The organism is Candidatus Poribacteria bacterium (assembly GCA_026702755.1).
Taxonomy (GTDB): domain Bacteria; phylum Poribacteria; class WGA-4E; order WGA-4E; family WGA-3G; genus WGA-3G.
The window spans coordinates 1-42,772 of record JAPPBX010000012.1 but is presented as its reverse complement, the minus strand read 5'-3'; the positions used below and the strand labels follow the sequence as shown (position 1 = coordinate 42,772).

At 47.4% G+C, this 42,772-nt stretch carries 31 protein-coding genes, 1 tRNA gene and 1 rRNA gene; 22 read left to right on the top strand and 11 right to left on the bottom strand.

The genetic code is table 11. The annotated features are described in order from the left end of the window. Nucleotides 1-278, top strand: a 278-nt coding sequence (locus OXH39_02255) for a hypothetical protein (protein MCY3549253.1), incomplete at its 5' end; no start/stop codon positions are given. Between the two features lie 142 nt (nucleotides 279-420). Continuing rightward, complete coding sequence (locus OXH39_02250; protein MCY3549252.1) at nucleotides 421-1,230, top strand: class I SAM-dependent methyltransferase; 810 nt, start codon at nucleotides 421-423, stop codon at nucleotides 1,228-1,230. 437 nt (nucleotides 1,231-1,667) lie between these two features. Here OXH39_02250 and OXH39_02245 read toward each other — a convergent pair whose 3' ends face one another. Together OXH39_02245 and OXH39_02240 are read right to left on the bottom strand one after the other, a co-directional pair. Continuing rightward, the gene (locus OXH39_02245) at nucleotides 1,668-3,602 is read right to left on the bottom strand and encodes an SPOR domain-containing protein (protein MCY3549251.1); all 1,935 of its coding nucleotides are present in this window, start codon (nucleotides 3,600-3,602) and stop codon (nucleotides 1,668-1,670) included. Nucleotides 3,603-3,788: 186 nt separating this feature from the next. Then, complete coding sequence (locus tag OXH39_02240; protein MCY3549250.1) at nucleotides 3,789-5,549, bottom strand: hypothetical protein; 1,761 nt, start codon at nucleotides 5,547-5,549, stop codon at nucleotides 3,789-3,791. 510 nt (nucleotides 5,550-6,059) lie between these two features. Here OXH39_02240 and OXH39_02235 point away from each other — a divergent pair. From OXH39_02235 to thiD, 13 genes are all read left to right on the top strand, one after another. Continuing rightward, the gene (locus OXH39_02235; GenBank protein ID MCY3549249.1) at nucleotides 6,060-6,254 is read left to right on the top strand and encodes a hypothetical protein; all 195 of its coding nucleotides are present in this window, start codon (nucleotides 6,060-6,062) and stop codon (nucleotides 6,252-6,254) included. A gap of 118 nt (nucleotides 6,255-6,372) precedes the next feature. After that, complete coding sequence (locus OXH39_02230) at nucleotides 6,373-6,714, top strand: STAS domain-containing protein (protein ID MCY3549248.1); 342 nt, start codon at nucleotides 6,373-6,375, stop codon at nucleotides 6,712-6,714. Between the two features lie 265 nt (nucleotides 6,715-6,979). After that, entirely contained in the window at nucleotides 6,980-8,683 is a 1,704-nt protein-coding gene (locus OXH39_02225; protein MCY3549247.1) for an RNA polymerase sigma factor, read from the top strand. Between the two features lie 12 nt (nucleotides 8,684-8,695). Beyond that, nucleotides 8,696-10,219 (top strand): ABC transporter permease subunit, encoded by a 1,524-nt coding sequence (locus tag OXH39_02220; protein MCY3549246.1) that lies wholly within the window; start codon nucleotides 8,696-8,698, stop codon nucleotides 10,217-10,219. 154 nt (nucleotides 10,220-10,373) lie between these two features. Next, nucleotides 10,374-11,777, top strand: coding sequence for an ABC transporter permease subunit (locus OXH39_02215; protein ID MCY3549245.1), 1,404 nt, complete (start codon nucleotides 10,374-10,376; stop codon nucleotides 11,775-11,777). 271 nt (nucleotides 11,778-12,048) lie between these two features. Beyond that, a complete protein-coding gene (locus OXH39_02210) occupies nucleotides 12,049-13,767 on the top strand; it encodes an RNA polymerase sigma factor (protein ID MCY3549244.1) in 1,719 nt (572 codons plus the stop codon). Between the two features lie 45 nt (nucleotides 13,768-13,812). Then, entirely contained in the window at nucleotides 13,813-15,078 is a 1,266-nt protein-coding gene (locus OXH39_02205; GenBank protein ID MCY3549243.1) for an ABC transporter permease, read from the top strand. 358 nt (nucleotides 15,079-15,436) lie between these two features. Further along, a complete protein-coding gene (locus OXH39_02200; GenBank protein ID MCY3549242.1) occupies nucleotides 15,437-17,287 on the top strand; it encodes an ABC transporter ATP-binding protein in 1,851 nt (616 codons plus the stop codon). Further along, entirely contained in the window at nucleotides 17,280-19,094 is a 1,815-nt protein-coding gene (locus tag OXH39_02195; protein MCY3549241.1) for an ABC transporter ATP-binding protein, read from the top strand. The genes OXH39_02200 and OXH39_02195 overlap by 8 nt, the downstream gene beginning before the upstream one ends. Nucleotides 19,095-19,263: 169 nt before the next feature. Beyond that, complete coding sequence (gene rpsT / locus OXH39_02190; GenBank protein MCY3549240.1) at nucleotides 19,264-19,536, top strand: 30S ribosomal protein S20; 273 nt, start codon at nucleotides 19,264-19,266, stop codon at nucleotides 19,534-19,536. Between the two features lie 92 nt (nucleotides 19,537-19,628). Further along, nucleotides 19,629-21,014 (top strand): 16S rRNA (cytosine(967)-C(5))-methyltransferase RsmB, encoded by a 1,386-nt coding sequence (gene rsmB / locus OXH39_02185; protein ID MCY3549239.1) that lies wholly within the window; start codon nucleotides 19,629-19,631, stop codon nucleotides 21,012-21,014. Then, complete coding sequence (gene thiE / locus OXH39_02180; GenBank protein MCY3549238.1) at nucleotides 21,011-21,628, top strand: thiamine phosphate synthase; 618 nt, start codon at nucleotides 21,011-21,013, stop codon at nucleotides 21,626-21,628. Before rsmB ends, thiE begins: the two co-directional genes overlap by 4 nt. Nucleotides 21,629-21,649: 21 nt before the next feature. Then, nucleotides 21,650-22,432 (top strand): bifunctional hydroxymethylpyrimidine kinase/phosphomethylpyrimidine kinase, encoded by a 783-nt coding sequence (gene thiD, locus OXH39_02175; protein ID MCY3549237.1) that lies wholly within the window; start codon nucleotides 21,650-21,652, stop codon nucleotides 22,430-22,432. A gap of 31 nt (nucleotides 22,433-22,463) precedes the next feature. Here thiD and OXH39_02170 read toward each other — a convergent pair whose 3' ends face one another. After that, entirely contained in the window at nucleotides 22,464-22,844 is a 381-nt protein-coding gene (locus OXH39_02170) for a DUF2203 domain-containing protein (protein MCY3549236.1), read from the bottom strand. A 168-nt stretch (nucleotides 22,845-23,012) separates the two neighbouring features. Here OXH39_02170 and murJ point away from each other — a divergent pair, with 168 nt between their 5' ends. The 7 genes from murJ to OXH39_02135 all read left to right on the top strand — a co-directional run bounded on the left by murJ (nucleotide 23,013) and on the right by OXH39_02135 (nucleotide 32,710). Next, nucleotides 23,013-24,656 (top strand): murein biosynthesis integral membrane protein MurJ, encoded by a 1,644-nt coding sequence (gene murJ, locus OXH39_02165; GenBank protein MCY3549235.1) that lies wholly within the window; start codon nucleotides 23,013-23,015, stop codon nucleotides 24,654-24,656. A 23-nt stretch (nucleotides 24,657-24,679) separates the two neighbouring features. Next, a complete protein-coding gene (hisF, locus tag OXH39_02160) occupies nucleotides 24,680-25,459 on the top strand; it encodes an imidazole glycerol phosphate synthase subunit HisF (GenBank protein MCY3549234.1) in 780 nt (259 codons plus the stop codon). 109 nt (nucleotides 25,460-25,568) lie between these two features. Beyond that, entirely contained in the window at nucleotides 25,569-26,471 is a 903-nt protein-coding gene (ilvE, locus tag OXH39_02155) for a branched-chain-amino-acid transaminase (protein MCY3549233.1), read from the top strand. Between the two features lie 108 nt (nucleotides 26,472-26,579). Continuing rightward, complete coding sequence (locus OXH39_02150; protein ID MCY3549232.1) at nucleotides 26,580-27,380, top strand: hypothetical protein; 801 nt, start codon at nucleotides 26,580-26,582, stop codon at nucleotides 27,378-27,380. 87 nt (nucleotides 27,381-27,467) lie between these two features. Beyond that, nucleotides 27,468-28,103: a hypothetical protein gene (locus OXH39_02145; protein MCY3549231.1), complete on the top strand. Its 636-nt coding sequence runs from the start codon at nucleotides 27,468-27,470 to the stop codon at nucleotides 28,101-28,103. Nucleotides 28,104-28,264: 161 nt separating this feature from the next. Continuing rightward, nucleotides 28,265-31,162, top strand: a complete 2,898-nt coding sequence (locus OXH39_02140) for a DUF1549 domain-containing protein (protein MCY3549230.1) — start codon at nucleotides 28,265-28,267, stop codon at nucleotides 31,160-31,162. A 54-nt stretch (nucleotides 31,163-31,216) separates the two neighbouring features. Then, nucleotides 31,217-32,710 (top strand): DUF1501 domain-containing protein, encoded by a 1,494-nt coding sequence (locus tag OXH39_02135; GenBank protein ID MCY3549229.1) that lies wholly within the window; start codon nucleotides 31,217-31,219, stop codon nucleotides 32,708-32,710. 48 nt (nucleotides 32,711-32,758) lie between these two features. On the opposite strand, the gene OXH39_02130 is transcribed toward OXH39_02135, so the two are convergent. The 8 genes from OXH39_02130 to OXH39_02095 form a co-directional block, all read right to left on the bottom strand. Further along, nucleotides 32,759-34,159, bottom strand: coding sequence for an ABC transporter permease subunit (locus OXH39_02130; GenBank protein MCY3549228.1), 1,401 nt, complete (start codon nucleotides 34,157-34,159; stop codon nucleotides 32,759-32,761). A 150-nt stretch (nucleotides 34,160-34,309) separates the two neighbouring features. Then, nucleotides 34,310-35,803, bottom strand: coding sequence for an ABC transporter permease subunit (locus tag OXH39_02125; GenBank protein MCY3549227.1), 1,494 nt, complete (start codon nucleotides 35,801-35,803; stop codon nucleotides 34,310-34,312). Between the two features lie 6 nt (nucleotides 35,804-35,809). Next, nucleotides 35,810-37,228, bottom strand: a complete 1,419-nt coding sequence (locus tag OXH39_02120; GenBank protein ID MCY3549226.1) for an ABC transporter permease subunit — start codon at nucleotides 37,226-37,228, stop codon at nucleotides 35,810-35,812. 1 nt (nucleotide 37,229) lies between these two features. Next, nucleotides 37,230-38,738 carry an ABC transporter permease subunit gene (locus OXH39_02115; protein ID MCY3549225.1) on the bottom strand — a complete coding sequence of 503 codons (1,509 nt, stop codon included), beginning with the start codon at nucleotides 38,736-38,738 and terminating at the stop codon, nucleotides 37,230-37,232. A 154-nt stretch (nucleotides 38,739-38,892) separates the two neighbouring features. Continuing rightward, nucleotides 38,893-40,920, bottom strand: coding sequence for a WD40 repeat domain-containing protein (locus tag OXH39_02110; GenBank protein ID MCY3549224.1), 2,028 nt, complete (start codon nucleotides 40,918-40,920; stop codon nucleotides 38,893-38,895). 191 nt (nucleotides 40,921-41,111) lie between these two features. Then, nucleotides 41,112-41,188 (bottom strand) — tRNA-Ile (locus tag OXH39_02105). A 93-nt stretch (nucleotides 41,189-41,281) separates the two neighbouring features. Then, entirely contained in the window at nucleotides 41,282-42,034 is a 753-nt protein-coding gene (locus OXH39_02100) for a hypothetical protein (GenBank protein ID MCY3549223.1), read from the bottom strand. 258 nt (nucleotides 42,035-42,292) lie between these two features. Beyond that, nucleotides 42,293-42,772 (bottom strand): 16S ribosomal RNA (locus OXH39_02095); the annotation flags it as partial.

Sequence of the window (42,772 nt, the reverse complement as noted above, 5' to 3'; positions counted from 1 at the left end):
TCAACGCGACACTCTGGTTGAACACCTCACATGCGAACCGGTTCCCTGTGAGAAGGTTGTCTCCTGCACCGACTGCGAGGGAAACCACCGATACACATCGCAGGATAGGACTTTCAAAATCGCGAACACCCGCACAGACCGCCGCCCCCGCGAAGAAAACCACCGTCCCACATCAGTACGCCCCGCTTTCAGAGTGGCAGACATCCGAGGGGGAACCGATACGTATGGGAGACGCACGCCTGAAAAATCCTAAAAAGTGGGGGCTGCGCCGCCGATAACCATAGTTCTACACAGATACCGCCTCTACGAGACTGAAGAGAGTCGAGGTGGTAAATTTCGTCTGTGGATTTCTTCTATCAACCCCGCCTTTCATAAGTGTATCGTTAATTGTAGGTTTTACACATCAGGAGACCTTTTCTCATGGCAGAAAGAACAGATCCAACACAAAAAGAGAATCATCCATTTTACTGTCAGTATCGCGCCGTCTATGAATACGCAACACAATTCACACAGGGGCAGCGCGTATTGGACCTCGGATGCGGCGAGGGATACGGTGCCCACCTATTGGCACAACACGCAAAAGAGGTCGTCGCCGTTGACAAAGACAAAAAGACCATACAACAAGCAAAGCAAAAATACGATCTCCCCAATCTCGATTTCTACATCCAAGATGTCTCACAACTTCACAAATATTTTCCTTATACGTTTGATGTCGTCTGCTGTTTTCATCTCATTGAATACCTAAGAACTCCCGAGTATTTCTTGGAGGAAGTCGCCAAACGCTTGGTCCACCCCGCAGCAGTGCTTCTCATTTCAACACCGAATCGATATTCTCCACTTCGGGAGTCTATAGGTCTCCAATCGCCCTATCACCAATGGGAATACAACGCCAGCGAGTTCCGAGCCCTTCTTTCAAGGCATTTTAGAGATGTGGTGCTTTATACACTCCAGGGGAGTTCAAAAGTCGAGGAGTTTCAAGAGCTCCGGGCACAGCGCATCCAACAGATTTTCAACTATGATATCCTAAAAATGCGGCATTGGCTCCCGAAGCCACTCTTACGGCTGAGTTTTGATGTCGGGGGGAGGTTATTAAAATCATTCATAAGTGCCACGCATGACGACTTGACGCACGGCATCACAACCACCGATTTTCACGTCACCGAGGGACAATTCTACACAGGTTTAGACTTAATCGGAGTCTGTCGAATCCCATACGACACGTTTGAATAAAAACCTATACCTCACCCAAGTTGCTACTAACAAATATTAGGACGTTTTATACCGAACTTACGCAGCTTGCCTTGCTGGCGAGGTTTAAAACCTCGCCAGCGGCGTGTGCCCGTAGGTGCTGGAAAATTGCGTAAGTCTCAAATATTTGGATAATTCAGGACTTACGCAAATTGAGAAAATATCGGACATTCAGACGCAAAAATCGGTAATTTCCGTATTTAAACCCCCTAAATCCCCCTTATCAGGGGGACTTTAAGAGGGAGTGCGTAAGTCCTATAATTCTATAAAGGAGAGTTTTCAATCAAGAAGGAAACCCCATAATCCTGTGAATCCTTGAATCTTGTAAATCCTGCTTCAGATAATGAACACCCTGTAACAACTATATTCGTTTTGCATGCCATATACCGACAGCCGAGTACTGAAAACCGACAGCCATGTTATTGAAGTGTAATCAATACCGGTTCAATCCCCTGCGTCTCTTGAATGTATTGCTTGAGACTGGCTGCCTCTTCTCGTGCTGCAAACTCCCCAATTGTTACCCGATGCACTGTTCTCGCGTCAACCACAGCCGTATAGATTTGTACCTTCTCGTCGGGATTCATACGCTGCAGATTCGCAGCCATCATTTCAGCATTACCGGGTTGTGCAAAAGAGCCAACCATCAATGTGAGTCGTGCTGCTGATACTGTCGCCGATTGACTGCCAGCACCAAGTTGCAGCTGCGCTTCCTGTATGCTTTGATTCCCCGCGATGTCCTGAACCTGCAGCTTGCAAGTGTACGTAGCAGCTGGCTGTGCCTGAACCTTGTTCAAAAAGACTTCGGCGGGTGGTGAACCGTCGCCCTTCATCTGTTCGACAAGCACATTTTCTGTATCAAACAGTTCAAGTTTCCAATGTGCAAGCGGATTGAGGTCCCATGCCTTCACAGCGACGGTTGCGGGCGTTTTCCCAGAAATCTCTAACGTCGTCGGAATGAGATCAATCGTGAGATCCTTGATATCTTTCAGATACGGCGTGCCTTGTGCGTCAACAACGTGGAGTTGTACCTCATAGTCGCCATCAGGGACTAAATTGCCAGTATCCGCAATCCCATCCCAGACAATACCCGTTGCCGGAATATCGGTTCCAGATTTTTTCCAGACGCTTTCGGTGTATTCATCGGTAATGTTCAACTGCCACTGTAGGGGAGCGATGCTATCTTCAAAACTCAAGCGAAATGTGGTGCTATCCGAAACACCATCGCCATTCGGCGAAATCGCGTGCTCGGAAAGATTTAATTCTCCATTAATGGTTTCAGGGTCCACGATGAGTGCTTTCGGCATTAAAATCGGCGCAGCATCATCGGCATCCGATGCTTCAGTGCGCGTCGCTACCGATACCAGGGCTGCGTCGTTTCCACCCCAGCGCAATGTCGCAGAAATCCAATGAATGCCTCGTTCCAATTCACTACCACTGACGTAGGCATAATCAAGTTGTCCTGCCGAGTTTCGGAAACTGACACCCCGCGCTAACTCGCCATTCCAGAATCTTTCAGAAGCAGTCAAAGCGGTATAACCGAGTCGCAGTCCGACGTGCCCATCAATGAGCCAACGTTCTGCGCCGATATGCAATCGGAACCGTTCTCCGCCAACAGCGTCGTTCGATCCTCGGACAGCAAAATCGGCAGAAAAAAGCGTATCACTGCCCAATTCATACGTTGTGCCGAAACGCGCGGCTAAGGGCGCGCTCTCAAGAAGTACGCCGTTCTCTCGAATACCGCTGCTCAGTTCGGAGAAATTCACGCCGACTGTCAGTTCATCACCCCATCTTTCCAATGGGTAGGCAAATTGCATCCCCAAATCCACACTCCATAAGAAATTCGTTCTGATGGGTGTGTTATTCTGATAGTAGCGGAGGTTAGCACCTGCCGATGCCCTCTGTCCGAGTGCACGTCCGTATCCTAAAAGGACGATCTGTGTAGACTCCGTCGTGTCATTTCTCCAACCATCGAGCCAGGTCGCTAAGGAGATATTTCCCAGATTCCTATCCGTCAAACCGAAGGTATGCGGATTCGCAGCGACTGAAAACGCTTGATCGCGACTTGACACATTTCCGGGAAGCGGCATCCCACCCATATTGACTTCCACACCATCCATAAATCCTAACGAAGATGGATTCCACAGAAAACCGTTGGTCGCGGACGGACCGGCAGTGAAAGCACTTCCCATGCCGACTGCGCGGGCACTCGCACCGACAAAAATATCCCGCTGGCTTATGCCAGAATCCGCCGAGGAAATAGATACAACCGCCAGCATCATTCCGAAAATACAAGATGTTTGTACGACTCGCAGCAGCAAGTGTTGTCTACTCTGTCGAATAAAATTAAATTGCATCGGATACACCCCATTGCTGTTTTTAAGCTTAAATGAATATAGTTATCTAAGGTGCTTAACGTTGAATTGATGAAAATGGGTACAAGTGGAGAGGGAAGATATTTTTCTATAGACGTGGAGGTTTAATGAACCTAAAGAACAGAAGATGCAGGGAGCGGTTGGAAAAAGCGACTTTGAGGCTCTTCTCTATTCTTCTGGTTGAGTGGCATATCTGAGAATTCCATCTGCATCTGTGAATCGCAAATAGAGTCCCCAGGACCAGCCGTTATCGATTTTCTGGCACAAAACCCTATTCCATCCCGCTTTCAGCTGACATGGAACCGCATCGGTATCTGCCGTTGCGCCAGCGTTGATACTTTTCCGATGAATTTCAGTGCCGTTTAACCAAACAGCGATTTCGTCATCACTCCCAATCAACATCACAGAATCGGTCGGTTCCGGCGCGTGGATATACACCAACGTATATCCAACAGTCATCGATTTAGGACTGAGGTCTCTGCGTAAATCAAGATAGCCATCTCCCCTTGCAGTCACTTCCTGCCAGTGGACGGCTCTGCCATCAATACCCGTGTAAATCTTCTTCAGGTCCAATTGACTTTGAGTACGCAGCAGTTCTTTAACTGTGCTAACATCTGTCTTGGGAAACGGACCTAAAACCATGGAACGCCTGACATAAGGGGAGGCATTTAACACCTGATAGGAATCAACACCGATTTTATAGCCTGTGGCTTCGGATGATTTCCCGACAGTACTGAGCCTTATCTGGTTCTCACCAGCATTCAACGGAGCAGTTCCAAATGAAACCAGCGTCCCCGCTATCGGCTCAGAAGAATAGCAATCGTAGGGTGTACCGACCAGAGTGCCGTCAACGGATAATTGAACGTGTCCATATTCCTGCCCACGTGTTAAAACGGCGCGAATCTCATAAACATCCCGACAAGGGACTTTAATTGGAATGGTTAAGGACGCTGTCTCTCCAACACCCTCTGGCGTGAAAGCGACATGGCTTCCACTGATATCAATACCCGCTGTACGATAATTTTCTATCTGAACCGTTACGCCGTGCGCTGCCGTCTTCGGGAGTAGATCAATTGCCGATTGGGTATCCTTTGGTGGTAATGCCCATTCCCTCTCATACCAAAACTGTGGCATCGCGTAGAGGTCCCGTGCCTCATTTGTCAAGACGAGGTCGTAGCCATCAAAACAGACGGCTTCTCCATAGAAATTGTGAGGTAAGGACCAGGGTGTGCTTTGAATCATTTCTGCTAAATTACCGGCTGTACCGTGATAAACCCAGAGTGCGTTGTAGGTGCAAACAGCAAGCCGCGTCCCGTCTTCTGAGACTCCCGCGCCTGTAATGAACTTTGCGTCAAGGAATTCGCCAACCTTTTCTAACACCTGTTTGGTATCGGCTTTCAGGGTTGAGAACCGGTAAAGCCCTGCACGTTCTCTTTCTTTAGAGACAATATAAGGAATATCTTCAACAATAAAGAGCCCCTCCGCATCCACATTTTCGTTCGGATACCGATACGGATAACTCGCGATGACCTTCGCCTCCGTTTCAGTGAAAGGGTTCGGTTCTGCGATAACAACGACTTTCAGATCGAATCGCAGTCTGCTGTTATTCCCAATTTCGCCAATCCAGAGTTGATTTTTGTCGTCAATACCGAGTGCCTCCCAATCGAAGTTTCCAGAACCCTTTATTGCGACCTCTTGGATCAATTCACCATTGAGCTTTGTGGCGTAGAGTGTTGCTGGGTTACCGGAGTCGTTGAGAGTCCAATAGACACCTTCAAACTGCCGACTCGCGACAATGCCGGAACTCTCCCGGATATCAGGGTGTGTGTATTGTCCTACAGGTTGCCAAGGGGGAGTGTCAGGTGCTGCCGTAGTGGCGGAAAGTCCGATGCCAAGCACAAAAATCAGTAGATGGGATAACAGTTTCATCAAGTAGTCTCCTTCAAGATATTTTACCACTCCTGAAAAAATAAATCAAGATAAAGAAAATTGGTAAAAAACAGCGGAACAACTTCCCAAAAATCCAGTTTTTTCATTTTTGGCACATAATGCACGTTTGTCTGATCGAGTTTTCGTCTTTAAGTAATAGAGAGCATGAACAGTAAACGAACCATCTGGACATTTGTATATTCTGAAAATTTTAAATGAAAAAATGCAACTGTTTTAGAACTCATTTGTAGTAACAACAACCTCACTTTCAGCAAGCTTTGGCTTGCAAGCAATGCCTTTGACAAATTTTTTACTATCTTTTTTCCCTGAACGAACTCTATATAGGCAAAAGGGAGAAAAATTGAGTTCATTTGGTTTCAACACCCGTTTTGAAAATAATGCACCCTTTTGACATCTAAAGTGCGTCACTTAAATCAACGGATGTAAAATTTTAGCAAGATTGCCACTTGCAAATTCAAATGCAAGTCCTATTCTAATAAGGAGAAAAAAATGCGTTTCCTAATGATTAATCTACTCCTCGTCTGTTTGTTACTCTTCGGCATCGGTTACCTTGCTTTCGGCTATAATGAGATTATCGTGCCTGCTGAACAGCGCGATCCTCATACAGAGGAGAGGCATTGGGGAGCGTCTTTTGAAACACTCCATAAACGCCTCAAAACAGACGTAGACTTAGATTTGAAGTAAAAAGAAGGTTTTTTAATAGAATTCGGGTGAAGTCAACGCATCTTTAAAGTGAACGTTTGAATAGTATCGAAAAACAATTAACAGTGACAAAATCCACAACTAAAAAAAGGAGAAAAAAATGACAACGCAAATTCGCCAGCAAAATGGCATCTCGATTTTGAAACCCACTGGAAAGGTAAGCGGACGTTCCGTATCAGACTTACGGGAAGTTATTTTGCCACAAATAGAGGCTTCTGATACCCCACGCATCCTCATCAATTTCGAGCAGGTCAATCGGATTGATAGTTCAGGTCTTGGCCCCTTGATGGAAGCATACGCCGCTGCGTCCCGAAAACAAGGACGCGTGGGTGTCGTCAATGTCGGGAAACATATCAAAAATCTCATTGTTCTGAGTCGTTTGGTTAATCTGTTTGAACATTTCGACAGTGAGGACGCTGCTGTTGCTGGACTGTCAGCTTAGCTGTCGAAGTCCAGTAGAATATCCACAGGGAACTGGTTTTTTACCGGTTCCCTTTTTTCTTGCCCGACACTCACAAAACAAATTCTAAAAAATTCAAGTTTTTTCATTTTTTTTCCCAAAATGCAAGATTTTTGCCCAAAATTTCGTCTTTAATAATAGAGGGTGTAAATTGCCCCATATTGTTTTATTGCATAAAACGTGGTTTATGATTAAACTTTTTGGCGAAGGCATACACGATCCAATAGGGTCATTAGGGGGAAATTTCGTGGAAAGAGAAGACGATGTTCAACTAATCCGCAAAATTTTATTGGGCGATGATGCTGCGTTTGGGACCTTGGTCGAAAAGTACCAAAAGAGCGTTCATACCCTTGTGTGGGGGAAGATCGGCGATTATCACTATGCGGAAGAGATTATGCAAGATGTCTTCCTTAAGGCATACAAAAAACTTCCGACCCTCAAGAATCCAAATCAATTTGCCGGGTGGCTCCATGTCATGGCAAATCGGCTTTGCATTGATTGGATACGAAAGCAAACGCGGATACGGCAGCAACAACCTACCATGCAATCGCTGGAGGGTGCCCGTCTGGAAGAAATCGAGGAATCCTCTTATATACATTATATGTCGGAACAGTGGATGACAGAGAGAACGGAGTACTGCCATGAGTTTGTCCAAAAACTTTTGGAAAAACTGCCAGAAAATGAACGCACGGTCGTAACACTCTACTATCTTGACGAAATGCCAACGAAAGAGATCAGCAAATTCTTGGGGGTGTCGGTCAACACAATCGCAAGTCGACTCCACCGAGCGCGAAAGCGTCTACAAGCAGATCAAGAATTCCTTGGTCATTCAGAATTATCAGATAACCTGAAGGAGAATATTATGAATCAATTAGCGCAACTTCGCAGCAAGTTCGATGCATTCATGGAACAAGTAAAATCTGACCCTGCATCAAGAGAGGATATTCTTAAGGAGGCAGCCAACGAGATTGAAGATGCGCTTAAGGGTGAAATCACACCTGAGTTGGTGCATCTTGTAGTTGATGATATGTACTCGCGTATGGGTAGTCTCGGCATGGAAAAACGGGTGCCTTTACTCCGTAAGTATATGGATAACGCGCCAGATGATACAGAACGTTACTGGTCGCATAAATCTTTAGTGCATAGCCTTGCTTTTCTTCGGAGAAACCGAGAAGCTATTGAGGAGCAGATGCGTCTTTACCGTTGGGCATGCAAGCAGTCAGAAAAATATGTGTTGCGGATTGTTTCCAATCTGACCACTGCTGGCTGTTGGAAAGCGGAAGGTCGTATTGATGACTGGCTTAAACTTTACAATGAGGCATCTGAACGCTTAGAGAACCCTGAAGTGAGTCAGTACAGTCGTTGCATGTTTCTGCAATTCGGAGCAGAGATATTACGAAGGAACGACAGGTTAAAGGAGGCACTTCTTGAAATAGAAAAGTTGGAACGTGCCAATGGCAAACCCGGTTGGAGGAGTTATTTTAGGTTCTGGTTGGCTATAAGAGAGAATCGACTGCTGTTGTATAGCAAACAGGAAAATTGGGATCGTCTCGATCAAGTCTATACGGAAACGAACACATTTATTGAAGGAGAGTTGAAAAAACTGGATGCAGGTTTTCCTGTAAATACTTACGAACTTATTTGGGCTGCTCACAATATTGGTTGTTGTCTGGTATGGTCGAAGAAGTATAACGAGGCGAAACCTTTGTTACAACTCGCCATCGATTTGGAAAATTGGAATGAACATAGTCACTTCATGCTCGCTGTGAGCATCTGGGCATCTGAGAAAAATCGAGAGAAGACTTTACACCATTTGAAGGTCGCTCAGGACAAGTATGTGGTTACCACCTACAATTATCTGAATAGCTACTATCCGGAATTTCTTGAGACTCCCGAATTTTCAGATGTTAAGGATGATCCAGAGTTTCTGAAGGTTCTGGGGCAGAAGTAAAAGGAAGACTTCATGCTAACAACGCTCATCCGCCGAGAACTCCTCGATAACCTAATGACGTTCCGCTTCGCTGCAGCAGTCTTAATTATGTTGTTGCTTGTTGTCGCCAACACCTTTGTGCTTATCAAGGATTACGAGCGACGGTTAGCCGCTTACAACACGGCTCTCAAAACCGAGGATCGGCGCTCACAGGGATGGAAAACCTATTCGGGTGGAAGATTGAACGTTGCCCGTCCACCAAATCCGTTGAGTATTTTCAATGTCGGGTTGGATAAACGGCTGGGCAACGAGATTTGGATATCTCACAGTTTTGTGCCGACGCTGTGGGATACTGGAACGTATAAATTGACGAATCCACTTCTCAACCTCTTCACTTCGATTGATATTGTTTTTATTTTTGAGGTCGTTCTGAGCCTCATAGCACTTATTTTCGCCTACGATGCCATTGCTGGGGAACGCGAGCGTGGCACATTGCGTTTGGTGCTAACGCATCCGGTGCGTCGCGGTCAAATCCTGCTTGCGAAATATATCAGTGCGATGCTCTGCTTGCTTGTTCCGTTGCTGATAAGTCTACTCCTCGCGGTTATTTTGCTGACAACATCCACGTTCATTTCTCTGAGTATGGGTGATTTCCTCCGTATCGGTGGGATTATATTGAGTTCAATTGTCTATCTGTCGGTATTCTACCTCATCGGCATGCTAATTTCAGCAGTAACCCGCAGAACCGGTACTGCGCTGATGCTTGCTATGTTTGTCTGGGGATTTTGGGTGTTGGTGTATCCAAACGCGGTTCTCGCCGCGATTGCCCCTCCGCAGACTTCTCAACCACGTATGGTATCCGCTTACGAGGAAATCAAACAGATATGGGAGGCATTCGACAGAGAGCGAAAGCACTTCCTTGCGAATGATGCCTTTCCAGGGGAAGATCCGGATTTTGGTATGGTAGACGCAGATCCGAATTGGATATGGGGATCAAGTGACGAATACTTTCATAAAGATTCATCAACACTTAGGTATGATTACCACGCTGTTTCATACATTGAGGAACTTAGTGAAGCATCCAAACCGCAAATACCACACGCACAGGATTATTACCGCTTCCTCGGACCGCAGATCATCAACACCGCAGAACGCGCATGGCTTGTCCGAAAACAGGCACTCGAAACTATCTTCGTTCAACCAGCGATTGTCGATCGCATCCTCTTGAGAGGTTCACCAGTCGGGATGTACGACGCTGCAACGCAAGCGTGGGCGGGGACAGACTTGCGCGGACTCAGAGATTTTTTTGAAGCGGCGCGAAGGCACCGACGGACCTTGATAGATTATTACTATGATAAGGACGCTTTCGGATCGCAACAATGGTTTTCTGCCGACAAGGGCGCGGTGGATTGGGACAGTTTACCTCAGTTTTCTTTTCAGAGAAGCGATGTCCAAATAAATGCAGCACGTGCGTTTACAGATATTTTTCTACTGTTGATAATCAACCTCGTCCTATTCATCGGGATATTTCTGGTTTTCCAAAGAAGTGAAGTGTAGAATAGTTATAAGTTAACAGTTATAAGTTATAAGTTAAGAGGGTTCAGGGACTCCGCGAAGAACACCCAAGCAAAACACCGCTCTTTACTTATAACCTACCACTTATAACCTATAACCAATCTTCTGAAAACTGATAACTGAGGACTGATAACCAATGTGGCATATTGCGAAACGAGAAATTTATGATAATCTGAATAGTCTCCGATTTGCGCTGGCAACAGTATTGCTTCTCGGCTTGATGCTGATCAATGCGATTGTGCATCTGCAGGAACATCCTGTGCGGATGCAGAAATATCATGATGCCGTCACAGAATCGTTGAATCGCTTAAAATCCCGAACGAGTTTGTATCTGATTGCCCAAGTGGGTCCTGGATACCTTTACAAAAAACCGTCGTCTCTCCATTTCTGTGCAGATGGCGGTGAGGACTTTTTGGCTGACAATGTCTACGGCGGATTTTACGCTTGGGCCACCGATGACTTAGCAGGCTTCTGGCAGTTAGATTATATGCCTGCGACGCTCAATCGACAAAATATTCGTCCGGACACTATCAAAATAGATTGGGGGTTTGTGATCGGGTACGTCTTGAGTCTCATTGCGATCCTGTTCACCTTTGATTCGATTTCTGGCGAACGCGAGCATGGGACACTCCGTTTGACGCTGGCAAACCCTGTCCCGCGTCATACCGTGTTGATTGGGAAATTTTTAGGCGCGTTGGTCAGTATTAGCGTCCCGTTTGTGCTCGCGATTTTGATGAACCTGTTGGTAATTTCCACGGCCAGCGAGGTCCAACTTGGTACTGATACGTGGAGCCGTTTAGGCGTTATCCTTTTCATTGCGATGCTGTACCTGTGCCTGTTTCTTGCGTTAGGTTTGTTGGTGTCGTCGCGTGTGCGGCGGAGTGCAGCGAGTCTTGTGATCCTTCTATTGATGTGGGTCACCTTCGTGGTTTTCATGCCGAGTACGCTTGCCTCTATTGCAAGCGGATTTTCACCATCAATGACTTATTATGAATTCAACGAACGCGCGATGCAATTTGTAGGTGAACTTAAGGGTGAATACGAGGCTCGTTTGCAAGACATGCCTAAGGATTCAGCGCAAAAAATGGAGTTCGCGGGTGAATATGTTATCAAAGATGTGACGGGGCGGGAACGTTTGATCCACGAATACTTAGCGCAACAGCATGCCCAAATTCAACTGGCGCGTTCTGTCACCCGCGTCTCACCAGTCGTGCTTGTCCAGCATCTTCTTGAGGTTTTTGCTGGCACTGGGTTTGAACGGCACCAACAATTCGTGGAGAACGTGCAGCGTTATGCCCGTGAATACCGAGAATTCGTCTCGGATATGGATAGAGCCGATCCCGAAAGTCCGCATATCATTGGGGTTTATGAGGGTATGTCGAAAAAGCCCATCAGCCCAGAATCAATTCCAACGTTTGAAGATACGCTCAGTCTCGGTCGCGATTTCAACGCTGCAGCAGTAGATCTGCTGTTGCTAACGTTGTTTTTCGTTGTTTTTCTCTCCGGAGCGTTCCTTGCATTTGTACGCGTTGAAGTTTAGCGTATAGTTTTCAAGTTCCGCGTGTTCTTTTCTTCGGACACTGCACGCCAGAAAGTATTTGTGCTGCCTGCCCTTTTTGCTGTTCCATCCGTAAAAAATTCATATTTTTTCATCTTTTTTGACCCAATGCACGTTTTTTCGTCAAACTTTCGTCTTTAAATTATAGAAGGTGCGAACCGCATCGGACTGCTTAATTTTACAAAATCCGACATTTCATTAACCATGTTGGCGAATGCAACACGATCCAATCTGTTCATTAGGAGGAAATCCCGTGGAAAGAGGAGACGATGTTCAATTGATCCGCGAAATTTTATCGGGCAACGACGCTGCATTCAGCACCTTGGTCGAAAAGTACCAAAAGAGTATTCACGCCCTTGCATGGCGAAAGATTAACGATTTCCACTATGCGGAAGAGATCATGCAAGACACCTTCCTTAAGGCATACAAAAAACTGCCAACACTCAGGAACCCCAATCAATTTGCCGGGTGGCTTCATGTTACCGCAAATCGGCTTTGCATTGATTGGTTACGAAAGCAAAAGCGGCAGCAAGAACAAAAACTTGTGATGCAATCGTTGGAGGACACACGCCCGGAAGAAATCGAGGAATCCTCTTATACACATCATATATCGGAACAGCGGATGACAGAGAGCACCGAACGTTACCATGAACTTGTCCAAAAACTTTTGGAAAAACTTCCAGAGAATGAACGCGCAGTTGTAACACTCTACTATCTCGACGAAATGTCAACGAAAGAGATCGGCAAACTCTTGGAAGTGTCGGTGAATACAATTACGAGTAGACTCCAACGCGCGCGAAAGCGTTTACGAACAGACCACGAATTCTTAGATCAAGAATTCTTCGGTCATTTACAATTATCAGATAATCTGAAGGAGAACGTCATGAGACAATTAGAAGAAATTCGCAACAAGTTCGATGCCTTCATAGAACAAGTAAAATCCGATCCCGCATCAAGAGCGGATATTCTTACAGAAGCCTGTAACGAGATTGAAGATGCCCTTAAGGGTGAAATCACGCCTGAATTGGTGCATCTTGCTGCCGATGAAATATACCCCTATATGGGTAAACTTGGCATGGAAAAACGGATATCTCTACTCCGTAAGTATATGGAGGATGCACCAAATGATACGGAGCGTTTCTGGTCGCGTGAGGCGTTGGTTTACAGTCTCGCTTCTCTTGAAAGAAATCGAGAAGCTATTGAGGAACACGCTCGGCTTTACCGTTGGACGTGCCAGCACTTGCCAGATAAATATGTGTTGGAGGCTGCCTCCACTTTAAGCGTAGCTGGATGTTGGGCGGCGGAAGATCGTATAGATGACTGGATTCAACTTTATAATGACGCCTCTGAACGATTAGAGAACCCTGGCGTGAGTTACTTCAGTCGTGGCGAGTTCCTCCAAACCGGAATAGATGTCCTACGAGGCAACGACAGGTTCGATGAGGCACTCCTTGAAATAGAAAAGTTAGAACATGCTAACAATGAACCCGATTCAAAGCATTATTTTCAATTCTGGTTGATTGTGAAAGAAAATCGACTTCTCATGTACGGTAAACAGGGAGATTGGGATCGTTTCGATCAAATTTTTACGGAAGTGCGTACATATCTGGAAGGAGAGTTGAAAAAACTGGATGCGGGTCAACCTGTAAATCTCAGCAACCTTATGTGGCTTGCTCACGATATCGGTTGTTGTCTGTTGTGGTCAAAGAAGTATAACGAGGCGAAACACTTCCTACAAGCCGCCATTGATTTGGAAGATGACAACCATTATGCCCACTTCCAACTTGCCGCAAGCATCTGGGCTTCTGAGAAGGACAGAGAAAAAACTTTACATCATCTAAAAGTCGCTCAGGATTACTATGTGAGAAATCCTTATAATCAGGATACATACTACCCGAATTTCCTTGAGACACCTGAATTTTCAGATGTAAAGGATGATGAAGCGTTTCTGAAGGTGCTCGGCCAGAAGTAGGGCAACACTCCTCAAAACCTAATATTGCTTACAGGAAAATCCAAAATGAAACTTCGTGACGTTATCACCGCGGGTGTGAAGCCCCTCGCGCAAAATAGACTCCGTGCCGGATTGTCCATTCTCGGCATCTTCATCGGGATTGCGGGTGTGCTGTGTATGATCGCTATCGGTGATGGTGGGAAAAAGATCATCGCCGAAGATATCGAAAAACTTGGTGGTGCAAATCAGTTCACAATCTTTACGCTCCACTCCAGCTTCAAACGCGGACGGCTCGTCCGACCTCCTACTGAGCGATATACCTTTAAAGACGCTTTTGCAATTGAGGCAGAATGCCCCGAAGTACTATATGTTTTGCCCAATTATGAAGATTTTGAAATCTTGGTTACCAACCGAAATGGGAATCAAACCAGGGTCCTTTTAGAAGCTGCGACTGCAGACTATGCGCTCGGCATGGGTTGGGAGTTACAAGACGGCAGATTTCTCACCGAAAACGATATAGAAACTGCAGCACAAGTCTGTGTCTTGGGGGCAGACTCCGCTATGGAACTGTTCGGAGAAGCGTCTCCAGTCGGGCAAGAGGTAAAGGTCCGTCATCATTGGCCGCAAAAGACAGTACGGATGCGTGTTGTAGGGGTCATGAAATCCAAGGGTCGTAGCCTCACCTGGTCCTATTCCTTGGATGATGCCTTATGTGTCCCACTGACAACATATCAACAACGGCTTACAGGCAAGCACGACATTGAATACCTGATTGTCTTTTTTCAAAAGGGGGGCGATATTAACAGTATCAGTGCTTCTGTTAAGGATATCGTGCGTAAAAGACACCCGAGACTGGATGGCTTTATCGAGGCTTATAAACCGAAACTGACCTTCAAGCGGTTGGATCATATTCAAAAGGTGATAAAGATCGCCTTGGGCAGCATTGCGGGTTTCTCGCTGTTCGTCAGCGGTGTCGGTATCATGAATATCTGTCTCGTTTCTGTTGGTGAAAAGACGCGGGAGATAGGTTTAAGGAGATCAGTCGGTGCGAAACGAATTCACATTTTTTGCCAATTTTTGACGGAATCGATCTGCCTCTGTTTGTGTGGTGAGGTGCTCGGCATCGCGGGCGGTTGGGGTGCAGCACACGGAATGGCATGGCTTGCGGTGCGGATTGTGCCAATTGTGGAGACGTGGCCCGTTGTCCTCTCCTTTTCGTGGATATTGACTTCCGTTATTTTCTCGATTGTTATGGGTGTGGGGTTCGGTGTCTATCCTGCGATGCGGGCGGCGCAGCTTTCACCTGTCGACGCGCTCCACACCGAGAATTAGCATTTACACAGTAAAGCCCAAAAATATGTAGATAGTTATTCATCAAACGAGCCTCACCGCCGCTGGCGAGGATTGTATCCTCGCCTATCGCCAATGTCCAAATAATTATAGACTTTACTACTATAACCCAAGTTGCTACCTACAAGATTTTAGTTATGAAACCTGCATTTTTGTAGCGTAAACTTTCAGTTTGCGCACGCAGAAGCACAGACTAACAGTCTATGCTACAAAAACCAGCACAATCTAACACATTCTGCTACAAAGATAGCAACTTAGGTTACTATAATAAAGAGTCTGATACAAGGAGCGGGCTTTCTTCCACACACTCAAGAGCAAAATTTCAAGCCCGAAGAATTTGATGGAACAACAGAAAGAATCTGACATCCAACTTGAACAGTGGAATCCTCCTGTAAAAGAATGGGGTCCAGTATACAAAGCGATTTTCCGCGCCTTCGGCATGATATGGCGCGCAGGAAAAGTTGAGACAGTCGTCCTGTTTTTCCTAATGCTCATCCAAGGCGTGTTACCGGTCTTCATCCTTTACTTAAGCAAGGATGCAATTAATATGGTCATCGCTATCACTGATACGAACGATCAGAGTTTTTGGGACGCGGCTCCACTTTTGATTGGATTAGCACTTGCCACAGTCGTCATGCAAATAATGGAGCCGATTTTTCTTCTCGTGAAAAGCGTCCTTGGTGATAAGATGCGTCGGTATGTGGCACTCCTCGTCATGGAAACTGCCAACCAACATCCAGGCATCGCACACTTTGAAGATCCAAAACTGCATGACCAACTCCAACGGGTTCGGCGTGTCGAAGGAAGTAGTGCCGACTTAGTTATCTACGCTTTTCAGGCTGGCAGCGATTTTTGGGCACTGATTTCCGTAGCCATCTTCCTATCCTTGTTTCATCCACTGGCACCCCTCCTTCTAATGTTTTGCGCGTTACCCTACGCATTAGCGCACTATAAATACGCAAACCTCTTTGGAATCGCGCTTCAATTTCAAGCACCTGAGGCTCGAAAACTCGATTACTTCAGAAATCAGTTCCTCTCTCACGATACCGCTAAAGATGTGCGTATTTTTGGGCTACACAATTTCTTTTTTGGAAAGTATCGGCGTATCTTTACTCGGGTTCTCGGCGTGCTCTGGTCTGTCCGAAAGCGTGAGTTTCGTACGCTTTCACTCTATGCCTTATTGGGCGGTACAGCCGTGTGTGTCGTGTATGTTGCCCTTTTTCGACAGACGATTCGCGGCGAGTTAAGTGTCGGTGAACTCACTGCCTACGCGGGTGCCGTCCTTATCATCTGGACGAGCATGAGCACCTCCCTTTTCAACTTCGCCTTTATGCACCACGTTGGGAGTTTTTTAACCCACCTTTATGATTTTCTTAAAAGGAAGCCAGTCATTAAAATGACCCCGAAAGCGTTCGCCAAAAAGGCACCACGCCCCTTTCAAAAAGGCATTGAATTGAGAAATGTCTCCTTTTCTTATCCAAACACAGACCGAAAGATTTTGGACGGTATTTGCTTGAACATTCACGCTGGAGAAACCGTCGCCATCGTTGGAAAAAATGGTGCTGGCAAAACGACCTTAGTGAAATTAATCACACGAATGTATGATCCGAGTGATGGAGATATTCATCTCGATAATGTCCCCATTCATCACTATGATCTGGACGATCTACGCGCCCAAATGAGCGTCGTGGATCAGAGTTTTCTCAAATACCAACTCAGTGCACAGGAAAATATCGGCCTTGGTAATGTTGACCGACTTTCTGAATTAGAGCATATCAAGGAAGCCGCGGAAAAAGCAGGTGCCGATTTTATCGACCAACTCCCAAAGGGATATGAAACCGTCCTCTCGCGTCAGTTTGAAGATGGAACAGAACTCTCAGGTGGACAATGGCAAAAAATAGCACTTGCTCGCGCCCTCACTCGAGACGCGCAACTCCTCATCTTGGATGAACCCACCGCAGCCCTTGATGTCCGTAGTGAGCACGATATCTATGCCCGGTTTCAGGAATTAACGAAAGAGAAAACAACCGTCCTGATTTCTCATCGCATGTCAACTGTACGTATGGCGGAGCGAATCCTTGTTCTTGATGATGGAAAAGTGATCGAAGAAGGGTCTCACGAAAAATTGATGAAAGACAACGGATTATATGCCCGACTCTACACCCTCCAAGCGGAACATTACGATGTTTAAAAAACTACTTTCTTGGAAGACATTGGCCGTCGATACTGTGAAAATGAGTCTGAAGGTACTTGCCTTCGCTTGGCAGACTTCAGCCAAACGCACCTCTTTACTTTTGCTGTTTCTTGTTATTTCCAGCAGTCTTCCCGCGACTTCCGCGTTCCTGCTCAATCACCTCGTCAACGACGTGGTAGCCATCGTAAAGACCGGAACTGCACTGGAAACGACAACAATCCTTCTCGGCATCGGCTGTATCCTCTGTAACATCCTTCCGTTCATTATGAATCCAGCATCAGATGTTGTTCGCTCTACGCTCTCAGATCTGCTCATTGCTGACATAGACGAGCAGGTCATGAAAAAAGCATCGCAACTCACCGGACTGGCATACTTTGATGAGAACAAATTTTACGATCAACTCCGCTTCCTCAGAGAAAACTCAACGCTCCTTGAAGGCATGCTTTGGGTGCTGTCATCCACGATTAGCAACGGCATTACGCTCATTTCGCTCTTAAGTTTAACGGTAACAATCAACCCCTTTATCCCGATTGTAATGCTCCTCGTCGCTTTACCCCATCTCTTCGCAGAATATCGCCATCACCAATACGCTTTTGACACCCGTTGGGACCAGCTGCCGGAATCCCGTCAATTGGGATACTTCCATGGACTCCTTTTTAATCTTGAGTCCGTAAAAGAGATAAAACTCTTTAATCTGGGTGCCTACTTTATCAATCGGTACCGGGAACTTTTTGATACACTTTTCAAACGATTCCTGTCTGTGAGAATCTCACACACCAAAATCACCCTGCTTTTTACACTCCTACACGGTATCGGACTCACACTTCTCTACATCTACGTCGTGCTGATCGCGTTTCAAGGGAAGATTACCGTTGGCGAGGTAGCAATGTATTTTTCGATTGTGAATGGCTTACAGGCGGCGTTCTGGCAGCTGACCTTAAAAATTGGGAATCTGACCGGCTCCACAATAGAATTTCATACTTTATCATCCTTCTTCGAGTTGGAGCCTACTGTGAAAACCGGTGAGTCCGCCGAAGCATTTTCCCACATTAACCGAACCATCGAATTCAGGAACGTCTCTTTCCGGTATCCGGGACGTGAGAACACCGTGTTCAGCGACATCTCCTTCTCAGTAAATGCTGGAGAGACGCTCGCCATCGTTGGCGAAAACGGTGCTGGTAAAACGACACTTATAAAACTCCTCTGCCGTTTTTATGACCCAACAGAGGGACAGATATTCATCGACGATGTCCCCTTACATCAGTATCACCTTGAGAGTCTACGCCAGAAAATTGCCCCAGTCTTTCAGGATTTTTCACACTTTTTCCTAACCGCGGCGGAAAACATCGGTATCGGGAACGTAGAACAGGTCAACAACGAATCGGCGGTGATTCAGGCAGCGGAGCAAGGTCAAGCAGATACCGTCGTTTCACAACTATCTGATGGATATCAAACTTTACTGGGACGGCATTTTGACGGCGGCACCGATTTATCCGGCGGAGAGTGGCAGAAAATCGCCATCTCACGTGCCTTTATGAGGGACGCAGAAATCTTAATCTTGGATGAACCGACAGCCGCTCTCGATGCAGAATCCGAATATGCTCTCTTTCAACGTTTCAAAACGCTCACACAAGGCGTGACAACGTTGTTAATCTCCCATCGTTTCTCAACAGTTCGTATGGCAGACAGGATTCTCGTCATTGACGAAGGGAAAATCCTTGAGGAAGGTACCCACGAACAACTGATGAACAAAGGCGGTAGGTATGCAACACTCTACCGAATGCAGTCAGAAAAGTATCAATGAAATATCTACTTCGCACTGCGCCGCTCTGGGTATGCTGGCACCAACTTTTCCATCATTACAAAAATTGTGGACAAACCCGATATTTTGTGGTATCATTAAGTACACATATCGTAAAAGATACGCAACGCCTCGATTCTTGAGGACATGTTCATAACAAGGAGTATGAGTTTTGCATCGACAATCTGCAAAGAAACACGCACGGGCGGATGAAACGAAACGGATACGCAATCGGCATCGCAAAGTGACATTGCGAACAGTGCTGAAACAAACGGAAACTGCGCTTGAGGCAGGCAACGTTGATACAGCACAAGAATTGTGCCGGACCACGGTAAGTCTCTTGGATAGAGCTGCCAGTAAAGGTGTCATCAAAAAAGGGACAGCGAATCGCCAAAAGTCCCGACTCACCCGCAAGCTGAACGCCCTTACTGCAGAAGCAGCGTAATTTTGACGCTCTATTGGATGACTTGGTGCTAACAAAGGGAGTTCGCGAGGTACCGAAACCGTGAATGGTGAAATCTCGCGTTATCGTGAATTATGAACGCACGCACAGTCGCCTTAGAGTGCTTACTCACCCTTTCGCACAGCAGTACACCCATAGCATCTGTCGTTGACAGGGCATTTGGACGCTACTCTATCGAAGGACGCGAACGTCGATTGGTAAACGGGCTTGTCTACGGCGTTACCCGATGGCAGAAGCAGCTGGACTGGGTGCTGGACCAGTTTATCAATCCTCGATTTCAATTAGACGCGCGGCATCGCAATATCTTGCGACTCGGCGCGTTCCAACTGTTACATCTCGATGGGATCCCTGCACACGCAGCGATCTTTGAAACCGTCCAACTCGCGACACCTCATCCACGCAAATCCTCCAATAGACGGAAGGCAGCGGGATTCATCAACGCAGTACTCCGTTCTGTGCAACGCGAAGGCACAACATTAACCTATCCATCGCTCGATGAAAATCCGACCGAACACATTGCGTTTTCGTTGTCCTATCCGACGTGGGTGGTGGAGCGATGGCTCCAGACGCGCGGCGTTTCGTGGACGTTGGCATTCTGTCGCGCGAGCAATCAAATCGCACCGCTTTCACTCCGCGTGAATACCCGCCTGACACAACGTGAAGAAGTTTGTCAATCGTTAGAGATGAACGGTATTGCCGCAACCGCTTCCAAAATCGCACCCGACGGAATAACGCTCGAAAACCGTGCCATCACCGCTTTTGATACTACCAACGAACAGACATTAAAGGATATTCTCAACCGAGAGGACATCTATGTTCAAGACGAGAGTGCGATGTTAATGGCACCGCTGCTCTCACCGGAGACATCGGAATTCATAGTGGATGTATGTGCTGCACCGGGTGGTAAGACGACACACCTCGCGCATCTCATGCGTAATGCGGGAAAAATTATCGCCGTGGATGTGTCGGAGAAAAAAATAGCACGCTTGCAAAAGAACTGTCAACGTGTCAATGCGCGCAACGTTGAGACCCGAATGATGGACGCGACAAAAGCCGATCTCAGCTTTATCGAAACCGCAGACGCTGTCCTTATCGACGCACCGTGCTCAGGGTTTGGAACCCTTCGGCGACATCCCGACATCCGATGGAACAAAACCGCCAAGCAGGTTCAGGCTCTCAGTGAGATGCAATATAGTCTCTTGAAGAACGCGGCACAACACATCAAACCGGGTGGCATTCTCGTCTACAGTACTTGCAGTATAGAACCGATAGAAAATGAGGACATCATCCAGCGGTTTTTGACAGATTTTCCGATGTATCGAGTGGAAAATGCTCGAAGTTTTTTGCCCGATGTTCCACCAAGTATCATAACACCACAAGGTTTCGTCCAAACATTTCCACATGAACACAGCATTGATGGTGCGTTCGCGGCACGCCTCCGACGGATCCCGGCAAAATGATAGACTTCAGGTTGTACGCCATCACAGACAGACACCAATGTGCACCTACTCCGTTAGTGGATGTCGTTTCTGAATTGTTAGATGCCGGTGTCACCGCTATTCAATTGCGCGAAAAGGACTTAGACGATACCGAGTTACTTCAATTGGCACAACCGATCGCCGAGGTGTGTCGAAATTACGAGGCGAAACTTTTCATAAACACGAACGCACAGATTGCACACGATGTAGGTGCGGCAGGGGTTCATCTGCCAGCGAACGCAGCACCTGTAGAGAAAATAAAAGCACAAACTACAGATGATTTCCATATCGGATGCTCGGTGCATAGCCTTGATGCAGCACAAAAATGGGAAGCGGAAGGTGCAGATTTCGTTACTTATAGTCCGATCTATCCCACAGCGAGCAAACCAGGATATGGTCCCACGGTCGGTGTAGAAGGACTCGCGAAGGTGGTAGAAAATGTTAAACTGCCTGTCTTCGCGTTAGGTGGAGTTACACCAGCACGGGTTACGGAATGTTTAGCCGTGGGGGCTTTCGGTGTCGCTGTAATGTCAGGCGTTATGGGTTCCACAAACGCTAAAAAACAGGCGAGACGCTATCTTGATACTTTGCGTTAAGCACGCTTACATACTAAAAACATGAAACAGATTTTAACGATTGCAGGTTCAGATTCAGGTGGCGGGGCTGGCATACAAGCGGATATCAAGGCGATTTCCGCAAATGGCGGCTTTGCTACGTCCGCGATTACCTCTGTTACGGCACAGAATACGGTGGCAGTAACCGACGCATTCGATTTACCTATTTCGCTAATTGAAGCACAGTTGGATGCAGTCTTCACAGACTTCGATGTAGCCAGCGTCAAAACAGGAATGCTCTCCTCGTCGGCGATTGTTGAAGCGGTTGCTGGGAAGTTGAGAGAATATACACCGCCTGCCATCGTCATCGATCCGGTGATGATCTCCAAGAGCAAATTCCCACTGTTGAAAGACGAGGCGATTGATAGCCTCAAAACGGCGTTGATTCCACTTGCGACGGTGATTACACCTAACGTCTATGAGGCGGAGTTGCTCGCACAGCAGGATATCCGAAACATAGATGACGCAAAAAGTGCCGCAGAAACAATTGCTGGACTCGGTTGTCACGCCGTCCTCGTCAAAGGTGGACACCTTACCGGAGAAAACGCAACCGATGTGCTTTATTGCAACGGTGAATGGTCTCTTTTTGAAGCGGAACGCGTTGAGACAGAAAACACACACGGCACAGGTTGCACTTACTCGGCGGCTATAGCGACGCAGCTGGCACACGACAAGGATTTAATTGATGCTGTTAGGATCGCAAAGGCGTATATTACCGGTGCCATTCAGCACGCCTTGGACATTGGACATGGACACGGACCGACGAACCATTTTTTTAGAATGTAAGGAATCGAGGTTGGAAACCCCTCCTACAGGATTACAACGGTTGTCGTCCCTCAAATCCGTCCTCAATTTCATGCCAGTAGCGGATCTTATTTTCATTGATCCGCCAACAGAGATAGACCTCCCTACCGTCACGGAGGTGGGGGAAATCGACTAATCCGGGGTCAAGCCCTTTCAGATGGCAGCCGCGCGCCGCAATCCGTTCTAAAATTTCCTCAAAGTCGGCAGTTGCTTTAAGGAGCGCGGGAGTGTGCTTACTACCACCGTTAGAAGAGACCACCTCCAAGAGTGGCGTGATTTCTGCGTGTAGTCCTGCAAGCAGGTTTCTTATGGCTCTTAACTGTGAAATCTCATCAACTAATTCAGGGATACATTGGTTGGCTTCTTCAACCGTAAAATATCGCTTTTCTTGCATCTTAAGTCCTCCTTTCTGCTATTGTTTCTCTAAATTTACACAAATTTATGCGAAATGTCAAGCAAGTTTAAAAGTCGCATAGCGTAAAGACAGCCTAATTGTTTTTATCAAGGTCATAGCCGTCAGCCGATAACTATCTTAACTGAAAACTGATAACCATTTAAAAAAATGGAAAATGAAACGAAATCCACAGCGCAACAGAATCAGAACGTCCCCCGTGCAGTCGGAGTCGTCAGCATTGCTGTGATGGTGTCCAGATTATTGGGCCTCGCCCGCGAAACGGCGATAGGTTACTACTTCCCTTCAAAAACAAGTGCCGACCCGTTCTACCTTGCGTTCCGTATACCGAACTTCCTACGCGATATGTTCGGCGAAGGCATCTTGAGCAAGGCGTTCATCACCACATTCCTCGCAACAGAAGCCGAAGACGGTGAAGAAGCAGCGTGGAATCTTACGAACCGCATCTTTAATCTGGCATTCCTTGTCCTAATCGGTATCATAGTACTCGGCATCATTTTCGCCCCCGTTGTCGTCGATGTGTTGGCACGAGACAATTTCGATAGGAATTTAGACAATATCGAACACTTCGGATTTGACAGCAAAATTGAACTGGCAATTTATCTCACGCAGTTGATGTTTCCGTATCTACTCTTTGTGTCATTTGCGGCAATCGCTATGGGATTATTGAACAGCAAGGGACGGTTCGGTATTCCAGCATGTGCGTCCACCTTCTTTAACGTGAGCTCCGTTGCTGTTGGCATAGGCGGTTACTATTTGTTTCCACTGGTAGAGATTCACCCCGTAACGGGCATGGCTATCGGTGTAATTGTCGGCGGCATCGCTCAATTCCTAATTCAGGTGCCGTCTATGTATCGCGTCGGCTATCGGTACCGTCCATTATTGAGTCTGCGAGATCCGAGAGTGCTTCAAGTTATGCATTTAATTGGGCCCGCTGTGTTAGGAGTCGCGGCGGTGCAGGTGAATCTACTGACGAACACGTTCTTTATTACCTCAGATTCCGGATGGTTGACGTGGATTACCAGAGCGTATCGCGTTATGCATCTCCCTATCGGGATATTCGGTGTTGCGATTTCAACGGTGGCACTGCCACAACTCGCGAAACTCGTAGCAGCCGGAGAAACAGAAAATTTTCAGAACGCCCTCTCTTATGCCCTCCGTCTAATGCTTGTCTCAACAATTCCCGCTGGCATCGGACTCATGGTCCTGTCAGAACCGATCTGCCGTTTGCTTTACGAATGGGGGGCAACTCTCGAAGAGGACACAATCGAAACGGCGGGACTCCTATTTGTCTATGCGTTTGGTCTATGCGGATTTTCAACCCTCAAGATTGTTACAGATGGGTTCTACGCCCACAAAGATATTCGCGCGCCCGTCATTGTCAGCATTTGTGCCGTTGTGCTCAACATCTGCCTCAACTATCTGTTTATCTATCGCGGACTCTTCTTGGACCCACGCGCTGTGGTATTCTCAACGGTCCTGACCGTAACACTAAATTGTGCCGTTTTACTGTTATTGCTCCGCCGCAAGGTTGGAAGATTAGGGTTGCGCTCGGTTGTCTCGCTAACGCTCAAAATCTTGATTGCCTCAGCAGTGATGGGGTTTGTCTGCTGGTTGACCAACGGAGTCATTGAAATTGATTGGCTCGGCACAGTAGGCATCATTCCACGCGCTGTTGGGGTATTTGCACCAATCGGATTGAGTCTGTTCATACTCGCGGGGATGTACAAACTTCTGAAGGTCACCGAATTCGACGATATTTTAAATATATTCAAACAGCGATTTGAAAACTAACCCGTTTTTCATAGGAGGCTACTTTGCTAACGAAACGGATAATCCCATGTTTAGACGTGCGTGCCGGAAAGGTCACCAAAGGCATCGCTTTTCAAGGCAATGTCGATGTCGGCGACCCAGTTGAGATGGCGCGGTTTTATTACGAAGGCGGTGCCGATGAACTTGTTTTCTACGACATCACAGCAAGCAATGAACGGCGCGATATTATGATTGATGTCGTCTCTGCTGTTGCCGCTGAAATCTTTATCCCCTTTTCCGTCGGGGGTGGGTTGCGGACGCTTGAAGACATGCGTCGTGTTCTACTCGCGGGTGCTGAGAAGGTGAGTATAGATTCCGGTGCCGTGCGGAATCCTGAGATCATAGCGGAAGGCGCACGAGCGTTCGGTAGCCAGTGTGTCGTGTTGAGCATGCAGGTAAAGCGAGTTCCGAAAAGTGAGCAGATCCCAAGCGGTTATGAAATTTACATAGACGGTGGGAGAACACCCGTCGGTTGGGATGCACTGGAGTGGTCAGCACGAGGTGTGGATTTGGGCGCAGGCGAAATTGTCGTCAATAGCATCGATGCAGATGGCACGAAAGCCGGATATGAGCTCGAATTGACAGGTGCAATCGCCGAGTTGGTGCCGGTGCCAGTAATCGCCTCTGGGGGGGCAGGAAACCCACAGCACCTGCGGGATGTTTTCGTCGAAAGCAATGCCGATGCCGCGATTGTCGCCTCTATCACACACTACGGCGAATTCACGATTGAGAGCATCAAAACCTATCTAACGGATGAAGGTGTGAGCGTCCGTGATACATGGTAGAATAGCCGTCAGCCATCAGCAGTCAGCAAAGAGGTTTTTCTGTTAATCAGAAACCTCTTGTTACTGACGGCTGAAAGCCGACAGCCGAGAGCCAATTTATGGAGGAAATATGAAACCACAATTACCTGATTCAAGAAATGAAAACATTTTAATCCACGTTAACGGTGAACTCCTACCCCGCGAAGACGCGAAGATCTCCGTGTTCGATAGCCTCGTTCAAGGCGGGGACGGTGTATGGGAAGGCTTGCGTATCTATAACGGAAAAATCTTCGCGCTGGATGAACATCTGGATCGGCTCATGGATTCTGCGCACGCCATGGCATTCGCAAACATCCCAACGCGCGACGAGGTCAAGAAAGCGATCTTTGAGACGCTTGAAGCCAACGGTATGCGAGACGGCGTTCATATCCGCCTAACGCTCAGTCGCGGGAAAAAGGTTACCTCCAGCATGGACGCACGCGTCAATCAGTACGGGACCACCTTAATTGTGCTTGCAGAGTGGAAACCGCCTATCTATTCAAAGAGTGGCATCCGTTTAATTACCTCAGCAATCCGACGGAATCCACCGCAGTGTGTTGACTCCAAGATTCATCACAACAACCTAATCAATAACATCCTCGCCAAGATTGAGGCGAATGTCGCTGGCGTGGACGATGCGATTATGCTCGACATTCACGGATACGTTTCAGAAACGAACGCAACAAACATCTTTGCTATAAAGCGCGGGCATGTGCTGACACCACATGCCGATAGCTGCCTACCCGGAATTACGCGGGGCACTGTCATCAGCATTGCTCGTGAGGCAGGTATCCCACTAACAGAACGAAATGTCTCATTGACCGAGATTTACACAGCGGACGAGGTCTTTACGACCGGCACTGTGGGTGAACTAAGTCCGGTCTTAGAGGTTGATGGCAGAAAAATTGGCGACGAAGACATCGGTCCCGTAACGACTCGGTTACAGGAACTTTATGCAGAACGGACTACCAACGAAGGCGAACCTTTACCGTAGATGCAGTTTGACAATTTATACGGGAATATGGGTTGCCCATTGTCCCAACAGTGGCAAAAAGTGCATCCAAGAACGTGTATAGATGAGTTATACAATGGAGGACAACGAATGATAGATCTGAATAATGTTTTGAAGAATTCAGCTCCCTTAGAAATACATGCACATTGGGACCCAATTGCCGATGCGACTTACGATTTACACAAAAAATTACCAGAAAACGCTGAGCTCTTTGATCTGTCACCAAACGAACCTACCAGAGAATATAACGGAGAGGCTTTCAACGCCTTTCTCCCATCGTCAAATGTGACGGTAGGGGACGTATGGGAACTGGATATGGATAGCGTTATCCCGTTTCTTTCCCAATTTCACCCGGGGGCTACAGGAAAGTTACGGCACGGGCAGAAAGGAACTTTCGCCTGTTTACGCGCACTTTCGCCGGATTATGCAGACATCACGTTCCGAATTCATGCGGAATTTACTTTGGCAACCCGCCACAAACCCGGATGGAAACCTGGCACTCACGAGCATTTGATAGACGAAGCCCGTTTTATTCCATCACAGTTTGCAGGACGATTACGCATTAACTTGAAGACAGGCACTATTTGCGACTTTTCGCTCGCGCTTCCGCCGCGCAATAGCAATGTAGACATCAATGACTTTGGGCATGCTGATATGGTCTTCGTGCCGCGCATGGAACTTCTTGCCACTTCGACAAAAGCGCGGGATGACATTGAGTGGGAAAATTCCATCACGGTCGAAGCAGCACGTAAAAGATTGGAATTGAAGTTTTACAAATTCGCTGAAATTAACTGGCTACCCCTTGAAGAAGCAGTCGCGGAATCCGAGACGACACAGCGTCCGATTCATGCAGTCCTTGCTTGGGGTCCTTTAGACGATGAATCCTGCTGAGCGAACGGTAAAAACTTGAGAGCGGGTCCGCTCTCGAATTCAGAAGTCATAAAAACGCTCAACGAGAATTTTGTAAATACTTGGGTAATGCCGCGTGATTTGCCAGAACTTATAGAGGGTTCAAAAGGGGAACGCGTCAGTCTTTTCGCTACGTCCCTCAAAGATTATTACGCCTATCCAGTGGACATTCAGATCCTGAATCCTGAAGCCACAGTCATTATGCACCAACCAGATAGCAAATTCCCTCACAACAATCGAGCGCAAGGATATCTCACACTATTAGCATACGCGTTGGAAGAGAAGCCCTCACTGGAATCAGACGATCCCAGTTTGCGTCAGCAGTTGATGGAAGTTTCAAACACCTTCCGCGCGCCCGGAGCCGGCTATCAGAACTATACACCCATTGAGATTGATGCTACGTCATTTGAACAGGGTGGAACCCTTATCATTGATATAGAGGTAGGCGAAGGTGAGGCGACAGGTTCGTTCGATTTGTATGACGCTGACGTTGAACTGCCGACAGAGGGATTTCCGAACGACGCACTGGCTTCAGTATGGGACATTCCGCCCAGGGTCACCGGACAAATGATTTACCGATTCCCACACGGACAACAGTTCAAGTTAGGGGCAACGGGTAATTGGTTTTGCGAGAAGGGAAGTACCAACACTTTTATTGTACGCGTTTCCGTCGTGCCAGCGGAAACAAGAGAAGCATCGTCGTAGGGTAGTTGGGTCAAGCAATCTAACACCGCACTAAACCCTTAAATCGAATTTTCGTCAAATAGGCAATTAATTTCCTAAGAATTGATGGCAAAATATTAAGGTTCAAAGGATTTTCGATCGCACAAAGCGTTTCAAAGCACTGTCTTTGAATGGAGGAAACCATGCGACATCCTCACCGTTCCTATTTCCTTGCCACTGTTTTTCTGTGCCTACTGGCTTCCTTCAATACCGGTTATGCAGATCATCCGAGTGATGCAGAGAAGGTAGAATTTTTTAATTCTCAAGTAAAGCCTATTCTCCAGCAGAACTGTTTCCAATGCCACGGTGGTGGAGCTGAAGTAGAGGGCGGACTCCAACTGACGAGTCGGGAAAAGATTCTGGAAGGCGGAGATTATGGTGCTGCGGTGTCGCTTGAAAGCCCTGCCGATAGTTTCCTACTTGAGATGGTCGGTTACGGTCAAGAAACAGCACAGATGCCCCCTGATGGGAGGTTAGATGACACCTCTCTTGAGATTCTGGCGAAATGGATCAACATAGGACTCCCTTATCCGATTCAAAATACCAACGTCCAACCCAAATCTAAAACTGCATCGGATTATTGGGCATATCGTCCGCTGAAACGACCCCAAGTGCCGTCAGTGAATGCATCCGATTGGGTCAACAATCCGATCGACGCGTTTATTCTCGCAAAGCTCGAAGCACACGATTTAACCCCCGCCGCACCCGCCAGCAAACTGACACTGATCCGTCGGGTATACTACGACCTCACAGGATTACCGCCCTCGCCAGAAGCAGTGGAAGCGTTCCTGAACAACACATCCCCAGACGCTTATGAAAAACTCATTGATAAACTCCTGAAGTCGCCACGCTACGGTGAAAAGTGGGGACGGCACTGGCTCGACCTTGTCCGTTATGCCGAAACCAATGGCTATGAAAACGATTCAGACAAGCCCTATATATGGCGATACCGTGATTACGTTGTCAACGCCTTCAACAAAGACAAACCGTACGATCAATTCATCAAGGAACAACTGGCAGGTGATGAACTTGATACCGTAACCACAGAGACCATCATTGCGACTGGGTATCACCGACTTGGTGTTTGGGACGATAGTCCTGCTGATCGGAAACTCGCGCGGTATGATTATCTTGACGATATTGTCTCAACAACAGGACAAGTGATGCTCGGTATGACAGTCGGTTGTGCCCGATGCCACGACCATAAAATCGACCCGATTTCCACGCGGGATTACTATAGTCTACTCGCGTTTTTCCATGATATTACGCCCAACAACCGCGGTCCTCTTGCCGATATTGGCACGCCGGAGCAGCAAGCAGTGCGAGATAAACAACTCGCTGAAAAGCGACTCGCAGAACAAGAAGCACAGGACAAACTCTTCGAGATACAAGAAATCATCAAAATCGAACTCGCTAAAAATATTTCAGAGGAGATAGTACCTGATGCGCCAGTGTCCCCGATGCGTGATTTGACATATCGCTTCTATCGAGACACCTTTGAGCAGTTTCCTGATAATTTTGATCTCCGTGAACCTACTGCCGAAGGGAGATTGTTTAGCAATCTATTCTCACTCGCACCCGCCAGTAGAAAGAAAGACATCTGCTTGGTTTTTGAAGGAACGTTACAGGTACCAGAAGAGGCGACTTATACATTCCATATTGATCTGCAAGGCACCTGTAGATTGATTCTCAATGGTTATAGAGTCGCCGAATTGATCGGTGAACGAGATGTCGAAGTTGCGCTCACGAATGGTGAGGTGTCGATTCGTCTTGAATACTTCAACAAAGATATCGATAAACCGCAACTGACTGTTTCGTGGTCAGGGTCGAGTTTTGAGAAACAGCCACTCTCAACAAATGCTACAGTCAATTTTGATGAGTTGCTAAAAACACATGCGGAACTTATCGAAACGAACGAATCGTTGAAGGCGTTAGTAGATCAACAGAGGGAGTTGAAAAAACAGCGAGATCAGCGGCGGCGACAGCGCGTGCCTTACGATCATCAGGCGCTGTCGGTTTCAGAGAGTAAGCAGACACCGACGCACATCTTGCGACGTGGTAACCCGCACCTTGTCGGACGCGAGGTTAAACCGGCATTTCCCGAAGTGTTGAATCCGCCTATTGTAGACATACCGCCTGTTCCAGAGGACGCAAAGTCATCTGGGAAACGGCGTATCCTCGCGGAGTGGGTGACGAATGCTGAGAACCCACTAACAGCACGCGTGATGGTCAATCGTATCTGGCAACACCACTTCGGACGTGGCATTGTCCAATCAACGAACGATTTTGGACAACTCGGCACATCGCCGACACATCCCGAACTTCTCGACTGGCTGGCATCTGAATTCATCGCGACCGGTTGGCGGTTAAAAGCGATGCACAAACTGATAATGACCTCAAACGCGTATCGGATGTCAGCACAGAGCAATGCGAGATGTATTCAACAAGACGCAAACAATGACCTCTTTTGGCGATTCGACATGCGTCGCTTGACTGCAGAAGAGATTCGGGATACAGTACTCTGGATCACTGGAAAACTGAACCTTAAAATGGGAGGACCGAGTATTTTCCCTGAACTACCGAAAGAAGTGTTGGCGACATCCTCAAGACCGAGGAGTGTTTGGGGGCAATCACCACCGGATGAGGCAAACCGCCGAAGCGTTTACGTAAAGGTTAAACGCTCGTTGCTCGTCCCAATCCTGAACCAATTCGATCAGGCAAACACCGATTCGACCTGTCCAGTCCGTTTTTCGACAACGGTGCCAACCCAATCGCTGACAATGCTCAACGGGAAGTTTATCAACGACCAAGCACTCGCTTTCGCCAATAGAATGCGGTGGGAAGGTGGTGTGGCAGTCGAAGACCGCGTGCGATTTGGACTTCGGCTTGTGCTGTGCCGTGAACCTGAGTCATCCGAAGTGCAACAGGCATTAACCCTCATGCAAGAACTTCAACAACATGAAGGCGTGAGTCCAGAGGTTGCACTGGACCGATTTGCGTTATTGGCGTTGAATCTAAATGAATTTATCTTTTTGGATTGATACAACCCGTTTTCGTTTCTACAAAATAGAAACACTAAAATTGGAGATACGGTAATGGACAATCTACCTAAGACCAAGAGAAAAACAAATTCAAAAGGGGATTTCTGTGGTCAAACCCGTCGGGAATTTATCGGTAATATTGCCGGTGGTTTCGCATCGCTTGCACTGACCGGACTTCTATCCGCTGACGGTTTTCTCGATTCACAAGCCGTCGCGGCAGACGGTGTAACGCCCTATCTCAATCCACTCACGCCAAAACCGTCACACTTCACGCCGAAGGCAAAACGCGTGATTTTCCTGTTCATGTATGGCGGTCCAAGCCATGTTGACACCTTCGACTACAAACCGACGCTGTCCAAACTCAACGACAAGACCGTTCAAGTCAAAACGAAAGGACGCGGCGGTGAGAGATCGGAGGGACGCATCGTCAGCCCAAAGTGGGATTTCAAACAACATGGCGAATCGGGACAGTGGGTCTCAGGACTCTTTCCGCATCTTGCAACCTGTGTTGATGACATCGCCTTTATCAAGTCAATGACTGCAGACTCACCACTGCACGGTTCAGCGATGCTGATGATGAACGCAGGTCGCGTGTTGAGCGGTCACCCGTCGCTCGGATCTTGGGTGAATTACGGGCTTGGCAGTGAAAACGAAAATCTTCCGGGATACGTTGTAATGCTTGACCGAACGGGGGGTCCCATCAGCGGTGCTAAGAACTGGAGTAGCGGATATATGCCCGCTGTTTATCAAGGCACAGTTTTCCGTTCAGAAGGTGCCCCGATACTGAATCTGGAGCGTCCGAGTGACGTGAGTGAAAGCGAACAGCGCAGGCTCCTCGACTATTTGCGCCAATTTAACACAACCCATCTCTCCAAACGCACCGACAACACTGATCTCGCCGCTCGAATTTCGAGTTACGAATTAGCCTACAAGATGCAGTCTACCGCACCGGAAGCAGTCGATTTGAAAAGCGAACCGGAACATATTAAAGCACTGTACGGGGTCAACGAAAAGGAGACGGAGGAATTTGGCACGAAATGCCTTTTAGCGAGACGGTTGGTTGAGCGTGGTGTTAGGTTCATTCAGCTTTACTCCGGTGGTGCCCATGGCGACGATAATTGGGATGCACACAACGACATCGAGAAAAACCACAACAAGCACGCCAAAGCGACTGATAAACCGATTGCCGGGCTGCTGAAAGACCTCAAACAGCGCGGACTACTCGACGAAACACTCGTTGTATGGGGCGGTGAATTCGGTCGACAACCGACAGCAGAGTACGCCAAGGGGACAGGTCGTGACCATAACTCTTACGGCTTCACAATGTGGATGGCTGGCGGCGGGATCAAGGGCGGTATCAGCGTTGGTGAGACCGACGAACTCGGTAGCGCGGCGGTCACAGATCCATTTCATGTCAGGCATCTGCACGCGACAATCCTCCATCAACTCGGAATTGACCCGAATCGACTCACTTATTTCCACAGCGGGTTAGATCAGAAACTTGTAGGTGTTGAGGGTGCGGAACCAATTTGGCAGGTGATGAGTTGAAACTGGACATGAGTGGAATTAGGAAACAGATAACTCCCCATCACCTATTCAAATCTCAAGACGGACAAAGGCGAGGTACGCCCCCGACATAAGCACACCAAGGAACAACACCAACAACAGTAGATCCGTCGCCGCTGTGTTGACATCACGGTTGAGGCTGAGTGTGTCTTTAAATTTGGGAATCGCCTCTGGACTGACAGACTTCTGCGACATACCCTCCTGAATCCCAACGACATGAAGACTTTCTGGATCTGCTCTATCGGTATCAATAACGAATTCTCGGTACTGACGGGCGTAACGCTGCACATTCTCAATAAATTGCAGATGCCGTTCAAACCCCGTTCCGGCAAAAGATTCAAAGAGGCGTTGCGTAATCGCTGTCGGTGAAATACGAGTTATCGCACGCGCCCGTTTCCCTTGTTCAATCTGCTGCTTCAAATATGTTTCGTTGAAGCGTTCGTATGCTTCTGCTTCTGTGGTGACATATTCGCCGAGTACGTGCACCGGTGGCGGTGTCTGTGAATCTCCATATTTATCCCGATATGCGTCGCGTGCCTCGTTTCCGAGTTGAATACGCTGGCTCCAAAACTCCATGTATGCGATGGGTACCGAGGTTCGACTGCCGATAGATGCCAACGTATTCGGTACAAATACCACAAAACTTACCCAGATTAATAACAGCACGACAAGACTTACACCACTCTCTCGTACTGCCGCGGAGATTAGAAGCCCCAAAGCGATAAAGAGACATGTATAGAGGATAACGATACCGTACAAGATGCCTAAACGTCCCCACGCCTCGGTGTTGAGTTGTACAGCGTCTGAGGTAGAAATCAGGAGTAGGTTCATCAATACCGCAACGGCGAACGGAATATTAATACTGATGAAGGTGCCTAAAAACTTGCCGACCAAGACAATGTGCCGCGGGATAGGGTTTGCCAATGTCAATCGCAATGTTCCGCGTTCGAGTTCGCCGGAAATTGAATCAAAGGTGAAGAGAAGCGCGATGAAACTCAGTACATAGCCGACAATGAACGCCCAATCGAGTGTTGTAAAATCGGGACGAATGTTAAACAGATGGGGTGTATCTTGTGGGTATATCATCCGCCAGACAGGTCTCACATTGGCGATGGCAGGAAAGAAATTGCTGCCCCCGGCGTGTGTAGGCAGAAAGGCTTCGTCCCCTTCTGCACAAAAACGGAGGGGTGAAGGTGCTTTGTGTAAATCTCCGGGGCCTTCTGCTGCCAGGCGATATAAGCTGGTGCTACGTGCTTCTAATGTCTTTGTAGCGTTGGCAGCGGCGTTGTGATATGCTTGTGCGCGCGCTGGGTGTTCGCGCAGATACAGGATCGCGTTGGTCAGCATCAATGCTAACACCAACACCGTCGCCAATGCGAAACGGAGGCTATTCAGATTGTCATAGAGTTCACGCTTTGCAATATGCCACATCTTATTAGTTGTCAGTCATCAGTACGCAGGCTGCGCCTGCTTTCAGTTGTCAGTTAAGAGTTTGTGGCATTCAAAACTTACGGAACTGCCGGAGGTTTAACTAATAACCGATAACTGAAAGCGAACACAGTGAGCGTACTGACAACTATTCTACACCTCACTTTTAATAAAAATAAGAACTATCAACATAAACAGGACGAGGTTACAGATCATCAGTAGGAACATGTCCGGTAGTGCCCGTTTTGCATTTGTTCCAACATCGCTTCTTTGAAAAGTGAACTGCGGGAGTGTGCTCCAATCGACGGCACCTTTATCGGCGATAAACCACTCTCTTGACGACATCGCATCTTTCGCGTAGAGATAGTCAATCACAACTTTTCGGTAACGTCGCGCTGTATCGAAAAAATCTCTGAGGCCAGATAGGTCAGTCCCTGCCCATGCCTGCGTCGCAGCGTCATAGATACCTACGGGTGAGAGTTTCAACAATATCCTATCAGTTGTGGCTTGTCGGACGTAAATTTCATCAAGTGCCTGCTTGCGGACGCGCCACGCCTTTTCTACTGTTTGGGTAACCAACGGTTCAACGAAATTGTAATACCGCTTAGCGACGGGAACGTACTTCTCAAAGTCCGGACGAATTTCTGAAATAACACTCATATTTTCAATATAAGTCATCAGGGTTACTGGATCCACATCCGCCTGGTGATAAAATCCTAACGCCTTGCTGAATTCCGATGTCTCGCCAGCGATTCCCTCTTTTTCAAGGAACTTTTGACGTTCCCGCTCGTATGTATCTAAAATCTGTTGAATCTGGTTCTGGGCAGTCTTCACACGCGCTTGGATGTCACCTCCAGGATTAACAGTTACCCGAATCAAATTCGGATACACGAGTACCAAAAACCCCCATACAAACATCGCGAGCATGAGGGCAGTGCCGGTTCTACGCGTCGCTACGGAAATCAGCAATCCAATGAGGTAAAACAGCGATAAGTACGCAAACGATGTAAAAACAATCCCGGCGATGCGGAGAAAATCAGCGATTGACAACGGAATCGAACGCGTTAAGAACAACAACGCAAAAAGCAGACTCAATATCAAAGGAACCAACAGACACGCCATCGCACTGATATATTTCGCAAGTAAGATCTGCCCACGTCCAATAGGCTGTGCGAGAACGAGACGTAACGTGCCGCGTTCACGTTCCCCCGCAATTGCATCGTAAGCGAATATTAACCCCATTAGGCTGAGGATAACCTCAAAGACAAAGACAATATCAATTGAAGAAAAGAAAGCGATAAACGGGTTGTCCGCGCCGTGCATTTGGGCATCCCAGAGTGTCGGCATAAATCCGTGATAGATACCGATGAGGTTTCCCAAACGTTTATCTAATCCGATATTGAAAATACTCAACGGATTCGGTGCCCGGTCAACGAACAGATATGCAGTAGAATAGGTTTTGGAATTGCGTAGGTCCTGACGATGCATTTTGACGGCATCATTGTAACTCTCCAAACGTTGTTCGTAATCTTGGACAAGCACGACTGTATTTGCAACAACGAGCAACAGCGTGATGAGCAATACCGCTGCGAAACGGAAAGTCATTAGATTGTCAAGCAGTTCCCTACGAATGAGTGTTTTAAGCATTTTGTATCACACTTCAACGCGCACAAACGCAAGATACGCCCCCGATAGAAGCACTATAACAAACAGCGTTAGCAACAGCAGATCCATCGCCGCTGTGTTAAAATCATGACTCAGGCTGAGCGTATCTTCAAATTTGGGAACAGCTTCTGGACTGACAGGTTTCCCTGACATGCCTGCACGAACACCTAAAAAATGAAGGCTATCTGGGTCCTCTCTATCGGTGTCAACGATAAATGTCCGGAACTGTCGGGCATGAGATTTGGCGTTCTCTAAGAACTGCAGATGTCGCTCAAAACCTGTGCCAGCGAAAGATTCAAGGAGGTGCTGCACAATCGTAACAGGTGAAAAACGGGTGATAGCACGCGCCTTTTTGACTTGGGCAATCCGCTGCTTTAAGCGTTCTTCGTGCAGTTGTTCCTGCCCTTCCGCGTCTTTGGTAACGAACTCGCCTAACAATTGTAATCTTTTTGTTGAATCCTCGCCGGCATCATGGATACGAGCACTATATTTCTTGTCAAGTTCATCGTGAAGTTGACTGGAGCGTTCCGAAAATCCAAAAGTAGGTCTGGGCGATGAAGAGCCACCCGCGATAGACGCGAGGGTGCTCGGCATAAAAACCACAAGTGTGACCCAAACCAATAGGAGTATCACAAGACTCACTGCACTCCGCTGTACACGCGACGATACTAACAAACCTAACGCCAGAAATAAACACGTGTACAGGAGCGCGACACCAAAAATGATTCCCAAACGGCTCCATTCTCCCGCACCGAGATGGACATCACTCGATGTAGAAATTACGAATAGATTCACCAACACAGCAATGGTAAACGGGATGTTGATACTTATCAATGCCCCCAAAAATTTGCCAATTAGCACGGTGTGCCTTGGCACAGCGTTCGCCAACATTAGTCGTAAGGTGCCACGTTCGCGTTCGCCTGAGATTGCGTCGAAGGTGAACAGGAGTGCGACGAGGCTTAAGACGTAACCGATGATAAAACCCCAATCTACTCTGGTAACATTTGGACGGATATTCCGTAAATTAGGGGTAACCGATGGATACTCAAGCATCCAAAAACTTTCTAAGTCACCGTCCCCCCAACCCCAGCGCCCATACCTACTCGCCACATATTCTGATAAAAACACCTCACCGCCCTCTGCACAGAAATGGAGTCGAGACGGCTTTTTGGAGAGATCGACAGGCCCCTTTCGTGCAAGTTCATATAAACTGTTCTCGGCATGAGACTTTAAACGATTTTGATGTTCAGCAACAGTATCTCGATATTTCTGTATCCGCGCCGGGTGTTCTCGGAGATGTATAATCGCGTTGGTCAGCATTAATCCGAGCAGCAACATTGTTGCAAGCGCAAAGCGGAGGCTATTCAGGTTATCGTAGAGTTCGCGTTTTGCAATATCCCAAACCATTCTACACCTCACTTTTGACGAAAATCAGAAATATTACAACGAAAAGTATGATATTAATCATGAATAATAAACATACATTTGGCAGTGCGCGCATTGCATTCGTGTTACTATCAACTCTTTGATAGTCAAATTGTGGTAGGTCGCTCCAATCCGCTGCCCCCTTGTCTGAGGAAAACCACTGTCGCGATCCGAATGCCTCTTTATCGTAGAGATAGTCAATTACCTGCTGTCTATACTGTCTTGCAGCGTCGAAAAAATCTCTGACACCATGCAAGTCCGTACCTGCCCAGGCTTGCGTTGCGGCATCATATACCCCTACGGGCGAAAACTTCAACCAGATTCGCTCAACCTCTGCTGGACGAACGAAAATGTCTTCAAGTGCCGGCTTTCGTATGAGCCATGTTTTTTCTGCTGTATCAATAATTCTCGGACCGAGGTAGCGGAAATGTTTCCGTGCGTGAGGGATCTTGGGTTCATCTTCCTCACCAAACCCTTGGAAGTTCATCATACTACGATATCGATAGAAGAGTGTGGGGCGACTACCTAATAAAAAGGCGGAACGAGATCCCCACCCTCTGAGTTCATAACCCCAATCTTCCCCTGGAAAATCGTCGGTGGCAAGGAAGTGTTTGCGTTCTCTGTCGAATTCGTTCCACATCTGTTCTATTTGATTGAAAGCGGATGCCGTGCGCGCCTGCGGAGCCTTGGGCTGTGGGATCACAGTGAGAATCACATTTGGGTACACCAGTACCAAAAATCCCCACACGAACATAGAGAACATCAACGCTGTACTCGTTCGGCGCGTCGCAGCCGAAATCAATAATCCAATGAGATAGAATACGGAAAGATACGCAACAGAGGTGAAAATAATACCACTAATGCGAAGAAAATTGTCAGTATTCAGAAAGACGGAGGAGGATATCGTTAGTAAAATAAGCGAGAGGAGTAAACTTATCGCTAACGGGACAATTAGGCAAATCATTGCGCTGATGTATTTCGCAACCAATATATTACCGCGTCTAACCGGATGCGTCAAAACTAAACGCAACGTTCCATTTTCGTATTCTCCCGCGAATGCATCGTACGCGAAAAGTAGTGCTAACAGACCCAGGATAACTTCAAAGATAAAAATAATATCCATTGAAGCAAACATATCCATAAATGGATTAGAAGATCCATGCATGTGGGCATCCCACAGTGTTGGAACGAATGAGTGTGATACCCGAACCTGATTTCCGAGCTGCTTATCGAACCCGACATTGAAGATGCTTAGAGGGTTAGGCGGACGGTCAACGTATAATCTTGTTAGCCCTGAAGAATAGGTTTTTTTCTCATGGAGTTGCCGTTGATGCATTTCGACAGCGGCGTTGTGGCCAGACAACCGTCGCTCATAGTCCTCTATGAGCACAACAGTATTCGCAACAACAAGTAGCAGCATAATGAAAACTGCTGCCGCAAAACGAAATGTCATTAAGTTATCAAGAAGTTCTCGACGGATCAGTGTTAGCATCGTGAAATTTACCCTCTACAAGTTTACCAGTTCCCCGCTTTTTCAGCAAATGCAAAACGCCTTCACCAGCGAAGTCTCAAACCCCGCCAGCAAGCCTTAGAGTACCGATTGGTAGCACCAATATATTGTAACCCAACCTTCCGCTTTTTCTTCATTAACATGCGTTCGATGTCCGGTAAGGGGTCATATCCCATAAGAGAATGGTGCCATCAAAACTCGCACTTGCCAAAAGCGTGCCGTCTGGTGAAAAGGCGAGACATTGAACATCTGTCGGATGACCAGGAAGTGTGGCGAATTTTTTCAGAGTGGGGATATTTTCCCCTGTGTCAACTTTCCACAACTCGATAGGGGCTTTCTCTCCAGCATACCACCAAGAACCAGAGGCGAAATATCGACCACAAGATGAAAATGTTAGCGCAAACGGCTGCCGACATTCGTGAGGTGGAAGTATCGCCATGAGGAGTTCATAATTTGTGGCATCCCACACCCGAATCTCGTTGTGCATTCCACCAACAATAAAACTTCCACATGGTGAAAAAACAACCGCTTCCAGTGTGATAGGATGATAGGCTGTGTCTCCTCTGATGTGTCTGTTACGCTGCAACCGAAGTTTACGCTGTTTTTGCTCTGCATCCCCAACATAGTTTTCCGATTCTAAAGTTAAATCAAAAGGTGTTAATGGAAGTGTACCAATCTCTTCGCCAGAATCAACATCCCAGATCCGAGCGGTTCCGTCGGCTGAACCACTTACCAGTCGTTTTCCATCTGGATCAAAGGCTAAGGATCGAATTAAATCTGTATGTCCCACCAAAGCCGTTTGTTTTCCTTGTGTATCCCATACATATAATCCCCCGTCTGCATCCCCACTCGCAAAAGACTCACCCGCGGGGGCGAAGGCAAAGGTCCGAACGAATTCTTGATGTCCAGCAAAGGTCGCGATTGTTTCGTCGGCATCAACATCCCATACAAAGAGTCTGTTTTTAATGCTACCGATAGCGCGGATACTACCCGTTGGTGAGATATAGACGGAACGAATTTCTGTATTCGGACGAGCAATCAATTGCTGTCGTCGTTTCTCGGCAATATTCCAACAGGTCGTCCCAGCAGAGTCAACGCTCACCAAGGTCTGCCCATCCGGTAAAAACGCCACGAAGTGTGGATAGTGAACTTCTCTGGAAATCGAAGCGGCAGCGCGAGGATTCTCCGTATCCCACACTTTGATCTCTCGTTCAGTTGCGAAAATCAGAGCTGGTTTCAATCTCCCACCAGACGGTGATTTCTCAGTTAAAAAGCGTAGAACATCAACGCCCCCACGAGAATCAAAAGTATTGAGTTTCTCATCGGTTTTCACATCCCAGACGGTGAGCGTGGATTGATGCACACCAGCAGCAAGAAGGCTTCCTGACCCTGAGTAAGTCGGCGTTATCCGCCGATATTCAGGATATGACAACTCCCCCATCCAGGTACCTGCGGTAACATCCCACTCTCGCAAGGTGCCACCAGATAAATCACCTGCGGCAAGGTATTGTCCACACGGCGAAAAGTTAAGCGCATATACCCGTGCCGTATGTCCTCTCAGGGAAGCAATCTGTTCACCTGTTTCTACATGCCACACCGAGATGAAATCGGCGATGCCTTCACTATCCGCGGGCGTTGGACAGGCAAGGAGCTGCCCATCATCAGAAAAGCAGAGAGGACGCGGAACACCCCCTTGCCATCGGACTGTTATGTTCGGGTCGGCTTGGAACTCGGCAATCTGCTCTCCTGTTTCGGCATGCCAAAGATGAACGATACCGATAAGCGGCTCAGAAGTGGCGATGTACTGACTGTCATTGGAAAAGACAACCCGGCTCAGTCTCGATCTAAATCTAATTTTTGAAGTTTCAATCCGGGTAATGCTTTTCCCTTGATCAACGTCCCATACCTTAAGGGTCTGGTCACGGTTGCCAATGGCAAGCCATTTGCCATTAGGAGAAAAATTGAGGCGGCAACTCATCCCACGCTCCGTTTCCCACAAATCGATCGGAGTCATCGTTGAGAGTTCATACAACCATACTCCGATACAGGTGGCAACGACCAGCGTCTTCCTATCTGGCGAAAGCGCGAGATCTTCCACATATCCGCGTCCCAATCGAGCAATTGCTCCATCAGGTAACGCCCACGTGTTAACATTCTCATTCATTCTGTCTGCTCCTTGTGCATAAATCCATGGATTTGGGTGTTCCATTCTCTCTGTAATGACGTGCAAGCCACGCCTAATAGATGACCATTAAATGGAAATAGATACGTTGGTAGGTGCGCGGTATAAACGCGTGGATAGGTAAAATAGGATTACAAAGGACTGGTAAAAGAGCGGTGGGGAATGGTAGGAAATGGTGGGCTTACCTGGAGTCGAACCAGGGACCTCGCGCTTATCAGGCGCGCGCTCTAACCGTCTGAGCTATAAGCCCACGAGGAACGCCTTAAAAAAGGAGTTTCGTTTTTGTTTGCCAATAAGCACTATTAAGTATACACGCTAAAAACAGGTTTGTCAAATTAATTTGTTAAAATCTGGTTTTGATGACTCCCCACGTTGTTGCTAACTTAAGACGAGGCGAGACGGGACGAACCTTATCAATATCGGCGATACTTTCGACAACAACCATATTATCAAAAAAACTGACACCGCCGGTAATTCCCATCATTCCGACAGGTCCCGTTTTAAACGTATCATTGTCAACTTCCACAATAGGCTTTTCCTTAAGGTGCCAATCCGCGGGCGGTAACTCTTTCTCCCGTTTTCTTAGATACATCTGATGTTGTCCGCCTTTCATAACCAGTCGATGGGTATACCACACGTTGTTCTCGTTGGGAAACTGCCCAGTTCCAAGGAGTGCCCAAGCACCAGCTTTGCGTGTATAAATCTGAATATTCGTTCCACCAGTGCGACGAGTGCCGTGAAAATGAGATTCAGCACCCTTAAGTCCACCTTCCACTCTGTAAATTGTGCCGACAAAACTGTCATTTTCCCACATCCAGTCAAAGTCCCAAATATAATCCCGCCACTTTTCTCTTCCATCAACTATCGGGATGTAAAGCCCAATACCAGTAGTTTTAGCCGCTTTGTTGCCGGGGTCAGCAGGGTCCTTTTCAATAAGGATTCTTGAGTTGCCAGAGTTAAAGTTGAGGTGTTCCCATCTTGATGGCTCCTCGCCAATTCTATCCTGTTCAAAGTCATCGACAAAAAGAATCTCAGCGTTTACGATGCCGAATGCCGTTAAGAAAAGCAATGTTACGACAAATACCTTCGTTTTCACTTTATTTCTCCTTCGGTTGTGTCAGTAGATTAAGCACTAACAAGAAAAATTGGGAAACAGAGGAATTAAGACTTAAAATTCTCTTCTTGCGAACAATTTAGAATATAAAGGAAAATCGGATTGGTCAATATAGCAAAAGGCTTGCTGTATCCTAAAGAGAAAGGTCCTTGAAAGTTAAATAGTTTGTGTGCGTGTCTTGTAAGATTCAGAGCGTGAACATAAGCACTGTGTGAGAGTCCTTATGTTAATGCTCCTTAGAAAGGAGGTGATCCAGCCGCAGGTTCCCCTACGGCTACCTTGTTACGACTTCGCCCCGGTCATCGGTTTCATTTTAGAAGGCTCCCTCCCGAAGGTTGGGTCACCTGCTTCGAATGCTACCAACTCCCATGACGTGACGGGCGGTGTGTACAAGGGCCGGGAACGTATTCACCGCGGCATGCTGATCCGCGATTACTAGCGATTCCAACTTCATGCAGTCGAGTTGCAGACTGCAATCCGAACTGGGGTCGGCTTTTTGGGATTTGCTCCACCTCACGGTTTGGCATCCCTCTGTACCGACCATTGTAGCACGTGTGCAGCCCAGGGCATAAGGGCCATGCGGACTTGACGTCATCCCCACCTTCCTCTGGCTCGTCACCAGCGGTCTCTTTAGAGTGCTCAGCATTACCTGATGGCAACTAAAAACAGGGGTTGCGCTCGTTGCGGGACTTAACCCAACATCTCACGACACGAGCTGAC

Bases quoted from the DNA above. Each gene is read 5' to 3' on its own strand.
- OXH39_02250 (MCY3549252.1), top strand. From the start codon at position 421: ATGGCAGAAAGAACAGATCCAACACAAAAAGAGAATCATCCATTTTAC.
- OXH39_02245 (MCY3549251.1), bottom strand. From the start codon at position 3,602: ATGCAATTTAATTTTATTCGACAGAGTAGACAACACTTGCTGCTGCGA.
- OXH39_02240 (MCY3549250.1), bottom strand. From the start codon at position 5,549: ATGAAACTGTTATCCCATCTACTGATTTTTGTGCTTGGCATCGGACTT.
- OXH39_02235 (MCY3549249.1), top strand. From the start codon at position 6,060: ATGCGTTTCCTAATGATTAATCTACTCCTCGTCTGTTTGTTACTCTTC.
- OXH39_02230 (MCY3549248.1), top strand. From the start codon at position 6,373: ATGACAACGCAAATTCGCCAGCAAAATGGCATCTCGATTTTGAAACCC.
- OXH39_02220 (MCY3549246.1), top strand. From the start codon at position 8,696: ATGCTAACAACGCTCATCCGCCGAGAACTCCTCGATAACCTAATGACG.
- OXH39_02215 (MCY3549245.1), top strand. From the start codon at position 10,374: ATGTGGCATATTGCGAAACGAGAAATTTATGATAATCTGAATAGTCTC.
- OXH39_02205 (MCY3549243.1), top strand. From the start codon at position 13,813: ATGAAACTTCGTGACGTTATCACCGCGGGTGTGAAGCCCCTCGCGCAA.
- OXH39_02200 (MCY3549242.1), top strand. From the start codon at position 15,437: ATGGAACAACAGAAAGAATCTGACATCCAACTTGAACAGTGGAATCCT.
- OXH39_02195 (MCY3549241.1), top strand. From the start codon at position 17,280: ATGTTTAAAAAACTACTTTCTTGGAAGACATTGGCCGTCGATACTGTG.
- rsmB (MCY3549239.1), top strand. From the start codon at position 19,629: ATGAACGCACGCACAGTCGCCTTAGAGTGCTTACTCACCCTTTCGCAC.
- thiE (MCY3549238.1), top strand. From the start codon at position 21,011: ATGATAGACTTCAGGTTGTACGCCATCACAGACAGACACCAATGTGCA.
- thiD (MCY3549237.1), top strand. From the start codon at position 21,650: ATGAAACAGATTTTAACGATTGCAGGTTCAGATTCAGGTGGCGGGGCT.
- OXH39_02170 (MCY3549236.1), bottom strand. From the start codon at position 22,844: ATGCAAGAAAAGCGATATTTTACGGTTGAAGAAGCCAACCAATGTATC.
- murJ (MCY3549235.1), top strand. From the start codon at position 23,013: ATGGAAAATGAAACGAAATCCACAGCGCAACAGAATCAGAACGTCCCC.
- ilvE (MCY3549233.1), top strand. From the start codon at position 25,569: ATGAAACCACAATTACCTGATTCAAGAAATGAAAACATTTTAATCCAC.
- OXH39_02150 (MCY3549232.1), top strand. From the start codon at position 26,580: ATGATAGATCTGAATAATGTTTTGAAGAATTCAGCTCCCTTAGAAATA.
- OXH39_02145 (MCY3549231.1), top strand. From the start codon at position 27,468: ATGCCGCGTGATTTGCCAGAACTTATAGAGGGTTCAAAAGGGGAACGC.
- OXH39_02140 (MCY3549230.1), top strand. From the start codon at position 28,265: ATGCGACATCCTCACCGTTCCTATTTCCTTGCCACTGTTTTTCTGTGC.
- OXH39_02135 (MCY3549229.1), top strand. From the start codon at position 31,217: ATGGACAATCTACCTAAGACCAAGAGAAAAACAAATTCAAAAGGGGAT.
- OXH39_02130 (MCY3549228.1), bottom strand. From the start codon at position 34,159: ATGTGGCATATTGCAAAGCGTGAACTCTATGACAATCTGAATAGCCTC.
- OXH39_02125 (MCY3549227.1), bottom strand. From the start codon at position 35,803: ATGCTTAAAACACTCATTCGTAGGGAACTGCTTGACAATCTAATGACT.
- OXH39_02120 (MCY3549226.1), bottom strand. From the start codon at position 37,228: ATGGTTTGGGATATTGCAAAACGCGAACTCTACGATAACCTGAATAGC.
- OXH39_02115 (MCY3549225.1), bottom strand. From the start codon at position 38,738: ATGCTAACACTGATCCGTCGAGAACTTCTTGATAACTTAATGACATTT.
- OXH39_02110 (MCY3549224.1), bottom strand. From the start codon at position 40,920: ATGAATGAGAATGTTAACACGTGGGCGTTACCTGATGGAGCAATTGCT.